68 protein-coding genes and 1 pseudogene (1 of these 69 running past the window's edge) are annotated in these 56,078 nt (G+C 31.5%); 61 read left to right on the plus strand and 8 right to left on the minus strand.

Annotation, left to right across the window (positions count from 1 at the left end; translation table 11 throughout):
• The 42 genes and pseudogenes from FAY47_RS11910 to FAY47_RS12115 form a co-directional block, all read left to right on the plus strand.
• Positions 1 to 73: pseudogene (locus FAY47_RS11910) on the plus strand (elongation factor Tu); the annotation flags it as partial.
• A gap of 494 nt (positions 74 to 567) precedes the next feature.
• Positions 568 to 876, plus strand: a complete 309-nt coding sequence (rpsJ, locus tag FAY47_RS11915; protein ID WP_143316941.1) for a 30S ribosomal protein S10 — start codon at positions 568 to 570, stop codon at positions 874 to 876.
• Positions 877 to 957: 81 nt separating this feature from the next.
• Positions 958 to 1,587: a 50S ribosomal protein L3 gene (gene rplC, locus FAY47_RS11920; RefSeq protein WP_143316942.1), complete on the plus strand. Its 630-nt coding sequence runs from the start codon at positions 958 to 960 to the stop codon at positions 1,585 to 1,587.
• 25 nt (positions 1,588 to 1,612) lie between these two features.
• Complete coding sequence (gene rplD / locus FAY47_RS11925) at positions 1,613 to 2,233, plus strand: 50S ribosomal protein L4 (RefSeq protein ID WP_143316943.1); 621 nt, start codon at positions 1,613 to 1,615, stop codon at positions 2,231 to 2,233.
• Positions 2,233 to 2,532 (plus strand): 50S ribosomal protein L23, encoded by a 300-nt coding sequence (gene rplW / locus FAY47_RS11930; RefSeq protein ID WP_143316944.1) that lies wholly within the window; start codon positions 2,233 to 2,235, stop codon positions 2,530 to 2,532. Before rplD ends, rplW begins: the two co-directional genes overlap by 1 nt.
• Before the next feature lie 61 nt (positions 2,533 to 2,593).
• A complete protein-coding gene (gene rplB, locus FAY47_RS11935) occupies positions 2,594 to 3,427 on the plus strand; it encodes a 50S ribosomal protein L2 (RefSeq protein ID WP_143316945.1) in 834 nt (277 codons plus the stop codon).
• A gap of 69 nt (positions 3,428 to 3,496) precedes the next feature.
• Positions 3,497 to 3,775 carry a 30S ribosomal protein S19 gene (gene rpsS, locus FAY47_RS11940; RefSeq protein ID WP_143316946.1) on the plus strand — a complete coding sequence of 93 codons (279 nt, stop codon included), beginning with the start codon at positions 3,497 to 3,499 and terminating at the stop codon, positions 3,773 to 3,775.
• Between the two features lie 28 nt (positions 3,776 to 3,803).
• Positions 3,804 to 4,139 (plus strand): 50S ribosomal protein L22, encoded by a 336-nt coding sequence (gene rplV / locus FAY47_RS11945; protein WP_143316947.1) that lies wholly within the window; start codon positions 3,804 to 3,806, stop codon positions 4,137 to 4,139.
• A gap of 19 nt (positions 4,140 to 4,158) precedes the next feature.
• Entirely contained in the window at positions 4,159 to 4,824 is a 666-nt protein-coding gene (rpsC, locus tag FAY47_RS11950) for a 30S ribosomal protein S3 (protein WP_143316948.1), read from the plus strand.
• Positions 4,825 to 4,840: 16 nt separating this feature from the next.
• Entirely contained in the window at positions 4,841 to 5,275 is a 435-nt protein-coding gene (rplP, locus tag FAY47_RS11955; protein ID WP_143316949.1) for a 50S ribosomal protein L16, read from the plus strand.
• The gene (gene rpmC / locus FAY47_RS11960) at positions 5,275 to 5,484 is read left to right on the plus strand and encodes a 50S ribosomal protein L29 (RefSeq protein WP_143316950.1); all 210 of its coding nucleotides are present in this window, start codon (positions 5,275 to 5,277) and stop codon (positions 5,482 to 5,484) included. The genes rplP and rpmC overlap by 1 nt, the downstream gene beginning before the upstream one ends.
• Positions 5,485 to 5,506: 22 nt before the next feature.
• Positions 5,507 to 5,761, plus strand: coding sequence for a 30S ribosomal protein S17 (rpsQ, locus tag FAY47_RS11965; RefSeq protein WP_143316951.1), 255 nt, complete (start codon positions 5,507 to 5,509; stop codon positions 5,759 to 5,761).
• 29 nt (positions 5,762 to 5,790) lie between these two features.
• Positions 5,791 to 6,159: a 50S ribosomal protein L14 gene (gene rplN, locus FAY47_RS11970; RefSeq protein WP_143316952.1), complete on the plus strand. Its 369-nt coding sequence runs from the start codon at positions 5,791 to 5,793 to the stop codon at positions 6,157 to 6,159.
• Between the two features lie 18 nt (positions 6,160 to 6,177).
• The gene (gene rplX / locus FAY47_RS11975; RefSeq protein WP_143316953.1) at positions 6,178 to 6,492 is read left to right on the plus strand and encodes a 50S ribosomal protein L24; all 315 of its coding nucleotides are present in this window, start codon (positions 6,178 to 6,180) and stop codon (positions 6,490 to 6,492) included.
• Positions 6,493 to 6,515: 23 nt separating this feature from the next.
• Complete coding sequence (gene rplE / locus FAY47_RS11980) at positions 6,516 to 7,055, plus strand: 50S ribosomal protein L5 (protein ID WP_143316954.1); 540 nt, start codon at positions 6,516 to 6,518, stop codon at positions 7,053 to 7,055.
• A gap of 15 nt (positions 7,056 to 7,070) precedes the next feature.
• Complete coding sequence (locus FAY47_RS11985) at positions 7,071 to 7,256, plus strand: type Z 30S ribosomal protein S14 (protein WP_143316955.1); 186 nt, start codon at positions 7,071 to 7,073, stop codon at positions 7,254 to 7,256.
• Positions 7,257 to 7,286: 30 nt separating this feature from the next.
• Complete coding sequence (rpsH, locus tag FAY47_RS11990; RefSeq protein ID WP_143316956.1) at positions 7,287 to 7,685, plus strand: 30S ribosomal protein S8; 399 nt, start codon at positions 7,287 to 7,289, stop codon at positions 7,683 to 7,685.
• Between the two features lie 61 nt (positions 7,686 to 7,746).
• The gene (rplF, locus tag FAY47_RS11995; protein ID WP_143316957.1) at positions 7,747 to 8,289 is read left to right on the plus strand and encodes a 50S ribosomal protein L6; all 543 of its coding nucleotides are present in this window, start codon (positions 7,747 to 7,749) and stop codon (positions 8,287 to 8,289) included.
• A gap of 18 nt (positions 8,290 to 8,307) precedes the next feature.
• Positions 8,308 to 8,667 carry a 50S ribosomal protein L18 gene (gene rplR / locus FAY47_RS12000; protein ID WP_143316958.1) on the plus strand — a complete coding sequence of 120 codons (360 nt, stop codon included), beginning with the start codon at positions 8,308 to 8,310 and terminating at the stop codon, positions 8,665 to 8,667.
• Positions 8,668 to 8,686: 19 nt separating this feature from the next.
• A complete protein-coding gene (rpsE, locus tag FAY47_RS12005) occupies positions 8,687 to 9,184 on the plus strand; it encodes a 30S ribosomal protein S5 (RefSeq protein WP_143316959.1) in 498 nt (165 codons plus the stop codon).
• 13 nt (positions 9,185 to 9,197) lie between these two features.
• The gene (rpmD, locus tag FAY47_RS12010; RefSeq protein ID WP_143316960.1) at positions 9,198 to 9,377 is read left to right on the plus strand and encodes a 50S ribosomal protein L30; all 180 of its coding nucleotides are present in this window, start codon (positions 9,198 to 9,200) and stop codon (positions 9,375 to 9,377) included.
• A gap of 21 nt (positions 9,378 to 9,398) precedes the next feature.
• Entirely contained in the window at positions 9,399 to 9,839 is a 441-nt protein-coding gene (gene rplO / locus FAY47_RS12015) for a 50S ribosomal protein L15 (protein ID WP_143316961.1), read from the plus strand.
• A gap of 1 nt (position 9,840) precedes the next feature.
• Entirely contained in the window at positions 9,841 to 11,115 is a 1,275-nt protein-coding gene (gene secY / locus FAY47_RS12020) for a preprotein translocase subunit SecY (RefSeq protein WP_143316962.1), read from the plus strand.
• A gap of 23 nt (positions 11,116 to 11,138) precedes the next feature.
• Positions 11,139 to 11,786, plus strand: a complete 648-nt coding sequence (locus FAY47_RS12025) for an adenylate kinase (protein ID WP_143316963.1) — start codon at positions 11,139 to 11,141, stop codon at positions 11,784 to 11,786.
• Complete coding sequence (gene map, locus FAY47_RS12030; RefSeq protein ID WP_143316964.1) at positions 11,786 to 12,535, plus strand: type I methionyl aminopeptidase; 750 nt, start codon at positions 11,786 to 11,788, stop codon at positions 12,533 to 12,535. Before FAY47_RS12025 ends, map begins: the two co-directional genes overlap by 1 nt.
• A 71-nt stretch (positions 12,536 to 12,606) precedes the next feature.
• Complete coding sequence (locus FAY47_RS12035) at positions 12,607 to 12,888, plus strand: hypothetical protein (protein WP_143316965.1); 282 nt, start codon at positions 12,607 to 12,609, stop codon at positions 12,886 to 12,888.
• Between the two features lie 7 nt (positions 12,889 to 12,895).
• Positions 12,896 to 13,114 (plus strand): translation initiation factor IF-1, encoded by a 219-nt coding sequence (gene infA, locus FAY47_RS12040; protein ID WP_143316966.1) that lies wholly within the window; start codon positions 12,896 to 12,898, stop codon positions 13,112 to 13,114.
• A 43-nt stretch (positions 13,115 to 13,157) separates the two neighbouring features.
• Entirely contained in the window at positions 13,158 to 13,271 is a 114-nt protein-coding gene (rpmJ, locus tag FAY47_RS12045; protein WP_039312872.1) for a 50S ribosomal protein L36, read from the plus strand.
• A 214-nt stretch (positions 13,272 to 13,485) separates the two neighbouring features.
• A complete protein-coding gene (gene rpsM / locus FAY47_RS12050; RefSeq protein WP_143316967.1) occupies positions 13,486 to 13,854 on the plus strand; it encodes a 30S ribosomal protein S13 in 369 nt (122 codons plus the stop codon).
• A gap of 15 nt (positions 13,855 to 13,869) precedes the next feature.
• Positions 13,870 to 14,265 (plus strand): 30S ribosomal protein S11, encoded by a 396-nt coding sequence (gene rpsK, locus FAY47_RS12055; RefSeq protein WP_143316968.1) that lies wholly within the window; start codon positions 13,870 to 13,872, stop codon positions 14,263 to 14,265.
• 27 nt (positions 14,266 to 14,292) lie between these two features.
• Positions 14,293 to 14,913, plus strand: a complete 621-nt coding sequence (gene rpsD / locus FAY47_RS12060) for a 30S ribosomal protein S4 (RefSeq protein WP_143316969.1) — start codon at positions 14,293 to 14,295, stop codon at positions 14,911 to 14,913.
• A gap of 97 nt (positions 14,914 to 15,010) precedes the next feature.
• Positions 15,011 to 15,958, plus strand: coding sequence for a DNA-directed RNA polymerase subunit alpha (locus FAY47_RS12065; protein WP_143316970.1), 948 nt, complete (start codon positions 15,011 to 15,013; stop codon positions 15,956 to 15,958).
• A gap of 12 nt (positions 15,959 to 15,970) precedes the next feature.
• Positions 15,971 to 16,312, plus strand: coding sequence for a 50S ribosomal protein L17 (gene rplQ, locus FAY47_RS12070; protein ID WP_143316971.1), 342 nt, complete (start codon positions 15,971 to 15,973; stop codon positions 16,310 to 16,312).
• Positions 16,313 to 16,500: 188 nt separating this feature from the next.
• The gene (locus FAY47_RS12075) at positions 16,501 to 17,352 is read left to right on the plus strand and encodes an energy-coupling factor transporter ATPase (protein WP_143316972.1); all 852 of its coding nucleotides are present in this window, start codon (positions 16,501 to 16,503) and stop codon (positions 17,350 to 17,352) included.
• Entirely contained in the window at positions 17,337 to 18,197 is an 861-nt protein-coding gene (locus FAY47_RS12080) for an energy-coupling factor transporter ATPase (protein ID WP_143316973.1), read from the plus strand. Before FAY47_RS12075 ends, FAY47_RS12080 begins: the two co-directional genes overlap by 16 nt.
• 12 nt (positions 18,198 to 18,209) lie before the next feature.
• Positions 18,210 to 19,013, plus strand: coding sequence for an energy-coupling factor transporter transmembrane component T (locus FAY47_RS12085; RefSeq protein WP_143316974.1), 804 nt, complete (start codon positions 18,210 to 18,212; stop codon positions 19,011 to 19,013).
• A 12-nt stretch (positions 19,014 to 19,025) separates the two neighbouring features.
• Positions 19,026 to 19,760 (plus strand): tRNA pseudouridine(38-40) synthase TruA, encoded by a 735-nt coding sequence (gene truA / locus FAY47_RS12090; RefSeq protein ID WP_143316975.1) that lies wholly within the window; start codon positions 19,026 to 19,028, stop codon positions 19,758 to 19,760.
• Positions 19,761 to 19,925: 165 nt separating this feature from the next.
• Positions 19,926 to 20,360 carry a 50S ribosomal protein L13 gene (rplM, locus tag FAY47_RS12095; RefSeq protein ID WP_143316976.1) on the plus strand — a complete coding sequence of 145 codons (435 nt, stop codon included), beginning with the start codon at positions 19,926 to 19,928 and terminating at the stop codon, positions 20,358 to 20,360.
• 26 nt (positions 20,361 to 20,386) lie between these two features.
• Positions 20,387 to 20,779 (plus strand): 30S ribosomal protein S9, encoded by a 393-nt coding sequence (gene rpsI, locus FAY47_RS12100; RefSeq protein ID WP_143316977.1) that lies wholly within the window; start codon positions 20,387 to 20,389, stop codon positions 20,777 to 20,779.
• A 319-nt stretch (positions 20,780 to 21,098) separates the two neighbouring features.
• Positions 21,099 to 21,752 (plus strand): N-acetylmuramoyl-L-alanine amidase, encoded by a 654-nt coding sequence (locus FAY47_RS12105; RefSeq protein WP_143316978.1) that lies wholly within the window; start codon positions 21,099 to 21,101, stop codon positions 21,750 to 21,752.
• Between the two features lie 375 nt (positions 21,753 to 22,127).
• On the plus strand, positions 22,128 to 22,970 hold the full coding sequence (locus tag FAY47_RS12110) for a fumarate hydratase (RefSeq protein WP_143316979.1): 843 nt from the start codon (positions 22,128 to 22,130) through the stop codon (positions 22,968 to 22,970).
• A gap of 13 nt (positions 22,971 to 22,983) precedes the next feature.
• Positions 22,984 to 23,544, plus strand: coding sequence for a Fe-S-containing hydro-lyase (locus FAY47_RS12115; protein ID WP_143316980.1), 561 nt, complete (start codon positions 22,984 to 22,986; stop codon positions 23,542 to 23,544).
• A gap of 49 nt (positions 23,545 to 23,593) precedes the next feature.
• Here FAY47_RS12115 and FAY47_RS12120 read toward each other — a convergent pair whose 3' ends face one another.
• Entirely contained in the window at positions 23,594 to 24,451 is an 858-nt protein-coding gene (locus FAY47_RS12120) for a YitT family protein (RefSeq protein ID WP_143316981.1), read from the minus strand.
• A gap of 165 nt (positions 24,452 to 24,616) precedes the next feature.
• On the opposite strand from FAY47_RS12120, the gene FAY47_RS12125 reads away from it, so the two are divergent.
• Entirely contained in the window at positions 24,617 to 25,345 is a 729-nt protein-coding gene (locus tag FAY47_RS12125) for a hypothetical protein (protein ID WP_143316982.1), read from the plus strand.
• Positions 25,346 to 25,400: 55 nt separating this feature from the next.
• Here the strand turns inward: FAY47_RS12125 and FAY47_RS12130 are convergent, their stop codons facing one another.
• Positions 25,401 to 26,978: a putative ABC exporter domain-containing protein gene (locus tag FAY47_RS12130; protein WP_143316983.1), complete on the minus strand. Its 1,578-nt coding sequence runs from the start codon at positions 26,976 to 26,978 to the stop codon at positions 25,401 to 25,403.
• Complete coding sequence (locus tag FAY47_RS12135; RefSeq protein ID WP_143316984.1) at positions 26,978 to 27,685, minus strand: ABC transporter ATP-binding protein; 708 nt, start codon at positions 27,683 to 27,685, stop codon at positions 26,978 to 26,980. The genes FAY47_RS12130 and FAY47_RS12135 overlap by 1 nt, the downstream gene beginning before the upstream one ends.
• 200 nt (positions 27,686 to 27,885) lie before the next feature.
• On the opposite strand from FAY47_RS12135, the gene FAY47_RS12140 reads away from it, so the two are divergent.
• The 7 genes from FAY47_RS12140 (at position 27,886) to iadA (ending at position 38,398) form a co-directional block, all read left to right on the plus strand.
• Positions 27,886 to 28,569 (plus strand): response regulator transcription factor, encoded by a 684-nt coding sequence (locus FAY47_RS12140; RefSeq protein ID WP_143316985.1) that lies wholly within the window; start codon positions 27,886 to 27,888, stop codon positions 28,567 to 28,569.
• Complete coding sequence (locus FAY47_RS20970) at positions 28,547 to 30,388, plus strand: histidine kinase dimerization/phospho-acceptor domain-containing protein (RefSeq protein WP_243129613.1); 1,842 nt, start codon at positions 28,547 to 28,549, stop codon at positions 30,386 to 30,388. The genes FAY47_RS12140 and FAY47_RS20970 overlap by 23 nt, the downstream gene beginning before the upstream one ends.
• A 296-nt stretch (positions 30,389 to 30,684) precedes the next feature.
• Positions 30,685 to 32,916, plus strand: a complete 2,232-nt coding sequence (locus tag FAY47_RS12150) for a ribonucleoside-diphosphate reductase subunit alpha (RefSeq protein WP_143316986.1) — start codon at positions 30,685 to 30,687, stop codon at positions 32,914 to 32,916.
• 11 nt (positions 32,917 to 32,927) lie between these two features.
• The gene (locus tag FAY47_RS12155) at positions 32,928 to 33,962 is read left to right on the plus strand and encodes a ribonucleotide-diphosphate reductase subunit beta (protein WP_143316987.1); all 1,035 of its coding nucleotides are present in this window, start codon (positions 32,928 to 32,930) and stop codon (positions 33,960 to 33,962) included.
• Positions 33,963 to 34,162: 200 nt separating this feature from the next.
• A complete protein-coding gene (ptsP, locus tag FAY47_RS12160; protein WP_143316988.1) occupies positions 34,163 to 35,782 on the plus strand; it encodes a phosphoenolpyruvate--protein phosphotransferase in 1,620 nt (539 codons plus the stop codon).
• A 161-nt stretch (positions 35,783 to 35,943) separates the two neighbouring features.
• Entirely contained in the window at positions 35,944 to 37,209 is a 1,266-nt protein-coding gene (locus tag FAY47_RS12165) for a tetratricopeptide repeat protein (protein ID WP_143316989.1), read from the plus strand.
• Positions 37,210 to 37,225: 16 nt separating this feature from the next.
• Complete coding sequence (gene iadA, locus FAY47_RS12170; RefSeq protein WP_143316990.1) at positions 37,226 to 38,398, plus strand: beta-aspartyl-peptidase; 1,173 nt, start codon at positions 37,226 to 37,228, stop codon at positions 38,396 to 38,398.
• A 24-nt stretch (positions 38,399 to 38,422) separates the two neighbouring features.
• Here the strand turns inward: iadA and FAY47_RS12175 are convergent, their stop codons facing one another.
• Both FAY47_RS12175 and FAY47_RS12180 read right to left on the minus strand, forming a co-directional pair.
• The gene (locus tag FAY47_RS12175; protein WP_143316991.1) at positions 38,423 to 38,965 is read right to left on the minus strand and encodes a cell wall hydrolase; all 543 of its coding nucleotides are present in this window, start codon (positions 38,963 to 38,965) and stop codon (positions 38,423 to 38,425) included.
• 59 nt (positions 38,966 to 39,024) lie between these two features.
• Positions 39,025 to 40,008, minus strand: a complete 984-nt coding sequence (locus FAY47_RS12180) for a hypothetical protein (protein ID WP_143316992.1) — start codon at positions 40,006 to 40,008, stop codon at positions 39,025 to 39,027.
• 163 nt (positions 40,009 to 40,171) lie between these two features.
• Between FAY47_RS12180 and cdaA the strand changes: the two genes are divergently transcribed.
• From cdaA to buk, 5 genes are all read left to right on the plus strand, one after another.
• Complete coding sequence (gene cdaA / locus FAY47_RS12185; RefSeq protein WP_143316993.1) at positions 40,172 to 41,023, plus strand: diadenylate cyclase CdaA; 852 nt, start codon at positions 40,172 to 40,174, stop codon at positions 41,021 to 41,023.
• Positions 40,996 to 42,210: a CdaR family protein gene (locus FAY47_RS12190; protein ID WP_143316994.1), complete on the plus strand. Its 1,215-nt coding sequence runs from the start codon at positions 40,996 to 40,998 to the stop codon at positions 42,208 to 42,210. The genes cdaA and FAY47_RS12190 overlap by 28 nt, the downstream gene beginning before the upstream one ends.
• A 74-nt stretch (positions 42,211 to 42,284) precedes the next feature.
• A complete protein-coding gene (locus FAY47_RS12195; protein ID WP_143316996.1) occupies positions 42,285 to 43,880 on the plus strand; it encodes an FAD-dependent protein in 1,596 nt (531 codons plus the stop codon).
• Positions 43,881 to 44,083: 203 nt separating this feature from the next.
• The gene (gene ptb, locus FAY47_RS12200) at positions 44,084 to 44,992 is read left to right on the plus strand and encodes a phosphate butyryltransferase (RefSeq protein ID WP_143316997.1); all 909 of its coding nucleotides are present in this window, start codon (positions 44,084 to 44,086) and stop codon (positions 44,990 to 44,992) included.
• A 23-nt stretch (positions 44,993 to 45,015) separates the two neighbouring features.
• A complete protein-coding gene (gene buk / locus FAY47_RS12205) occupies positions 45,016 to 46,083 on the plus strand; it encodes a butyrate kinase (protein ID WP_143316999.1) in 1,068 nt (355 codons plus the stop codon).
• A 59-nt stretch (positions 46,084 to 46,142) separates the two neighbouring features.
• Here buk and FAY47_RS12210 read toward each other — a convergent pair whose 3' ends face one another.
• The 3 genes from FAY47_RS12210 to FAY47_RS12220 all read right to left on the minus strand — a co-directional run bounded on the left by FAY47_RS12210 (position 46,143) and on the right by FAY47_RS12220 (position 49,453).
• On the minus strand, positions 46,143 to 47,234 hold the full coding sequence (locus tag FAY47_RS12210) for an Ig-like domain-containing protein (RefSeq protein ID WP_143317001.1): 1,092 nt from the start codon (positions 47,232 to 47,234) through the stop codon (positions 46,143 to 46,145).
• Positions 47,235 to 47,331: 97 nt separating this feature from the next.
• Entirely contained in the window at positions 47,332 to 48,759 is a 1,428-nt protein-coding gene (locus FAY47_RS12215; RefSeq protein WP_143317002.1) for a HAMP domain-containing sensor histidine kinase, read from the minus strand.
• Positions 48,749 to 49,453 carry a response regulator transcription factor gene (locus FAY47_RS12220; protein ID WP_143317005.1) on the minus strand — a complete coding sequence of 235 codons (705 nt, stop codon included), beginning with the start codon at positions 49,451 to 49,453 and terminating at the stop codon, positions 48,749 to 48,751. Before FAY47_RS12220 ends, FAY47_RS12215 begins: the two co-directional genes overlap by 11 nt.
• A gap of 172 nt (positions 49,454 to 49,625) precedes the next feature.
• On the opposite strand from FAY47_RS12220, the gene FAY47_RS12225 reads away from it, so the two are divergent.
• The 6 genes from FAY47_RS12225 to leuC form a co-directional block, all read left to right on the plus strand.
• On the plus strand, positions 49,626 to 50,456 hold the full coding sequence (locus FAY47_RS12225; RefSeq protein ID WP_143317006.1) for an AIM24 family protein: 831 nt from the start codon (positions 49,626 to 49,628) through the stop codon (positions 50,454 to 50,456).
• A 92-nt stretch (positions 50,457 to 50,548) separates the two neighbouring features.
• Complete coding sequence (locus FAY47_RS12230; protein ID WP_143317008.1) at positions 50,549 to 50,848, plus strand: YerC/YecD family TrpR-related protein; 300 nt, start codon at positions 50,549 to 50,551, stop codon at positions 50,846 to 50,848.
• 82 nt (positions 50,849 to 50,930) lie between these two features.
• On the plus strand, positions 50,931 to 52,277 hold the full coding sequence (glmM, locus tag FAY47_RS12235) for a phosphoglucosamine mutase (RefSeq protein WP_143317010.1): 1,347 nt from the start codon (positions 50,931 to 50,933) through the stop codon (positions 52,275 to 52,277).
• Between the two features lie 614 nt (positions 52,278 to 52,891).
• Positions 52,892 to 53,413, plus strand: coding sequence for an acetolactate synthase small subunit (ilvN, locus tag FAY47_RS12240; RefSeq protein WP_143317012.1), 522 nt, complete (start codon positions 52,892 to 52,894; stop codon positions 53,411 to 53,413).
• Between the two features lie 44 nt (positions 53,414 to 53,457).
• Positions 53,458 to 55,053 (plus strand): citramalate synthase, encoded by a 1,596-nt coding sequence (gene cimA / locus FAY47_RS12245; RefSeq protein WP_143317013.1) that lies wholly within the window; start codon positions 53,458 to 53,460, stop codon positions 55,051 to 55,053.
• Positions 55,054 to 55,067: 14 nt separating this feature from the next.
• Positions 55,068 to 56,078 carry the 5' portion of a 3-isopropylmalate dehydratase large subunit gene (leuC, locus tag FAY47_RS12250; RefSeq protein ID WP_143317015.1) on the plus strand. It continues 249 nt past the right edge of the window, so only the first 1,011 of its 1,260 coding nucleotides appear in the window; it begins with the start codon at positions 55,068 to 55,070; its stop codon lies beyond the right edge, outside the window.

A 56,078-nucleotide genomic window follows, 5' to 3' on the forward strand; every position in this document is an offset into this window, starting at 1 on the left:
AGGATTAAGATTTGCTATAAGAGAAGGTGGAAGAACAGTAGGATCAGGTGTTGTTACTAGCATAGTAGAATAATTAACTTGATTATATAAATATGGAGGTAAAAACGAGACGTCAGTTTTACCTTCTGTAGAAATAGGAGTAAAGATTTCTTTACTCCTATTTTTTTTTATATAGAGTATTAAAAAGTATACTTTGGAGATAATAAAAAGAGTGTTGAATTTTGCTAAAATAAATAAAGATAAGTTTATTTCAAAATAAAAAAACAAAATTTACGTCTATAAAAATAATATGAAAAAACATAGCTGATAAAAAAATAATATTATATTGAAAAAAACTTGAAAAGAATAATTAAAAATAGTATAATAAAGAAGTTGCAGAGCAAACAGCGATGAATCAAGAGGTTGCCGGACTTCCGGGTAATTCTTGATGAGTATGTCTGGATCTAGAATCCGACGACAGGGATTCTATAATTTTGTCTAAGTGTTATGAAACACCAGGAACAGTTTATAGAATAACCGCTGTTGTGCGCTCGAAGTAAAGCGTACATGAAAAGGAGGGAAACCAAGATGGCAAAACAAAAAATTAGAATCAGATTAAAAGCATTTGATCATACAATATTAGATCAATCTGCTGAAAAAATCGTAGAAACTGCTAAATCAACAGGAGCTAAGGTTGCAGGTCCAGTACCACTACCTACAGAAAAAGATGTTGTTACAATATTAAGAGCAGTTCATAAGTATAAGGACTCTAGAGAGCAGTTCGAAATAAGAACTCACAAGAGACTAATCGATATCGTTAATCCATCACCAAAAACTGTTGATGCATTAATGAGATTAAATCTACCAGCTGGTGTAGATATCGAAATCAAGCTTTAGTAGCAAATAGTTTTATAATAGACAATGAACTATTATGATTGTGAAAGCAATCCGCTAATTAGTTTAGGAGGTGCAAGTATAATGAAAAAAGCTATTATTGGTAAAAAGATAGGAATGACTCAAATTTTCAATGAAAATGGAAAAGTAGTTCCTGTAACAGTAGTAGAAGCTGGTCCATGTGTTGTTATTCAAAAGAAGACAATAGAAAAGGACGGTTATGAAGCAATTAAAGTAGGTTTTGGAGACATAAGAGAAAAGTTAGTCAATAAGCCAACTAAAGGTCAATTTGTAAAGGCAGGAGTTTCATTAAGAAGAACTCTTAAGGAATTCAGATTAGAAAATGCAAGTGAATATGAAGTAGGTCAAGAAATAACTGCTGATGTATTTGTTGCAGGAGATAAAGTTGACGTTTCAGGAGTTTCTAAAGGTAAGGGATTCCAAGGTGTTATAAAAAGATGGAATGCTCAAAGAGGACCAATGTCACACGGTTCTAAGTTCCACAGAGCGCCAGGTTCTATGGGAGCATCTTCAGATCCATCAAAGACATTTAAAAACAAACATATGCCAGGACATATGGGAGCAGTTAATACAACTGTAATGAATTTAGAAGTAGTTAAGGTTATAGCTGAAAAGAACTTAATACTAATTAAGGGTGGAATCCCAGGACCTAATAAAGGTACAGTAGTAATAAGAAACGCAGTTAAGGCTTAATTTCTGTAAGAAAGGAGGAAGCAGGATGCCTACAGTAGGATTATTTAATAAAGAAGGAAAGCAAGTTGGTGATTTTCAATTAAATGAAGAAGTTTTTGCAGTTGAAGTAAATGAAAACGCAATTCATCAAGTAGTTGTTGCATTACTTGCAAACAAGAGACAAGGGACTCAATCAGCTAAAACTAGAGCTGAAGTTAGAGGAGGCGGAATCAAGCCTTGGAGACAAAAGGGAACTGGTAGAGCAAGACAAGGTTCAATCAGAGCTCCTCAATGGATTAAAGGTGGTATTGTATTCGCACCAAAACCTAGAGATTATAGAGTGTCAGTACCTAAGAGTATGAGAAGAGTAGCACTTAAATCTGCTTTAACAAGTAAGGTTCAAGCAGGAGAAATGATCGTTATGGAAGATTTAGCTTTTGAAGCTATCAAGACTAAGCAAGTTGCTGAAATGATTAAAACATTAGGTTTTAAGAAAACATTAATAGTAACTGCTGAATCAGATGAAGTAGCTTACAAATCAGCTAGAAATATAGCAGGGGTTGCTGTAATACCTGCAAACAACATCAATGTTTATGATTTGCTAAAATTTGAAAAAGTAATCATGACAAAAGATGCTGTATCAAAGATTGAGGAGGTGTACGCATAATGAAAATGACAAGCCATGATATAATAAGAAAACCTGTTATAACTGAAAAGACTATGACAGCTATGGCAGAAAATAAGTACACTTTCATAGTTCACATCAACTCAAATAAATCTCAAATAAAGAGAGCTGTTGAAGAAGTTTTTGGCGTTAAAGTAGCTAACGTTCAAACTATCAGAACTATGGGAAAAACTAAGAGAATGGGCGTACATGTAGGAAAGAGAGCTGACTACAAGAAAGCTATCATTACTCTTGCTGAAGGAAGCAAGGGAATTGAATTCTTCGAAGGATTACAACAATAGTCGATTAAAGTGATTTATTGGTGCGATGCACCAGATAAGCTGTAAAAAGGAGGGAAAACCAATGGCAGTTAAGAAGTTTAGACCAACTACCCCTTCAAGAAGAGAGATGACAATGGCAACTTTTGAAGAAGTTACTTCAAGTTCACCAGAGAAATCACTTCTTGTTTCTTTAAAGAAAACAGGTGGTAGAAATGCACAAGGTAAAATAACTGTTAGACACCATGGTGGTGGCGCTAAGAGAAAATATAGAATTATAGATTTTAAGAGAAATAAAGATGGAATTCCAGCAAAGGTTGCAACAGTAGAGTATGATCCAAATAGATCTGCTTACATAGCATTAGTTGTATACACTGATGGAGAAAAGAGATATATCATAGCTCCAGTTGGATTAAAGGTTGGAGATGTTGTAGTATCTGGAGTAGATGCAGATATTAAACCAGGTAATGCTCTTCCATTAAAGAATATCCCTGTAGGTACAATAGTTCATAACATAGAACTACAAGCTGGTAAGGGTGGTCAATTAGTTAGAGCTGCAGGTAATTCAGCACAATTAATGGCTAAAGAAGGTAACTATGCAACATTAAGATTGCCTTCAGGTGAAATGAGATATGTAAGAATCGAATGTAGAGCTACTATTGGAACTGTATCTAATTCAACTAATGACATAGTTAACTTAGGTAAAGCTGGTAGAAAGAGACATTTAGGATGGAGACCAACAGTAAGAGGTTCTGTAATGAACCCTAACGATCACCCTCATGGTGGTGGTGAAGGTAAGTCACCAGTTGGTAGACCAAGTCCAGTAACTCCTTGGGGTAAACCTGCACTTGGATATAAAACAAGAAAGAATAAGAAGTATTCAGATAGATTCATTATTAAGAATAGAAACGCTAAGTAATATGAAGAGAATACTAGATTCTCTTCACAGCTTGGTCGTGCCTGATGTTAATGAAGGGAGGCAATGTTAGTGAGTAGATCAACAAAAAAGGGACCTTTTGTCCATGAAGGATTATTAAAAAAGGTTGAAGAAATGAATGCAAGTGGAGAAAAGAAGGTTGTTAAGACTTGGTCAAGAAGTTCAACAATTTTTCCACAAATGATAGGACATACGATTGCTGTTCACGATGGTAGAAAGCATGTTCCAGTATATATATCTGAAGATATGGTTGGACATAAGCTTGGTGAGTTTGCATTAACAAGAACTTACAGAGGACACGTAAACACAGACAAGAAATCAAAGAGATAATTAGTTAGCCTGGAAAGGAGGAACATAAATGGAAGCTAAAGCTATAGCTAAATATGTAAGAATGTCTCCAATTAAAGTAGGAGCTGTTACTGATTTAATAAGAGGAAAAGATGTTAAAGAAGCTTTTGCTATTTTACAATACACTCCAAGAGAAGCTGCAGTAGTTATTAACAAGGTGTTAAAGTCTGCTGTTGCTAATGCAGAAAATAATTTTGCACTTGATACTGATAAGTTGTATGTATCAGATGTATATGTTGGTCAAGGTCCAACTCTTAAGAGATTCAGACCTATGGATCATGGTAAAGCATTTAAGATTCTTAAGAAAACAAGCCACATAACAGTAATTGTTAAAGAAAGAGCTTAGAAGAAGGAGGGAAAGATAAGTGGGTCAAAAAGTAAATCCTCATGGACTTAGAGTCGGAGTTATTAAAGATTGGGATGCAAAATGGTTCGCAAACAAGAAAGATTTTGCTGATAATCTAGTTGAAGATAATAAGATCAGAACATTTGTTAAAAAGGAACTTTTCGCAGCTGGAATCTCAAAGATAGAAATCGAAAGAACAGCTAAGAGAGTTAAGTTAAATATACACACTGCAAAACCAGGAGTTGTTATAGGTAAAGGTGGATCAGGGATTGAAGCTTTAAAGAAAAAATTAACTAACTTTATAAGTGAGAAGAATGTTTTAATAAACATTGTTGAAGTAAAGAATGCTGAAGCATCTGCTCAATTAATGGCTGAAAACATTGCTGCTCAATTAGAAAAGAGAGTTTCATTCAGAAGAGCTATGAAACAAACAATTCAAAGAGCTATGAAACATGGCGTAAATGGTGTTAAGACTGCTTGTTCAGGTAGACTTGGTGGCGCTGAAATAGCTAGAACAGAACAATATCATGAAGGAACAATTCCACTACAAACATTAAGAGCAGATATCGAATATGGATTTGCTGAAGCAGACACAACATACGGTAAAATCGGAGTTAAGGTTTGGGTTTATAATGGAGAAGTACTTCCAACTAAAAAGGTTGAAAAGGAAGAAGCTCAAGCATAGAAAGGAGGAATAGATCATGTTAATGCCTAAAAGAGTAAAGCATCGTAAGGTACAACGTGGTAGAATGAAAGGTAAAGCAACAAGAGGAAATTTCCTAGCTTATGGAGATTTCGGTATTCAAGCTACTACTTGCGGTTGGATTACAAGCAATCAGATTGAATCTGCCAGAATTGCTATTAATAGATATATCAAAAGAGGTGGAAAACTTTGGATAAAGATTTTCCCAGATAAGCCAGTTACTAAGAAACCAGCTGAAACTAGAATGGGTAAAGGTAAAGGAGCTCCTGAATACTGGGTAGCAGTAGTTAAACCAGGTAGAGTTTTATTTGAATTATCAGGAGTTAATGAAGAAGTTGCAAGAGAAGCAATGAGACTTGCATCACACAAGCTTCCTGTAAAAACTAAGTTTGTTACAAGAAGAGATTTTGAGGAAATGGGTGGTGAAGAATAATGAAGGCTAGAGAATTTAAAGAATTAAGAGCAAATGATCCTCAAGATTTAGTTGCTAAATTAGGTGAACTTAAAGCTGAATTATTCAACTTAAGATTCCAATTAGCTACAGGACAATTAGAAAATCCTATGAGAATAAGAGAAGTAAAGAAATCTATAGCCCAAATAAAAACCATCTTAAGAGAAGAAGAGTTAAGGGTTCAACAGTAATTCTGGAAGGAGGTAAAACCTAATGGAAAGAGGATTAAGAAAAAAGAGAGTTGGCAGAGTTGTTTCAGATAAAATGGATAAGACTATTGTAGTTGCTGTTGAAACTAAGGTTAGACATCCACTATACGGAAAAACTGTTAACAGAACTACTAAGTTCAAGGCTCATGATGAAAATAATGAAGCTAAAGTAAATGATAGAGTTTTAATAATGGAAACTAGACCATTATCTAAAGATAAGAGATGGAGACTTGTTGAGATAGTTGAAAAAGCTAAATAGGCTTTAAGACTGAAAGGAGGGTAAATTCAATGATACAACAACAAACCTTATTAAAGGTAGCAGATAACTCAGGTGCTAAAGAAATTATGTGTATCAGGGTTTTAGGCGGATCTAAAAGAAAGTTCGGTAACATTGGAGATATAATAGTTGCTAGCGTTAAAAGTGCAACACCAGGCGGAGTTGTTAAAAAAGGCGAAGTAGTAAAGGCTGTTATAGTTAGATCTGTAAGAGGTTTAAGAAGAGCAGATGGTTCATATATTAAGTTTGATGAAAATGCTGCAGTTATAATAAAAGATGATAAGCAACCAAGAGGAACTCGTATCTTCGGACCAGTTGCAAGGGAGCTAAGAGATAAGGAATTCAATAAGATATTATCATTAGCACCAGAAGTTCTATAATAGAAGGAGGTGGCTTACTTGAAGGTACATGTAAGAAAGAACGACACAGTTGTAGTTATTTCAGGTAAAGACAAAGGTAAGACTGGAGAAGTTTTAAAAGTATATCCTAAAACAGGAAGAGTCCTTGTTCAAGGAGTTAATATAGTTAAGAAGCACCAAAAAGCTACTAGAAATCAAGCTGAAAGTGCTATTATAGAAAAAGAAGCTGCAATAAACAGCTCAAAGGTAATGTTATATTGTACAAAATGCAAATCAGCTACAAGAATTAGCACTAAGTTATTAGAAGACGGAGCTAAAGTTAGAGTTTGCAAGAAGTGCGGCGAAACATTCTAAGATCTGAAAGGAGGTAACTCAATATGACAAGACTTCAAGAGAAGTATGAAAAGGAAATTATACCAGCAATGATAGAAAAGTTTGGATATAAAAACATAATGGAAGTTCCAAAACTTGAAAAGATAGTAATCAACATGGGTGTTGGTGAAGCTAAAGAAAATCAAAAAGTTTTAGAATCAGCAGTTAGTGATTTAACATTAATATCTGGTCAAAAACCAATATTAACAAGAGCTAAGAAATCTGTAGCTAACTTTAAGATAAGACAAAACATGGCTTTAGGATGTAAAGTTACATTAAGAAAGGCAAATATGTATGAATTTGCTGATAAGTTAATGTCAATTGCTCTACCAAGAGTTAGAGATTTCAGAGGTGTTTCAAGTAAGGCTTTTGATGGAAGAGGAAATTATTCTCTAGGAATTAAAGAGCAATTAATATTCCCAGAAATTGAATACGACAAAATCGATAAAGTAAGAGGAATGGATATTATCTTCGTAACAACAGCTAATACTGACGAAGAAGCAAGAGAATTATTAAGATTCTTTGGAATGCCATTTGCTCAATAATAAGGAGGGAAAACTGTGGCACGTAAAGCTATTATTGAAAAGTGGAGCAAAACACCTAAGTATAAGACAAGAGCTTATACAAGATGTAGAATATGTGGAAGACCACACTCAGTACTTAAAAAATTCGGTATTTGCCGTATTTGCTTTAGAGAACTTGCTTACAAGGGCCAAATCCCTGGTTGCAAGAAAGCAAGTTGGTAGTACTAAGTTAAGCGAAAGGAGGCACAATTAATGGTTATGACAGATCCTATAGCAGATTTGCTAACACGTATAAGAAATGCAAATGCTGTTAGACACGAAGTAGTAGAGGTACCTTCTTCAAATGTAAAGAAGGCCGTTGCAAATATATTATTACAAGAAGGATACATTAAAGAGATTGATGAATATAACGATGGAGTAGTTCCAATGTTAAGAATTTCTCTTAAGTATGGTTCAAATAAAGAAAGAGTTATAACTGGTATAAAGAGAATATCTAAACCAGGATTAAGAGTTTACTGTAAGAAGGATGAGACTCCTAAGGTTCTTAACGGATTAGGAATTGCTGTAATATCAACATCTAAAGGAATTATGGTAGATAGAGAAGCTAGAAAGATGGGATTAGGCGGAGAAGTAGTTTGCTACGTTTGGTAGTATCTTTATAGAAATTTTATTAGAATAAATGTTTGTATAAAAAACAACAGGAGGTGCAATTATGTCAAGAGTAGGTAGATTACCAATAGCTATACCTGCTGGCGTAACTGTTACTGTATCAGCTGACAATGTTGTTACAGTTAAGGGCCCTAAGGGCGAGCTAGTAAAAGCTATGCACAAAGACATTAATATAGCGGTTGAAAACAACGAAGTAGTTGTTACTAGACCAAGTGATGATAAAAATCACAGAGCTCTTCATGGATTAACAAGAGCACTTATTAACAATATGGTAATTGGAACAAATGAAGGTTATCAAAAAACTTTAGAACTAGTTGGTGTTGGTTATAGAGCTCAATTACAAGGAAAGAAGCTTGTAATGAACCTTGGATTCTCACACCCAGTTGAAGTTGAACCAATGGATGGAATTACTTTCGAAACTCCAGCTGCAACAAAAGTTGTAATTAAGGGTATCGATAAGCAAGTCGTTGGAGCACAAGCTGCTGATGTGAGACGTTGGAGAAAACCAGAACCATATAAAGGTAAGGGTATTAAGTTTGAAGGCGAATATATCAGACGTAAAGAAGGTAAAACTGGTAAGAAATAATAGAAAGGAGTGAGCTTTATGTTCAAAAAGGCTGACAGAAAAGCAAAAAGAGAAAGACGTCACCTTAGAGTTCGTAAGAAAGTTTTCGGTACTCCTGAAAGACCAAGACTTTCAGTATATAGAAGTGAAAAAAATATATATGCACAAATAATTGATGATATAAATGCTGTAACTTTAGCTGCTGCATCAAGTGTAGAAAAAGATTTTTCTGCTAAGGGTGGTAACAAAGAAGGCGCTAAACTTGTAGGAGAGTTAGTTGCAAAGAAAGCTTTAGATAAGGGAATAAATGAAGTTGTATTTGACAGAGGTGGATACATATATCACGGAAGAGTACAACAATTAGCTGAAGCTGCTAGAGAAGCAGGATTAAAGTTCTAATAAATAAGGAGGGAAATAAATGAGAATCGATCCTAGTACACTAGACCTTAAAGAAAAGGTTGTTTTTATAAACAGAGTTACTAAGGTTGTTAAGGGTGGTAGAAACTTCAGATTCAGTGCACTTGTAGTTGTCGGAGACGAAAACGGTCATGTTGGCGTTGGAATGGGTAAATCTATCGAAATACCAGTAGCAATTAGAAAAGGAATAGAAGATGCTAAGAAGAACCTAGTTGAAGTTGCAATGGTTGGAACAACAGTTCCTCATGAGATATATGGAACTTTTGGAACTGGTAAGGTTCTTATAATGCCAGCTAAGGAAGGTACTGGAGTTATTGCAGGAGGTCCAGCAAGATCAGTATTAGAATTAGCAGGATTAAAGGATGTTAGAGCTAAGTCATTAGGTTCAAACAATCCAAGAAACATGGTTAACGCAACAATAAACGGATTAGCAAGCTTAAGAACAGCTGAAGATATAGCTAGATTAAGAGGAAAATCTGTTGAAGAGATATTAGGTTAGGAGGTATATTGCGATGGCAAAGTTAAGAGTTACGTTAGTAAAGAGCTTAATAGGTAGAAAAAAGAACCATATCGCTACTGCAAATGCCCTTGGACTTAAGAAAATCGGTAAAACAGTAGAACATGAGGGAACTCCTCAAATACAAGGTATGATTAACAAGATAGACTACTTATTAAAAGTAGAAGAAGTATAATATAGAGGAGGTGCACTAAATATGAAACTTCATGAATTAAAGCCAGCTACTGGTAGTAAGAAGGCTCCTAAGAGAGTTGGAAGAGGAACTGGTTCTGGATTAGGAAGAAATGCTGGTAAGGGTGAAAAAGGACAAAACGCTAGATCTGGCGGTGGAGTTAGACCAGGATTTGAAGGAGGTCAAATGCCTCTATATAGAAGACTTCCAAAGAGAGGTTTTACAAATATATTTGCTAAGAAGATAGTTAGTATAAACGTAGATAGATTAAATATATTTGAAAACGGGACAGAAATAACTCCAGAACTTTTACTTGAAACAAGAGTAGTAAGTAAAGTTATGGATGGAGTTAAGATATTAGGAAACGGAAACTTAGAAAAAAGCTTAACTATAAAAGGGTGTAAGCTTTCAAAGTCTGCTGTTGAGAAGATCGAAGCAGCTGGAGGAAAAGTTGAGGTGATTTAATATGCTATCAACCCTACGTAATGCCTGGAAGGTTCCTGACTTGAGAAAAAAGTTTTATTGGACTATAGGCTTAATTGCAATATTCAGAATAGGAATGCACATTCCTGTTTCGGGTGTTGATTCTAGTTTTTTAAAGCAAATGACTCAGTCTGGATTATTTGGATTCTATGATCTAATATCTGGAGGTGCTTTTAGTAGTTTCAGTATATTAGCACTAGGTGTAATGCCATATATTAATGCATCAATTATAATGCAATTACTTACAATAGGAATACCTTCTTTAGAGCAACTTCAAAAAGAGGGCGAAGAAGGTAAGAAAAAAATACAAAAAGCTACTCGTTATTTATCAATAGTAATAGCAGTATTTTTAGCTTTTGGAATTATGGCTTCTCTATCTCAAAAAGGTGGAACAGCCGGATTAAACACATTCCAATATATAGTTGTGTTAATTTCTTTAGTAGTTGGTTCAACATTTTGTATATGGTTAGGAGATCAGATAACAGTAAAGGGATTTGGAAATGGAACATCAATTTTGATTTTTGTTAATATCATTTCTAGATTACCTATGACTGCAGGAAGAATATATCAGCTTAAGCAAGCTGAAACAGTTAACATTGTACAATTAGCACTATTTGCAGTTGGTGTTGTTATACTTTTAGGACTATCAATTTTTTTCAGTTTAGCTGAAAGAAGAGTGCCAGTACAATATGCAGGAAAAGCAGTTGGTAATAAAGTGATGAAGGGACAATCAACTAATATACCACTTAGTATAATTAGTGCAGCAGTTATCGCAATAATTTTTGCAATGTCTGTTATGGGATTCCCAGAAGCTATAGCTAATTTCTTTCCACAAAAAGACTGGGCTATTTGGATAGTATCAAGTCCTTATAGTATATTTAATAAAAGTACATGGATGTACCCAGTAGTATATGCTCTATTAACTATTTTCTTTACTTGGTTCTATAATGAAGCAACATTAAAGCCAGAAGAGATTGCAGAAAACTTAAATAAATCTGCTGGATTTGTACCAGGTATAAGACCAGGAGAGCAAACTACAAACTTTTTTGAAAGGGTAATTTTGAAAATATCAATGATTGGTGGGGTGTATGCGGCAATTTTAGCTGTTATCCCTGTATTGGTAGATCAATTTACTGAGTTTAAAAATATGTCCTTTGGCGCTACTGCACTATTAATAGTAATAGGTGTAGCATTAGATTTCTCAAGAAGACTTGAGTCTCAAATGGTTATGCGTCATTATGAAGGATTTCTTAAATAGATTATAAAATGGAGATGATGCCCGTGAAGATTATATTATTAGGTCCTCCAGGAGCAGGCAAAGGAACACAGGCAAAATCAATTAGTAATAGATACTCAATACCACATATTTCAACAGGGGACATATTCAGAAAGAATATTTCTGAAAATACTCCTCTTGGAATAGAGGCAAAGAAGTATATAGATAACGGGCAATTAGTTCCTGATGAAGTTACAATTAACATGGTTAAGGATAGACTTCAACAAGATGATTGTAAAAATGGATATCTATTAGATGGGTTTCCAAGAACGGTTAGCCAAGCAGAATCACTTCAAGGGTTCTTAAAAGATAGAGATGAATCTCTAGACACAGCATTATTAATTGAAGTTCCTAGAGACTTTATACTTGAAAGAATGACAGGAAGAAGAGTATGTCCTTCATGTGGAGCAAGTTATCATGTTAAATTCAACCCAGCTGTTGAAGGAAAATGTGAGCTTTGCGGTTCTGAGGTTGTTCAAAGAAAGGACGATACTGAAGAAACTGTACAAGAAAGACTTGATGTTTATGAAAGACAAACACAACCACTAATTGATTTCTATAAAGAGAAAAACTTACTTTCAGTAGTGGAAGGAACAAAAGCTATTAACGAAGTGTTTGAAAGCATTTGTGATATATTAGGAAGTGTTAAATAATGATTATCATAAAAAATAATCAGGAAATACAACTAATGCGAGATGCTGGTAAAATAGTAGCTGAAACTTTGCTACTTGTAGAGAAAAAAATTAAACCTGGTATAACTACTGCAGAATTAGACAGAATTGCAGAAGAATTTATAACTAAGCATGGAGCTAGACCATCCTTTAAAGGATTATATGGTTTCCCTTCGTCCTTATGTATATCTGTTAATGAGCAAGTAGTTCATGGAATACCAGGAGCCTATATTCTAAAGGAAGGCGACATAGTTAGTATTGATTGTGGAGCTTGCCTTAATGGATTCCATGGAGATGCTGCAAGAACATTTCCAGTAGGAAAGGTATCAAATGAAGCAAAAGCATTAATAGACGTAACGAGGGATTGCTTTTTTGAGGGAATTAAATTTGCTCAAGTTGGCAATAATTTAACAGATATTTCAAATGAAATACAGCGTTATGTAGAAGGTTCAGGTTTCTCGGTAGTAAGAGATTTCGTTGGACACGGGATAGGCAAAAATGTTCACGAAGATCCTGACGTACCAAATTTCGGTAAACCAGGTAGAGGTCCTAAACTTGTAGAAGGAATGGTTTTAGCAATAGAGCCTATGGTAAATGCAGGTGGTTTTAGAGTGAAAACTTTAAAAGATAAATGGACTGTTGTAACAAGTGATAAAAGCCTATCAGCACATTATGAAAATACTGTTGCAATTTTACCAGATGGACCGGAAATATTAACACTAAATAAATAGAGTGTTGCTTAGTTATAAATTCGCATATAAAATATGTGGTTTATACTAAGGTAATCATCGAGGTGAATAATTTGCAAAACAATGACTTGATTGGAAAAGTAGTACTTTCGAAAGCAGGAAGAGATACAAATCATTTATATGTTGTAATTAGGAAATTAGATAATGAATATGTTTTGTTATCTAATGGTGTAACAAAGACATTAGATAAGCCTAAGAAAAAGAAACTTAAACATTTAAGTTTCATAGATGCAGTAGATGATGAAATCAAATTAGCGATCGTTTCAAATGATAATAGTACTGATTTAAAAATTAAGAGACTTCTAAAATTTAAAGGCATTGTTAAGGAGGGTTGATTACCTTATGTCAAAAGATGATGTTATAGAAATGCAAGGTACAGTCCTAGAGGCTTTACCAAATGCCATGTTTCAAGTTGAACTTGAAAGTGGGCATACGATTCTAGCTCATATATCAGGAAAGTTAAGAATGAACTTCATAAGAATTCTGCCAGGAGATAAAGTTACAGTAGAACTTTCTCCATACGATTTAACTAGAGGTAGAATTACATGGAGAGCAAAATAAGATAGTAAAAATTCTATCAGGACTAATACAAGGAGGGTTAGCTATGAAAGTAAGACCATCAGTTAAGCCTATTTGCGAAAAGTGCAAAGTTATAAGAAGAAAAGGAAGAGTAATGGTAATCTGTGAAAATCCTAAGCACAAGCAAAAACAAGGCTAATTAATAAATAATATTAGACAAAAAATACAGATAAGGCATTTAAAATTTATTGACTTTTTAAGTAAAGTCAAATATGATTATATAGGCATTAATTTAATAATTAGGTTTTAGGGCGGCTGACTTAGAGAGGTATCTCTCTAATGCCTAAAATTTTATTATATACTATAAAATCAACTTTTTAAGGCATTTTAATTACCAGGAGGTGTAAATTTTAATGGCAAGAATAGCAGGTATTGACCTACCAAGAGAAAAAAGAGTTGAAATAGGTTTAACATATATATTTGGAATTGGATTAGCTACTTCTCAAAAGATATTAGCTGCTACTGGAGTAAGTCCAGATGCAAGAGTTAAAGATCTTACAGAAGATGAAGTTAATGAAATCAGAACCTATATCAACAAGAACTTAAATGTAGAAGGTGACTTAAGAAGAGATGTTGCTTTAAACATAAAGAGATTACAAGAAATAGGATGCTATAGAGGAATTAGACATAGAAAAGGTCTTCCAGTTAGAGGACAAAAAACTAAAACTAATGCGAGAACAAGAAAAGGTCCTAAGAAGACTATCGCAAACAAGAAGAAGTAGTAAGGAGGGAAGATAATGGCAGCTCAAAAGGTTAAAAAGACTAGAAGAAGAAAAGAAAGAAAAAATGTTGAGCATGGTGCTGCACACATCAAGTCAACTTTCAATAACTCAATAGTTACTTTAACAGATGCAGTAGGTAATGCATTATCATGGTCAAGTGCAGGAGCTCTTGGTTTTAGAGGATCAAGAAAAAGTACTCCTTTTGCAGCACAAATGGCAGCTGAAACAGCAGCTAAGGCAGCAATGGAACATGGATTAAAGAGCATTGAAGTATATGTAAAGGGACCAGGAGCAGGTAGAGAAGCAGCTATAAGATCCCTACAAGCGGCAGGATTAGAAGTAACTTTAATTAAAGATGTTACTCCAATCCCACACAATGGATGTAGACCACCAAAAAGAAGAAGAGTCTAGTACAACCATCACAGGAGGTGTAATTTAATGGCAAAATATACTGGAGCTACATGTAGATTATGTAGAAGAGAAGGTATGAAACTATTCCTTAAGGGAGATAGATGTTATACAGATAAATGTGCTTTTGCTAGAAGAAGCTATGCACCAGGGCAACATGGAGCTAACAAGAAGAAAGTTTCAAACTATGGTGTTCAATTAAGAGAGAAGCAAAAAGCGAAGAGAATATACGGTGTGTTAGAAAGCCAATTCAGAAATTATTATGAAAAAGCTGAGCACATTAAAGGTATTACTGGTGAAAACCTATTAAAGTTACTAGAATTAAGACTTGACAATGTAGCATTTAGATTAGGGTTCGGTGCGTCAAGAAGTGAAGCTAGACAATTAGTAACTCATGGACATTTCTTAGTAAATGGTAAAAAAGTTGACATTGCTTCATACAAAGTTTCTGTTAACGACGTTATCTCTGTATGTGAAAAGAGCAGAGCAAGCGAGAGATTTAAGACTTTTGCTGAAAACCCAAAGACATTACCAAAGTGGTTAGAAGCAAATCTTGAAAACTACGAAGGCAAAGTAGTTGCTGAACCAGCAAGAGAAGATATTGACGTTCCAGTTAATGAAACTCTTATCGTTGAGTTATACAGCAAGTAATTTATTAATATTTGTTTTGTAGAATTAACTTTTACAGCAAATATGGAATCAGTTGCCCTCAAAAGGTTGCCATTTTAAAAATAAGGAGGGTTTGTGTATGTTAGAAATAGAAAAGCCAATAATCGAATGTGTAGAAGCGAATGAGGATGGTACTTACGGTAAGTATGTGGTTGAACCTTTGGAAAGAGGTTATGGAATTACTTTAGGTAATGCGCTTAGAAGAATTTTATTATCTTCTTTACCAGGTGCTGCAACTACATCTGTAAAAATCGATGGAGTACTTCATGAATTCTCTACTGTACAAGGGGTTAAGGAAGATGTTACTGAATTAATTCTTAATATCAAAGCCTTAGCTTTAAGAATGAATGGTGAAGGTTCAAAGACCATCTATATAGATGCAAAGGGTCCTGGCGTTGTTACAGGCGCAGATATAAAGAGTGACGGAGATGTTGAAGTTGTAAATAAAGATTTACATATTGCAACTTTAGATAACGATGGAAGACTTTATATGGAATTAACAGTTAATAAGGGAAGAGGATACGTTACTCAGAATAAAAATAAGAGTGAAGAGTTACCAATTTCTGCAATAGCTGTGGACTCAATATACACACCAGTAAAAAGAGTTAACTTTACTGTAGAAAATACAAGAGTTGGTCAAATCACTGATTATGATAAGTTAACTTTAGAAATATGGACTAATGGTACTATAAAAATCGATGAAGCGATAAGTTTATCAGCTAAGATTCTTATAGAACACTTTAAATTATTTATGTCATTGACAGATAATACAAATGATGTTGAAATAATGATAGAAAAAGAAGAAGATAAGAAGGAAAAAGTCCTAGAAATGACTGTAGAAGAACTTGATTTATCAGTTAGATCATATAACTGTTTAAAGAGAGCTGGTATCAATACTGTTCAGGAACTTGCAACAAGATCTATGGATGATATGATGAAAGTTCGAAATCTAGGAAAGAAGTCCTTAGAAGAAGTTGAACATAAACTTAAAGAATTAGGTTTAGGTTTAAAACTAAACGACGAGTAAGGAGGTAAATCCATGGCAGGTTATCGTAAGTTAGGTCGTCCTACTGACCAAAGAAGAGCGATGCTTAGAGGGCTTGTTACAAGCTTCTTAAAGTATGGAAAAATAGAAACAACTGAAACTAGAGCTAAGGAAACTAGAAGCCTTGCAGAAAAGATGATTACTCTTGCTAAGAGAGGTGATCTTCATGCTAGAAGACAAGTTTTATCTTTTGTTCAAGAAGAAGCAGTTGTTAAGAATCTTTTTGAAAATATAGCTCCACAATACGTTGAAAGAAACGGTGGATATACAAGAATGTATAAGAAGGGTCCTAGAAGAGGGGACGGAGCTGAAGTAGTTATACTTGAATTAGTATAATAATTAGGGGATTAAGTATAGACTTAATCCCCATTTTATAATATAAAATTATTAATCTATATATTATAGAGAAGAAGATTTAGAAAATAATTACTAAAGAAGAATTTTAGTATATAATTATATTATAAAGTTCACTATATTATTCTTTTGTATAATGTATGGAAGGTTTTAACACGGAGGAAATAGCTATGATTGAAAATATGATAGAGTTTCAAGGTATAACATATAAATATACTTCGATAGAAGAAGAAAAAGAAATAGAAAGATATGCAATAAAAGGGATAGACTTAGAAGTTCGAAAGGGAGAATTTCTTGTAATATTAGGACATAATGGTTCAGGAAAATCTACATTAGCAAAACATATTAATGCATTACTTTTACCGACTGAAGGGAAAGTAATGGTAGCTGGATTAGATACTTTAGATTCAAATAATCTTTGGAAAATCAGAAGTAAGGCAGGAATGGTGTTTCAAAATCCAGATAATCAGTTGGTAGCAACTATAGTTGAAGAGGATGTGGCTTTTGGTCCAGAAAATTTGGGAATAGAGCCTAAAGAAATTAGAAGGCGTGTAGATGAAAGCTTAGAAAGGGTAGGGATGTCTGAATATAAGAGACATGCACCACATCTTTTATCTGGAGGACAAAAACAAAGAATAGCAATTGCTGGGGTTTTAGCGATGAAGCCTGACTGTGTGGTTTTTGATGAACCAACTGCTATGCTAGATCCAAGTGGTAGAAGAGATGTTATGAAAAATATTAAGGAATTAAATAAGAAGTATGGAATGACTATAGTTCTTATAACACATTATATGGATGAGGCTGCTGAAGCTGACAGAATTGTCGTTGTAGATGATGGTAAAATTATAATTGAAGGTACCCCAAGGAAAGTATTTTCTAAAGTTGAAACTATGAAGAAAATTGGGCTAGATGTTCCGCAAGTTACAGAATTAGCTTATGAACTAGAAAAGTCAGGTATTAATATTAGTACTGAAATATTAAATGTTGATGAAATGGTGGATGTATTATGTCAATTAAAATAGAGAATTTAACTCATATATATATGCAAAATGGACCATTTGAAAAGGTGGCATTAGATAATGTTAATATAGATATAGAGGATGGAGATTTTTTAGCACTCATTGGGCATACTGGGTCAGGAAAATCTACTCTTATACAGCATATGAATGGCTTGCTAGAAGCTACGAGTGGAAAGATAATAATAGATGGAATAGATATTACTAAAAAAGGTGTAAAGTTAACGGATATAAGAAAAAAGGTAGGTTTAGTATTTCAATATTCAGAATATCAATTATTTGAAGAGAGTATTGAAAAAGATATAGCGTTTGGACCAAGAAATTTAGGACTTTCAGAAGAAGAAATTAATATTAGAGTTCGAAATTCAATGGAGAAGGTGGGCTTGGATTATGAAACTTATAAGGATAAATCACCTTTTGATCTTAGTGGAGGACAAAAAAGAAGAGTGGCTATTGCAGGGGTTATTGCCATGGAACCTAAAATATTAATATTGGATGAACCAACGGCAGGATTAGATCCAAAGGGAAGAGATGATATTTTAGGACAGATTCAAAAGCTACATAAAGATTATGGGATGACTATAATTTTAGTAAGTCATAGTATGGAGGATGTTGCTAAAATTGCAAAGAATGTTATTGTAATGGATCATGGAAAAGTAGCACTTAAGGGAAAACCTGAAGAAGTTTTTAGCGAAGTTGAGACATTAGAAAAAATAGGATTAGGGGTTCCGCAGGTTACATATTTAATGAGAGCCCTTAAAGAAAAGGGGTTTAATGTTTCTCAAAATGCTTATACAATAGAAAAAGCGCGAGAAGAATTACTTAAAATATTATTAAAAGATAAGCAATAGGGAGGGGTATGAATGCTAAAAGATATAACTATAGGTCAATATTTACCAGGGGAATCATTTATTCATAAACTTGATCCAAGAACTAAGATAATCATATCCCTGCTATTTATTGCTTCATTATTTGTCATTAATAAATTCGTAGGATATATATTGGTAGTGGCTTTTTTAGCGGCTGTAATAATAAATGCAAGGATACCACTAAGCTATATATTTAAAGGATTGAAACCAATTTTATTTCTTATAATAATAACAGGTATATTAAATATTTTTATGATAAAAGGTACTGATGAAACCTTAATAACTCAGATAGGTTTTATAAAAGTTTATAAAGAAGGCTTAATGACAGCTGGCTTTATGGCATTGAGACTAGTTTTTTTAATTATAGGAACTTCTTTGTTAACATTAACTACATCTCCAATTGAACTTACCGATGGAATAGAAAGATTGTTAAGACCTATTGGAAAGGTATTAGCTCATGAGCTAGCTATGATGATGACGATAGCATTAAGATTTATTCCTACTTTAATGGAAGAAACAGATAAGATAATGAAAGCGCAAAAAGCAAGAGGTGCAGATTTTGAAACAGGTAATATAATACAAAAGGCAAAAAGTTTAATTCCGTTATTGGTACCACTTTTTATAAGCTCTTTCAGAAGAGCAGATGAATTAGCTATGGCTATGGAAGCTAGATGCTATAGAGGTGGGTCTGGAAGAACTAGAATGAAGGAATTAAAGTATTCTATTAATGATATAATAGCATATGCAATATTTCTGACTTTATTTATAGGCAGTTTTTTAGTTAGATTTATGCTATAGGGTATAGGTGTTATGAAGAACATAAAGTTAATAATCGAATATGATGGTACAAAATACGGTGGATGGCAAAAACAAAATAATAGTAAAACAATACAAGAAACTATTGAGAAAGCATTAAGTAAATCTACAGGAGAAGTTATTGAATTAATTGGTTGTTCAAGAACTGATGCTGGAGTACATGCTAGAGGCATGGTTGCCAATTTTAAAACTAGTAGTAGTATCCCACCTGAAAAGTTTAGAGAGGCTGTTAATAGGAATTTACCAGATGATATAGCTATAATAAAGTCAGAGGAAGTTGCTCTTCAATTTCATTCAAGGTATAGCTGCAAAGGCAAAACTTATAGTTATACTATAATTAACAGATATGAGAAGCTTGCTATAGGAAAAGATTATGCTTATCAAGTTAGAGATAAGCTTGATATAAAGAGTATGGAAAAAGCTTGTGATTTTTTTATAGGTAGGCATGATTTTTCGGCATTTAAAAGTAGTGGAAGTTCAGTTAAAACATCTATAAGGACAATTTCTAAATTACATTTAACCCAAAATGATGAAAAAATAGAAATATATGTATCAGCAGATGGATTTTTGTATAATATGGTTAGAATAATAGTTGGTACGTTAATAGAAGTTGGCAAAGGTAAGATTAGGGTCGATGATATTAAAAGTATAATTGAATCTAAAGATAGAAGTAAGGCAGGGCCATGTGTTAAGCCAAATGGGTTAATTTTAGAAAAAGTTTTTTATTAATAGCAAAAAAACAAGAAAAAATGTTGACACGCCCGTAAGCGTGTATTATAATAAGTTTGTTTGTTAGAAATATTTATGTGTAAAAGATCCACTAGCCCCGGGTCTTGACATAAAAGCAATACTTCAAAGAAGTAAAGCAAGATGTAAGTTCAGGGAGGGAAATAGATGAAATCATACATTGCAAAAGCACAAGACGTTGAAAGAAAATGGTATGTTGTAGATGCTGCTGGTAAGCCACTAGGAAGAGTAGCTAGCCAAGTTGCTTCAATATTAAGAGGTAAAAATAAGCCAACATTTACACCAAATGTTGACTGTGGAGATTTCGTTATAGTAATCAATGCAGAAAAAGTTGTTTTAACTGGTAAGAAGTTAGATCAAAAGTTTTTCAGAAAATACAGTGGTTATGTTGGCGGATTAAAGGAAACTCCTTATAGAGAAGTTTTAGCTAAGAAGCCAGAATTAGCTTTCGAAGAAGCTGTTAGAAGAATGCTTCCAACAGGTGTTTTAGGAAGACAAATGCTTAAGAAGCTAAAAGTTAACAGAGGAGCTGACCACAATCATGAAGCTCAAAAACCAGAAGTGCTTGAGTTAAAGTACTAATATCAGCTCGGGAGGAGGAATAGAAAATGGCAAAAGTTCAATACATGGGAACTGGAAGAAGAAAAAAATCAGTTGCAAGAGTAAGACTTGTACCAGGAAGTGGTAAGGTTGTTATAAATAAGAGAGATATAGAAAACTTTTTTGGTTTAGAAACTTTAAGAATGATAGTAAACCAACCATTAGTTTTAACAGGAACTAAGGATAAGTTTGACGTTTTAGTTAACGTACATGGTGGTGGTTTCACAGGTCAAGCTGGAGCTATCAGACACGGAATAACTAGAGCATTAGTTAAAGCTGACGAAGCTTTAAAACCAGAATTAAAAAAGGCAGGTTTCTTAACTAGAGATCCAAGAATGAAGGAAAGAAAGAAATACGGTCTTAAGAAAGCAAGAAGAGCTCCTCAATTCTCAAAGAGATAGTTTTCGGAGTTATGCAAAACCCACAAACTCAGTGTTTGTGGGCTTTTTTTATTAGTTGTAAATGGAATACAAATTTAGATTATAGTTCTTTTATATCTCATTTTATGCTTATAGGATGTAGATATTTTCGACAAGTTAAAGAAAAGAAGTCAGATAACATTACTATAGTTAAATAATTAAATCAGAATAATAGTTTAAGAAGTCCCTCAAACATGATATTTGAGGGATTTCTTAAGATCATCCATAAGTTTTTTCGAATAAACTTTATAATATTTCACATAATAAATTTATAATTGTTTTAATGAATGGGAGGTATTTTATGCGAGTAAAAAGAGTAGTTATTTTATTGCTAGCCATTCTTATGATTTTTCCAATTCGTATATCTGCACAAGAAGATAATGTTAAAGGAATAATACTAATTGATGCTGGTCATGGAGGGATTGATGGAGGAGCAAAGGGAAAAGAAGGAACAATCGAGAAAAATATTAATTTGTCTATAAGTAAAAAATTGAAAAAGAAGCTTGAAGATGAGGGATATAAAGTATTTATGACAAGGGAAGAGGATAATTCATTAGCTAGTGGGAAAGCTAAGGATTTAAGTGCTAGGTGCAAAATGAAAAAAGAAACTAAATGTGATATGTTTATATCAATACATCAAAATAAGTTTAGTAAAGAGAGTTGTTATGGTGCACAAGTATGGTATGCCAGTAATGAAAAAAGTAGTCAACTGGCTAAGCTAATTCAAGAATCTTTGAAAGAAAATGTAGATGATAAGAATCATAGAATAGCAAAAGCTGCAAAAGATCAATATAAAATTCTTAGAGATGGATATGATGGGGCATGCATAATAGTAGAATGTGGCTTCTTATCGAATTATAAAGAAGAAAAGAAATTAAAAACTGATGAACATCAGGATAAAATTGTAAGTGGAATTGTATGTGGTGTAAATAAATATTTTCAAGAAAAAAAATAATTTCCTAGGAAATAGAGGAAAATAGAAAGAAAGTTGTCATAAAGATATTAAATTTAGAGACAACTTTTTTCTGTTTTTATATTATATTTCAATGATATAGGAGAAGCTTCTATACTATCAGAAGGTGGTGGCTGAGTTTTACTTTTAAATTTATATACTGTATAAATGTTGTATATAATAAGGTATAGCAGTATCATTATCATAATACAAATTATTAAATTAATTATTTTAAGAAGTTGTCTATTATTCATTTATTAACCTCAATTAATCTTTACTTATTTATAATATTAATAAGTGTAAAATATGCAGTTATATAGAAGCTATTGTAAAATTTCGTGAAAGCACATAAAATTATATATATGTGGAGGTGGAGTTATGAGAGAAGTAAATGTAAAAGAGATAGAAGATATAATAAGAGACCTATGTATAGAATCAAACTATTATCTTGAAAAAGATATTGAAGAAGCGCTTATAAATGCAAAGAAAGAAGAACCATATCCAATAGCTGAAGACGTATTGGATAAATTAATAATAAACGCAGGAATAGCTAGAGATAATGAAGTCCCTATGTGTCAAGATACAGGAATGGCTTGTGTATTTTTGGAAGTTGGACAAGAAGTTCATTTTACTGGAGGGCTTATAAGTGATGCTATAAATGAAGGAGTAAGAAGAGGATATGAAGAAGGATATTTAAGAAAATCTGTAGTAAAAGACCCTATAAATAGAGTCAATACTAAGGATAATACTCCAGCAGTTGTTTATTATGATATAGTGTCAGGGGATAAGGTTAAAATTACCGTTGCACCGAAAGGGTTTGGATCGGAGAATATGAGTAGAGTTGGCATGCTTAAACCAGCTGATGGAATTGAAGGGGTTAAGAAATTTATACTAGAAACTGTAAAGTTAGCAGGACCAAATCCGTGTCCACCTATGGTTATAGGAGTTGGAATAGGTGGAACTTTTGATAAGGCTACTTATCTAGCTAAGAAGGCCTTGATTAGACCAATAAATATAAGAAATAAAGATAACTTCTATAAAGAATTAGAAGAGGAGTTGCTTCAGAGTATTAATGAACTTGGAATAGGTCCACAAGGTTTTGGTGGAAAAACAACAGCTTTAGGTTTGAATATAGAAACTTATCCTACACACATAGCAGGGTTACCAGTAGCGGTTAATATAAACTGTCATGCAACAAGGCATAAGGAATTTATCCTATAGGAGGCGATAGAAAATGGAGATTAAACTTAATACACCACTTACTGAAGACAAAGTTACTGCTTTGAAAGCTGGTGATAGGATATTATTATCAGGAACAATTTATACAGGAAGAGATGCGGCACATAAAAGGCTTATAGAATTGTTGGAAAAGAAAGAAGAGTTGCCATTAAATATAAAGAATGAAATTATATATTATGTAGGCCCAAGTCCAGCAAAACCAGGAACCCCTATTGGATCTGCTGGGCCAACTACAAGTTATAGAATGGATCCATATGCACCTAAGCTTTTAGATTTGGGGTTAAAAGGAATGATAGGCAAAGGTGCTAGAAATAAAGAAGTAATTGAATCAATCAAAAAAAATAGAGCTATATATTTTGGAGCGATTGGAGGGGCTGCGGCCCTTATAGGAAAGAGCATAACAAAATCTGAAATAATAGCATATGAAGATTTAGGGGCAGAAGCTATTAGAAAAATAGAAGTTAAGGATATGCCACTAATAGTTATAATTGATAGTGAAGGGAATAATCTTTATGAAGAGGGACAAAAAGATTATTTAAAAATGAATAATAGGTAGTGAATAGTTAAAGGGTTATCTTGGATAACCCTTTAAGAATTATTTAATTCTATAAATTTGTAAAACCTCTTCCTTTAACTTCGGAAACATCTAAAATGCTAATAAATGCTTTAGAATCAATTGATAATATTTTAGATTTTAATTCTATCATTTGCCTGGAAGTTACTAGGCAATATAGCATACGTCTGTCACTATCAGTAAATTCTCCTCGTGCAGGAAGGGTAGTAACACCCCTATTAAGATCTTTTATGATATAATTAATAACAATATCCTCTTTTTCTGTTAAAATAAGCATAAGCTTTTTACTTGAAAAACCAGTAAGAACTTGATTTAATACTATGCCCTGTATAAAAATAGATATAAGAGTATATAAAGCTCTAGGAATTCCAAAAATAAGTGCACCAATAAATACAATAAGACAATTTAAAGTAAAGCCCATAGAGCCTATTTTAAAGTTTGAATATTTTTGCCTTATTAACATAGTAATTATATCAGTACCTCCTGTGGAACCATTTCTAAGGAATACTAGGCCATATCCAATTCCACAAAGGACGCCACCGTATATACAATAAAGCAATATATCATCTACTTTGATAAGCGTAGAAAATTGTTTTGTAAAAATAAGTGAGAAAGAAAGAGAAGTCATACCTATAGCAGAGTATAGAGTGAATCTCTTAGATAATTTCATAAAACTTAAAACAAATAGTGGTAAGTTAAGTATGAATACCGTATATCCTGATTGGAATCCAGTAAGGTATTCAATAATAAGTGCTACACCTGTAGCTCCACCGCTTAGTAGTTTAGCGTGAATTAAAAATAAGTTAACGCCTAGAGAAGCTATGAAGCAACCTAAAAATATAATTAATACATCAACAATAAATTCGTTATGTTTTCTTATAAAATTCATAATATACCTCTTGTACAATCTAAATAATTTATATAAACCAACATAATTATATATGAAAAGTATTATAAAGTTAAGTATTTATAGGAAAAAATATTACAAAATAAGAATAAGTTGTCTAGGTGGAAGTGGTTTTTAGACAATATTGGAGAAAGGAATTTGGATTAAATGAATAGAATAAAATTGCCTGGAAGCAAAAAAATGAAAATAATTTTGCTAATTATATTAGTAATTATAGCAGCTGGAGTAATTATTAAATTTGGAATAGATAATAGAAAAAATGTTAAAGAAGATATTAGACAAGAGCAAGATAGTAGTATTGAAGAAATTATTTCTACAAACGAAGAGAAAAATCAAAAAAGGGAAGAAAGTAATCCGGTGAATCAAGAGGAAGAGAATCTATATAATGAAGCATATGATTTGTTTTTTCAAGGAAATTATAGTGAAGCTATAAATAGAGCTGATAGCATAATTGAAAAGTTTCCAGAAAGCTATAAGGCATATAATATTAGAGGGATAGCTAAGGCTTTTAGCATAGGTTTTGAAGAAGGTATGATTGATATAGAAAAATCTTTGGCAATAAAAGGTGACTATTGGTACGCTAGGTATAATAAAGCTTTGAATTATGAATTGCATGGAAAGTTAAATGAATCGCTAGTATGGTATGATAAATCTCTTGAAATTGAACCTTACATGTGGAGTTATTACGGTAAAGCTTCAATATATGGGAGAATGGGAGATGTAGATAATACTGTTTTAAATTTAAACAAAGCTATAGAAGTTGAAGGTGCTAATGAAGGGGAATCGGGGATTAAGAAAGAAGCGAAAACTGAAAAAGATTTTGATCCTGTTAGAGGAAATTCAGAGTTCGAAGAACTTATAAAAGATAACAAATAGAATTAAGATTCTATTTGTTATCTTTTAATTTTTATAGTTGCTTTTGTTGTAGACGTTAGCTTTCTAAAGTATCATAAATGCCTTTTGCAGCTTGAACGATTATAAGAGAAGCTATAATGTTATATAGAATAAATGAGAGATGTAAAGCGTATGGTCCAAAAATTTTAAATTTGAAGCTCAAAAGAGCACCAATAACAACCCCGGGCAATACATATACGATTAAGGTGATCAGCATAAAAATGCCTTTCATCATTTGATTTGATACCTTATCAAATAGTTTGTAATTTAATACCGAACCATAAATTGATATAGCACCAAAAGATGTGTAAGCTAATATTGAAAATATAACTTCTATAGGATCTGATCCCATTATAATACCACAAGGGATAAATAAAATCATTCCATCAACAAAATACTTAATCAGTGATGATAAGGTTGAATAAAACAATTTTGAGGCACTACTAGCCGGAATGAGAAAAATAAAGTGGCTGCTTAAATCGAGTGACCATTTTCCAGTATAGCTTGAGATAACCATCATATAGATTGAAAATAATAAAAAACCATATAGTGGCACAGATAAGTATAATCCTACAGCAATTGAAGCGATTAAGTATATACCAGATAAAATATTTAAGAAGTAATATCCTGATTTTTTATATTCCAACATGTGCCTAAAAAATATTGCTTTGGAGTATAGTGCAGAATAATTAAGTTTAGCATTTCTACGAGCAAAAGGTTTACGAGTACCTTGAAGTTTATTAAGTTCCTTTGAATTAAAACCACTATTACGATAGCTTTGAGCAACTTCGTTTTGTTCAGCAGAAGGTAATGCATCCTCATAAAAGTCCAAATTAAAGTTATATAGTATAGTTATACAGATAATTCCTGTAAGTATTAATAGGCCTACATATAATGCTATTGAAATGTTAAATCCATTTAAACACTGTATAATTGCAGCTCTTGTCCATCCAATTATAGGGATGTAATTGAATCCGTTCATATTAAAGAATTCAATAGAAAATTGAAACTTATTTCCGTTAGAATGAGTATAGATATAATATGACAATGATAAGAAGATTAATAATGAACCGTACTTTATAACTTTTATAGCAATTTCTTTTAAATTCGAGTATTTTGAAAAGATGCCATAAAGCAGTAAGGATATAGATGATAGTATAATAAAAAATAATAAAATCAATACTACCAATATTACAATTCCACCATTAACAAAATCAAATTTATTCGATAGGTTTGGAATTTGAAAAAGTAAAATTATAGAGAAAGCAAATACAAATGATATTTCTTTAATAAAACCATAAAGTAAAACATTTTGAGATTTTATTGGAGAAGTAAAAATTATATTTACGCCGCTCATAGTATAGCGGAAATTTTTTCGAGTGACTCCGCTATAAAGTGTATACATAAAAATTAATATAAGTACAATTGTTAAAATTCCTGTAAAATAGCGTGATTCAACAAAAGAATTATTACTACTCCCTTTAATTGATCCAAGAATCATAAGAAATATAAAAAATCCATAAAAGATAAATGGAACTATTCTTGATGGTTTATGTTTTATACTTTTTATATAATTTATAGAATTTCTTTTAAGTAAATAAATGAAAAGGCTCATTATTTATCACCTTCCTCAGTAACTTTAAAGAAGATATCTTCTAGACTTTCTGAAGAGGTATTTTCAAATTCACATTTAGTTTTTGAAAATACAACAGTTCCTTTATTCATAATAACGATTCTGTCCCAAATATCTTCAACGGAATCTAGTAAATGAGTACTTACAATCATTGATACTCCTTGCTCCTTTAATTTTATCATAAGATTTTTTAATTCTTTTATTGCTTTAGGATCCAGACCTATCATAGGTTCATCAAAAAGAATAAGCTTAGGTTTAGTTACTAAGGCACAACAAATGCTAAGTTTTTGTTGCATACCCTTGGAAAGTTCAGAACCGAATTTCTCTGTTTTATCACTTAGATCGAATATGTCAAAAAGTACATTGGCGTATTCTTCATAATCTTCTAATCCATACGCTCTAGCGACAAAGTGAATATGCTCTCTTACTGTTAACAGAGGAAATAGGCCAGGAAGTTCTGGTACATATCCAAATAATTTTTTACCCTCTATACTTTTATTAGAAAATCCCCCTATTTTAATATCACCTATATAACGAAGAAGTCCAGCGATGCATTTTATAGTAGTTGACTTTCCAGCTCCATTAGGACCAGCTAAAACCCCAATTTCTCCCTCATTTATGGCAAGATTTAAATTATTAACAGCGTTGAATTTTTTATAGGTTTTTGTAAGGTACTTAATTTCTAACATAATAAAATCCCCCTTGTATTATTTGTAAATATTATACTATAAGGGCAGCTTGAAAACTTAATAGAGGGAAATATTTAAGAAAGATTTATACTAATAGTGTGGGAGAAGAGTAATTAATAAAAACGTAATAAAGGAGAACTTATTTTATGCTTTAATAAAGTTAGGTTATAATAAGAATAAAAACCTAAGGGGGTTGTCATATGTATAATGTTTTGGTAGTTGATGATGAGAAAGAAATAAGAGATGCTATTGAAATATATTTAAGAGGTGAAAATTTAAAAGTTATTAAGGCTGAAGATGGACTTGAAGCGTTAGATATATTAGAAAGTAAACAAATACACCTAATCATATTGGATATTATGATGCCTAATTTAGATGGAATTAAAACATGTATGAAAATAAGAGAAACAAATAATATCCCAATAATAATGTTATCTGCAAAAGGCGAAGATTCAGATAAGATATTAGGGTTGAATGTAGGTGCTGATGATTACATACCAAAACCATTTAATCATCTTGAGTTAGTCGCTAGGGTAAAATCTCAATTAAGAAGATATGAGAATCCACTTAATGTTGAAGATAAAGGCACTGTTAAGGTTAAAGATCTAGAAATAGATACTCTAGCAAAAAAAATAACGGTTAGGGGAGAGGAAGTTAGAGTAACAGCTACAGAATATAAGATATTACATTTATTGGCTTCTAATCTTGGACGTATTTTTTCTATAAAAGAAATATATGAAAAAGTATGGGAAGAACCTTTTTATAAGAGTGAAAATACTGTTACAGTTCATATAAGAAGAATTAGAGAAAAAATTGAATTAAATACTAAAGAACCTGAATATATTAAGGTGGTGTGGGGTATTGGCTATAAAATTGAAAAGTAGACTTAAGAAATACATAAGTCAAATATGGCTGATAGAAATAATAATTTTAATATTAATATGCGTGTACTTTGGAATCGAAGTTTTTAAGGATTATTCAGATAATTCTTATTCAAGAGTCATGTCAGCAGTTGAAGCAACAATAAATCCAAAGGATTATTATCAAAAAAATTTAAAAGGTGATTCCTATGAATTAGCTAAGATGATCTATGATAAGACCAACTCTTTTCAAAAGCTTTACTATGTAAATCAGGATGTAACAAATATAATAAAAAAGAACTTTATTTATAAGTATTATGAAAAAGAAGGGTATTCTATCGGAAAAAATATTTATTTTATAGTTAGAAATAAAAATACTAATGAAATCCTAACTAATGATCCTAGCCAGTACTTGGAGGCTACAGATGCTGAATATACAGACGAGGATATTAATTCATATATAGAAGAAAAGTATAATGGTAATGAGTTGGTAATAAATTATGATAATCAAAATAGTTTTAATAAATTAGTTGAAAACGGTGAAATAAAAGTTGATAAAAGTATTCTAAGTAATTACGAGGAATATTATTATACTTCTTTAGACAATTACAAAGAAAGTTCCAATTGGAGAATTATATTATACGTTAGTTTGCTATTTCTAATATGGATGTTTCTATTTATAAAAGTTTTAGCAGTCATTATTGCCAATAGAGGAAAAGTAATTATTAAAGGGAATTTTATTGGTAGTATTGCTTATGTATTGAAGTATGGATTTAGGTATAAGCAAACTAGAAGAATGTTAGTAGCAACTATAATATGTTCAATTATATTTTTTATATTATATTTATATTTATTAGCTATAGGAGGATATGAAAATAACATCCTTGTTACTTTCTTTACATTATATCCTTTTAAGGGAAGCATAATGCTTATGGTGTTGCCAATGATAGGAATAATGTATTCTATGAAAAAAACTATAGAAATATCTAGGGTAAATGATAGTTTGAAGAAGATAAATGATGGAAATTTAGATTATCATATTGTGGAGCAGGGTGGCTCTGAAGTTTTGGAGCTTATAAAAAATATAACTAAAATAAAGTCAGGATATGAGATAGCAGTTGAAGAGACATTAAGAAACGAAAAGTTAAAAACTGAACTTATTTCTAATGTTTCACATGATTTGAGAACTCCTTTAACTTCAATTATTAATTATGTTAATATATTAAAATCACCAGATATAACTGAAGAAGAAAGAATAGACTATATAAAGATATTAGAGCAAAAGTCTAAGAAGCTTAAAGTTTTAATAGATGACTTGTTTGAAATGTCAAAAATCAATAGTGGAAAGATAAAGTTAAATAAAGAGAATATAGATATAATGTCTTTGATTCATCAGGCCGTAGGAGAATATTCGTATTTATATGAAGAGAAGAATATAGAGTTTAAAGTAAATAGCTCAGTTGAAGAGATTGATATGGATCTTGATGGGAAAATGATGTCGAGAGTTATAGAGAATATAGTTATTAATGCATTAAAGTATTCACTAGAAAATACAAGAGTGTATATAGATGTGATGGATGGGGAAGATAATGTAGAAATAGCTTTTAAAAATATTGCAAATTATGATATGAATTTTGATAATAATGATATATTTGAAAGATTCTCTAGAGGAGACAGTTCTAGAAATTCCAAGGTTGAAGGATCAGGATTAGGCCTTGCTATAGCAAAAAGTATTGTAGAGTTGCATGATGGTGAGATAAATGTTATTAGAGAAGGAGATATGTTTAAGATATATATCGTACTTCCTAAAAGTTATGAGAATAGAATGAATACTGAAAAATGAAATCTTCTATAAATGAATAAAAAGAGATGTATTGATAAGCTGTTTAAAAATAGAAAGTGTTGGATATTTTTAAACAGCTTTTTTATATTCTTTTATAGGAATATAAAATATTTATTAATAATAATTGTTATAGATAAAAGGAGGAAACAGGAGGATGGCATTAATATTTCTCTTTAGTATTCTTAAAAAGATAGTAGGTAATTTTACATATTAAGAGATAATAATTATAATTACTATATGTTGTATAAAAAAAAGAGGATGTATATTATATATACTAAATATAGTGGAGGAATGAAATGGAGATGCTGGAGAAGTTATTGGAGTTTGCATTAGAAGGAGTTAAGGATTATGAGGGGATATATACTAAAGAGAGATTAGTTGAGGCATTAGATCATATAATGAGACCTAATATGTCTATGGATGAGGTAAGAAATTCGTTAATACAAGTTTCTTTGGAATTAACAACTGATGTAGAGCCAAAATGGCAATTTGTTGCAGCTAGGTTATATATAGAAAGGTTACATGATGAGGTTAGAAATAATAGAAATTTAGGAGAAAACAAAAATTTATATTCTGATTTCTATTTGTTTATTGAAGAACTAACTAATAAAAATTTGTATGGAAGGTATATACTAGAGAATTATTCTAAGGAAGATATTTATGAACTAGAAAAGGAATTAAAACCGGAAAGGGATTATCTGTTTACATATAGCGGAATAGATTTACTAAAAAAAAGATATCTTACACATGATTTTAATAGAAATGTCATAGAGTTACCACAGCAAATGTTTATGGGAATTGCTATGCATCTTGCTATTCCAGAGAAGAAAGAAAAAAGAGTAGAATGGGCAAAAAGGTTTTATGACGTTTTAAGCTCTCTTAAAGCTACAATGGCAACTCCTACAATGAGTAATGCAAGAAAGCCATTCTATCAACTTAGCTCATGTTTTGTAGATACAGTGGATGATAGTTTAAATGGTATATATAAATCTCTAGATAATTTTGCAGAAGTATCTAAGTTCGGGGGTGGTATGGGGATATACCTTGGAAAGATTAGAGCTTTAGGATCACCTATAAGAGGGTTTAAAGGTGCTTCAGGAGGAGTTATACCTTGGATAAAGCTATTTAATGATACTGCAATAGCTGTCGATCAATTAGGAGTTAGAAATGGATCTGTTGCAATATGGTTGGATGTCTGGCATAAAGATATGCCAGAATTTTTACAGATTAGAACTAATAATGGAGATGACAGAAAAAAAGCTCATGATGTTTTCCCTGGGTTATGCTATCCTGATCTGTTTTGGAAACTTGCGGAGACAGATATAGATGCTAATTGGTATATGATGTGTCCTTATGAAATAAAAAATGTAAAAGGATATTCATTAGAGGATTTCTATGGTGAGGAATGGGAAGAAAAATATTATGAGTGTGTTAATGATAATAGAATTTCAAAAAGGGTGATGTTAGTTAAAGATATTGTAAGACTTATTATAAAAAGTGCAGCAGAAACAGGAACGCCTTTTGCTTTTTATAGAGACACAGTTAATGAAATGAATCCTAATAAACATAAAGGAATAATATATTCATCTAATCTTTGTACAGAAATAATGCAAAATATGAGCCCAATGGAATCTAAGAATTCTGAGATTGTAGATGAAAATGGTGATAAGGTAGTTATAGAAAGAAGAAAGGCTGGGGATTTTGTTGTTTGTAATCTTTCTTCTATAGTTTTAGGGAATGTAGATGTTTTAGACGACGAAGAACTTGAATATGTTGTTGAAACTCAAATAAGGGCTATGGATAACGTTATTGATTTAAATTATTATTCAGTTCCTTTTGCAGAAATTACAAATAAGAAATATAGAGGAATTGGACTTGGAACTAGTGGATATCATCATATGCTTGCAAATAATAAAATTCATTGGACATCAGATGAACATATAGATTTTGCGGATAAAGTCTATGAGAAGATTAATTATTATGCAATTAGGGCTAGTATGACGATCTCCAAGGAAAAGGGAAGATATTTGGAATTTGAAGGTTCAGATTGGGACAATGGGAATTATTTTGATCTAAGAGGATATAATTCGGAAAGATGGTTAGAACTCAAAAAAGAAGTAAGAGAACATGGTATGAGAAATGGATATCTAATAGCAATTGCTCCAAACGGATCTACAGCAACAATAGCAGGTACAAGTGAAGGGGTAGATCCAGTAATGTCTAGATTTTATTTAGAAGAAAAGAAAGGTAGTATAGTACCCAAAACAGCTCCAAATCTTTGTGATGAGAATTACTGGTACTATAATTCTGCTTATAATATTAACCAAGAGTGGTGCGTAAAAATTAATGGGGTAAGACAAAGACATATAGATCAAGGGCAGTCATTTAATTTATATATAACTACTGATTATACGATGAGACAAATAATGAACCTTTATGTAGAAGCTTGTAAATGTAAAGTTAAATCAATATATTATGTGAGAAGTAAATCTCTAACTGTTGGAGATTGTGAAAGTTGTTCAGCTTAAGGAGTGATAATATGACTATTAATAGAAAACCATTATTTAATGAATATGGGGATATTGAGACAAATAAAAAAAGAATGATAAATGGAAATACAACTAATCTTAATGATTTTAACAATATGAAATATTCATGGGTTAGTGACTGGTATAGGCAAGCTATGAATAACTTTTGGATACCAGAGGAAGTAAATTTATCACAAGATTTAAAAGATTATGGGAATCTTTCCAAAAGTGAAAGAATAGCATATGATAAGATACTTTCTTTTTTAATTTTTTTAGATTCAATTCAAACAGCTAACTTAGGAAATGTATCAAGCTATATTACAGCAAGTGAAGTTAATTTATGTCTAACTATTCAAGCGTTTCAAGAAGCAGTGCATTCACAAAGCTATAGTTATATGCTTGATACAATTTGTTCGCCAGAGAAAAGAAATGAAATTTTGTATCAATGGAAAGATGATAAAATACTTTTAGAGAGAAATAAGTTTATTGGGGATTTATATAATAATTTTATTTTAAATCCAAGTAAAAAAAATTTATTAAAGACTATAATGGCAAACTATATTCTTGAAGGGATATATTTTTATTCTGGATTTATGTTCTTTTATAACCTTGAAAGACATGGGAAAATGGCTGGATCAGCTCAAGAAATTAGATATATTAATAGAGATGAAAATACCCATCTTTGGTTATTTAGAAATATAATAAAAGAACTACAAGAGGAAGAACCGGATTTGTTTACAGAAGATATGAAAAGTGAATTAATCGATATGATGATAACAGGAGTTGAGCATGAAATAGCCTGGGGTCATTATGTTATTGGGGATGATATACAAGGAATAAATAAAAAGTTAATTACAGATTATATAAAATATTTGGCTAATTTAAGATCAACATCTATAGGTTTAGGAGAAATCTTTCTCAATGTTAAAAAAAATCCTGCAGAATGGGTGGATACCTTAGCAGATGCAAATTCAGTTAAAACTGATTTTTTTGAAGGAAGATCAACTGCTTATGCAAAAGTCACAGCACTTGTAGATGATTTGTAGAATGTCTAATATTTAACAAATAAGGTAATTTTTCATTGAAACTTTTTAAAAAAACGGTTATTTAAAGGTTAACATGTTGAAAAAATGTGTTATAATAATCTATGTTACATTTAATTGTTAAAGGTTTACCAAAGTGGTTAAGGTTTTAAACCAGTAAGTGATTTTAGTAAATTAATATAATTTGAGGAGGATCATAAATTATGAAAAAAGGTATTGCCGCTTCAAAAGGATATGCAATAGGAAAAGTTTTTGTACAAGAGCATGAAGAAATAGTTATAACAGATTCTAAGGTGACAGATGTAGCAGGGGAGCAAGAAAAATTAAAGAAAGCCCTTGACAACTCAAGAGAACAATTAGAAAAAATCAAAGTAAAAGCAGCAGCTGAAATGGGAGAAGAAAAGGCAGCAGTTTTTGAAGCACATATTACATTATTAGATGACCCGGAATTTACAGGGGCAATGAATTTAGAAATTGAAACTAATAGTGTAAACGCAATGAAAGCCGTAGACAGTGTTACTAATACATTTGTTATGATATTCGATTCAATGGAAGATGCTTACATGAGAGAAAGAGCAGCAGATATTAAGGATGTATCAAAAAGAATTATATCAAACTTAGCAGGTAAAGGTGGAGACGCATTTGCTATAACAGAAGAAAATACAATAGTTGTTGCTCATGATTTAACTCCATCAGATACAGCACAACTTGACAGAACTAAAGTTATAGGATTTATGACAAACATAGGTGGAAGAACTTCTCATGCTGCTATTATGGCAAGAACATTAGAAATTCCAGCTGTACTTGGTCTTGGAGATATAACTACTTCAGTTAAAAATGGAGATTTAGTTATATTAGATGGTATTTCAGGAGATGTTATAATAAATCCTTGTGAGGACGTTATAGCTGAATATAAAGCTAAAAAGGAAAAATTCACTGCTGAGCAAGAAGAATTAAAGAAATTAATAGATGTAAAAACAACTACTAAATCTGGAAAGAGAATAGAAGTTTGTGGAAATATAGGTAAGCCAGAAGATGTGCTTGGAGTAATAGCTAATGGTGGAGACGCTGTTGGATTATTTAGAACTGAGTTTTTATATATGGATAGAGATAGTGCTCCAACTGAAGAAGAACAATATGAAAGTTATAAATTTGTTCTTGAAAAGATGGAAGGAAGGCAAGTTGTAATTAGAACTCTTGATATTGGAGGAGATAAGACACTTCCTTATTTACCATTACCAGAAGAAATGAATCCATTCTTAGGATATAGAGCAATAAGACTTTGTTTAGATAGAAAAGAAATATTCAAGGTACAATTAAGAGCGTTACTAAGAGCTTCAGTATATGGTAAGCTATGTGTTATGTTCCCAATGATATCTGGATTAGAAGAGTTTATGCAAGCAAAAGAAGTTGTTGAAGAATGTAAGACTGAATTAAAAGCAGAAGGAAAAGCTTTCTCAGAAGAAATTCAATGGGGTATCATGGTTGAAATTCCAGCTGCTGCAGTTTATGCTGATGAACTTGCAAAGCATGTTGATTTCTTCTCAATTGGAACTAACGACTTAATTCAATATACATTAGCTGCTGATAGAATGAGTGAAAAGGTATCATACCTTTACAACCCAATGCATCCAGCAGTATTAAGATTAATAAAAATGACAATAGATGGTGCTCATAAGCATGGAAAATGGGTAGGAATGTGTGGAGAAATGGCAGGAGATGAAGCTGCTATCCCAACTCTAGTTGAATATGGACTAGATGAATTCTCAATGAGTGCTACTTCAATATTAACAGCTAAGAAGATAATATTAGAGCAAGAATAAGAATAATTTAGAACCTCAATGGAATTTAATTTTCATTGAGGTTTTTTATTTGAATTTATATTTAAGTTTAAGGAACTTTAGCTTCAATATTTAGAGTAACTATAGTATCATTTATATTGATTGGTATTACAAAAGGTTAATATTTAGAGGTGGGGATAGCTATGAAAAGCAAACAAAAGGATAAAGACTACATGAAGGCAGTCCGTTTTTATGAAGAGGGAGAGCTTGAAAAAGCATTAAAGAAATGTGATGAATCTATTTCGAATAACTTAAGAAATGCAGCAACCCTTAATTTAAAGGGATTGATTCTATATTTAAAAGGTGATTTAGAAGGAGCAAAGGCTCAGTGGAAAATAAATTCTGAACATAATGATGATAGCTTAGCCAAACATTATATACATGATTCTAAAAGCGATATTAAAAGAGCACAGTATTATAAGGTAGGCGAAAGTTATTTAAAACAATTAAGAATTGAAGAGGCAATAGCTGAATTAGAAAAATGCACAGAAAGTGATTTTAACTCAATAAAAGTAAATTTAGCACTGTCCATTTGTTATTTAAGAAAGGGTGACTATGCACGTAGTAGTGTTTATGCTACTAAGGTACTTAATGTTGATAGAAACAATATAGGTGCTAAAAATATAGCTAAAGAACTTAAGGACGTAGGTGGAATTAAGTTAGAAGTAAGTAAAAGAAATATATGGGCAAAAGGTTTGTTATTCACAGTAGCAACTGTAATAATTGTAGGTAGCATTGTAGCAGGAGCTAGAATATATTTGAATAGTAAAAATACTAGTAGTGAATCAAGTGAAACATTAGTGGAGAAAAATCAGGATACAGACAATGCTCAAGAAGAAAATATTGATGATAAGAATGAGACTGAAGAAAAGGGAGAAACTAAGACTGAAAATCTAGTAGATTTTAGTGTATTGGAATCATCTGTGAATAATAAAGATTACGAGGCTATATATAATAATATAAAAAATGTTAATGGAAATGATTTAAAAGGAAGAGATAAAACTATATATTATAAAGGCATAGAAATTCTGAAAAATGAGGGAGCAAACTTCTTTTATAGGAAAGGATCTGAACTTTATAATAAGAAGGCATTAAATGAAGCAAAGTCTGAGTTTTCAAAAGGATATGAGTATGGTAATGGAAACTATATATATCCTCACATAGTATTTTTTAAAGCAGCAACAGATGAAGAGTTAGGAAATATAGATGATGCTATTAGTGGATACGAGGAGTTTTATAACAAGTTTAAAAATGAGACTTATATGGAGGAAACTACATATAAACTTGCATTATTATATAAGGAAAGGGATATAGATAAAAGTATTGCTTTTGCAAGAGAGATTAGAGAAAAATATCCATCATCTATGTATAATAATAAAGCTATTTCTAATTTACTAGATACTAAATAAATTAGGATGTGGTATTTTGATTACAGTTATAAAAGATGTAGAAGTCTATAGTCCTAAATATATAGGAAGGAAACAAGTTCTTATAGTAGGAAATAGATTTGAAGGAATTTATGATGAAATTAGTATTCCTACTAACTTTATCCACATTAATGAAGTTGATGGAAGTGGAAAGTTAATTTTTCCTGGCTTTATTGATAATCATGTGCATATTATTGGAGCGGGTGGAGAAGAAGGATTTTCTACAAGAACCAGTGAAATTAAATTTTCAGAATTAACAACTTCAGGAATAACTACAGCAATAGGATGCCTTGGCACAGATGGGGTATGTCGAGATATGGAAAGCTTAATTGCAAAAGCAAGATCACTTGAAGAAGATGGTATATCAGCTTATTGTTACACTGGCTCTTATCAGGTCCCTGTTGTAACAGTGACAAATAGCATAAAAGAGGATTTAATGCTTATCGATAAAGTTATTGGAGTTGGAGAAATTGCACTCTCTGATCATAGAAGTTCACAACCTACTTTTGAAGAGTTTGTAAAAGTTGCTGCAGAAGCAAGAGTTGGTGGACTATTGTCAGGAAAAAGTGGTATTGTGGATATACATATGGGTGTAGGAAATAGAAGATTAGAAAAGGTATTTTTACTGTTAGAAAATACTGAAATTCCACCAACACAATTGCTACCTACTCATATTAATAGGAGTAGGGAACTTTTTGAGGAAGGAATAGAATATTTAAAAAAAGGTGGATATATAGATTTAACTACTAGTTCAGACCCGGACTATTTAGAGCCAGGGGAGTTGATTGCAAGTAAAGGATTAAAAAGGATATATGATTTAGGTCTACCTATAGAACAGGTTACTTTTTCTTCTGATGGACAGGGGAGCATGCCCAAATATAATGAGAATGATGAATTTATGGGAATAGGTATATGTTCTGTAAAATCCCTTTATTGTGAAGTAAGAAAAGCCATTCTAGAAGAAGGAATGCCAATAGAAAAGACTATAGTGGTAATTACTTCCAATGTGGCAAAATTATTTAAGTTAAAAGATGTAGGGGAGATAAAGGCAGGATATTTTGCAGATTTTGTGTTAGTAAATAAAGATGATTTAAAGATTTGTGACGTATATGCAAAGGGGAAAATCTTAGTTAAGGACGAAAAAGCAATAGTTAAAAATGTTTTTGAATAAAAAAAAGAGGGTGTAAACCCTCTTTTAACATTTAAAAAATAAATGATGTCCTATAGATTTAGTATCTTTTTTTTCAGTATGCTGCATCCAAGAACATGTAGAAATAGACGGGTTATAATAGTATAGAGCTTCATTAGTAGGATCACTTCCTCTTAAAGCATCGTATACAGCGGCATAACAATTTTTATCAGGATGGGCAGCTATATGCCCATTATTTACGCATGAAAATGCTTTGGGCTGATATATCACTTCCTTAATTGTGTTGGGGAATTTAGGACTTAAGACCCTGTTTAAAACTACAGAGGCTACAGCTACTTTCCCTTCGTATGGCTCACCTCGACTTTCGGCGTAAATTAATTTTGCCATTAAATCAATGTCGGATTGAGTTATATATAATTTTTTTTGACCGTGATTAAAGACTTCTACTGCCTTATCTATATTATTTTGGTCTAAATTTTCCGATCCTGCATTTGGTTTTGCATCTAAAGCTTTTGCTGTAGTACAGTTAGAAAATACTACAAGTGAGAGGGCTAAGCAAAGTATAAATAGATTTAAAAATTTTTTCATATGAACCTCCTTTTCTAACCCGGTCAAGAAATATTATGACCAAAAGGAAATTATATATACTATTTTTTATTAAAATTATCCAGTTCTGCACTTAAATACTTCAACTTATTAATAAAATCATTATATTTAAAAAAACTATCATTATAGTTTTTTTCAATTTCTGCACTATTAGCATCTTTTGATGTTTTCTCAAAAATAATAGAATCTTCTAATGCATTTATATATAGTTCATAATAGTTAATAGATTCCTGAAGCAAATTGTAACAATTATTGCCGCCCTCTGGTATAGTTAAGCCATAAGATTTGCTTTTGATATCACTTAATTTAGAACGTTTATCTTTAATATCTTTTAATAGTACATCTAAGCTTCTTTTATCTTCTTTAATTTTTGTCAATGCGGGTTTTAGATCTTCGTTTATGCTATCAAAGGCTATTAAGCAATTTTTTATGTTGGAAACATAAGATTTCTTTTGATCAACATAGATATCATTATCTCTGTTTATTTTAATAATAGTTCCAAAATAGTCAAATGATCTAGAGAAAAAATTCTTAGCTTCGGGAGGAATACTTCCATTGACACCAAGTGAGTTAAGTGTTTCATAATTTTTTTCAAAAAGAGAATAAGTTGTTGAATAATCATTGTATTTTGATAAAAGATTTTTATCTTCTGGAGCTTTTACTAGATTTAAACATGACTCAAAAAGAGTTATGTTATATCCTAAGGTCTTTAATAATTCGTCTTTAATAGAAAGTTTGTTATCATTAACTTCTAAAGCATATAATTCATCATTTATTGATTTTAAATTGATTAATTCAGAGGAAAGGATATCCTCAGTTTCATTTAAGTCTAGTCCATTATCAGTTAAACACCCTTGAAGAGATGAATTATGCTTTTCAATATCTTTACAGATTTTATTTAGGTTGTTCATATCCCTACTTCCAGGAGACAAGTTTATAAAAAGTAATATTAATAAGGTTAATATTATTAAAAAGGCAAAAATATATACAAGTTTATTATTAATTTTTAAATTCATAATTTTCATAGTAGTTACTCCTTTTTCTAAAATTAATGTACCTTATAAAATATATATTTTAAGAAAAAATAAATAGTATATAAATATTCATAAAATTGTAATTAGCTTTTATATTAAGGATTAGGAAATTGGTGTATAATTTATATATAAAGTATTTTGTTGAGGTGACCACATGCAAGAATTTTATTTAATGATAGTAAATACGATAAAAAATATATCAGCCTGGTCTATATTAGATATTTTAGTAGTATCTTTTATTTTTTATAAAGGGTATATGTTAATAAAAGAGACGCGAGCTGAACAATTATTGAAGGGAATAGTTTTTATAGTAGTACTTATTCCTGTTAGTTACATTTTAAAATTAGATATGTTAAACTTTATTCTAAATAAAACATTAACTATAGGAGTGTTATCTGTTGTTATTATATTCCAACCAGAAATAAGAAGGGCATTAGAACATTTAGGAAGAAGCGCTTTTGATGACATTCACAATGGTCCTAGTGTGGAGAAGAGAACAGAAGTTGTGGATGCAGTTGTAGTAGCTGTGGAAAACTTAGCAGAGACGAAAACAGGAGCACTAATTGCTATAGAACAGGGAACTGGGCTTGGCGAATTGTTACCTTCGGGAACAATAATAGATGCAAAAGTCAGTGCGAATTTACTAGAAAATATTTTTGTTGTGAATACACCTCTTCATGATGGAGCCACAATAATAAGAAAAGATAGGATTCACGCTTCGGGTTGTGTTTTACCATTAACTAATAATAATTCGATAAATAAGAAACTTGGAACTAGACATAGGGCAGCAATTGGTTTGTCAGAAAACTCAGATGCGTTAATTATAGTAGTATCTGAAGAAACAGGAGTTATATCTTTAGCTGTAAATGGAAGGTTAACGAGGAATTATGATAAAGAAAAATTAAAAACAATATTGCTTAAGATAATGGCTAATAGGGATTCAAAAAGGGTAAAAACTGCTGGAGAGAAGGTGAAGACATGGATAATGGGAATGAAAAAAGCCTAATTATAAAGCTGATATGCATATTATTATCTTTTGTATTATGGCTATATATATCTAATGTTGAAAATCCAACAAGGACATCCGACATAAAAGATGTTCCTGTGGAAATAGTTAATACAGAAGTATTAGATAGTTCAAATCTTTGTATTTCTCCAGATCAAAGTTTTGTTGTAGATGTAAAACTAGAGGGGCCAGCTAATGACATATACAGTGTAAAGAAAAATGATTTCAACATAAAAGCTGATTTAAGTTCATATGCGCTAAAAAAAGGTGAGAATAATATACCTGTCCAGATAGAGAGTTATCCACAGGGGTTAACTATAAAAAACATCGGAGTATTAGCAGTTAAAGTTAATATAGAGAATAAAGTGGAAAAGGAAGTTTCGGTATATTCTGCTGTAAAGACGACATTTAAGAATGGAATTACGAAAAGTTCCGTAGATGTTAAACCTAATAAAGTTAAAGTATCAGGACCAGAAAGTGCTGTAAATAAAGTTGCTAAGGTAGCTTTGAAGGGTGAAAAGCTTGATATTGAGGAAAATATAAATGAGAAATTTAATTTAGTAGCAGTAGATGCTCAAGGAAATGAAGTTAAAGGGGTTAACGTTAGTGAGAATGAAGGAATACTAGCTATAGAGGTAGGAAATCAAAAAGATGTTACTATTAAGCCTACTTATACAGGAAAGTTAAGTTCTAATCTAACTCTTGAAAGCACTGTTTTATCAAAAGAGAAAGTTACTATAATAGGAAACTATGATGAAATTTCTAATATAGATAGTATAGAAACTGAGCCAATAGATTTGGCTAGTATTAATAATAATGAAGATATTAAGATAAAGTTAAAACTGCCTAGTGGAATTATGTTAGCAAGTGGACAAAATTATGTCGTGGCAACAATAAAAGTGAAGGATAATACTGTAACAAAAAGCATTGATGGTGTACAAGTTAACTTAATAAATAAAAAAGAAGGTACGTTAAAATATGAAGTTCCTAATATTAGTGTAGAGGTATCTGGAACGCAAGAGGCTTTAAATTCAATAACAGCAGCCAATATATCAGCTACTGCTTCAGTTGGAGATATAACCGAAGCAGGTGAAAAGGAAGTTCCTATAGAAGTTAACATAGTTAATGCAGATAATAATATAAAAGTAATATCAAAACCAGAGAAGGTTAAAGTAACAGTTAAATAAAAAGTAGCGTTGCTACTTTTTTTTATAATATGATAAAATGATTATCTAGTAGATAAAAGGGATGTGTTATAACTATGACTATTAGAATAAATAATGTTAACCTAAATATAGATGAATCACAAGATATTCTTAAGAAAAAAGTAGCTAGTGAACTTAAGATATTAGAGGAGGATATTATAGGGTATAAAATAATAAGGGAAAGTATAGATGCCAGAAAAAAGGACAATATTAAATTTAATTATTCTATCGAGATAAAGTGTAATGGAGAAAAAAAGATATTGAAGCATGCAAAGTGCAAGGATGCTAAGCTGGAAGAAGATGAGATGCATGAAGATATAGTTCATGGAAATAAAAAAATGAATTTCAGGCCTATAGTAATAGGGTTTGGACCGGCAGGAATATTTTCAGCTTTAACTTTAGCTAGAGAAGGATATAGGCCTATAGTCTTTGAACGTGGAGAAGATGTGGATAATAGAACAAAGACTGTGGAAAGTTTTTGGAAAGGAAAATCTGATTTAAATCTAGAATCTAATGTTCAATTTGGTGAAGGTGGAGCAGGAGCTTTCTCTGATGGGAAATTGACAACAAGAATAAAAGATAAGAGATGTACATTTGTACTAGAGGAACTTGTAAAGGCTGGAGCTCCGGAAGAGATAACATATATAGGAAAACCGCATGTGGGGACTGATATACTTAAGGATGTAGTTAAAAATATAAGAGAAGAAATAAAAGCTTTAGGTGGGGAAGTTCATTTCAATTCTAAATTAGAAAGAATTAATGTCAAGGATGGCAAAATTCAAAGTATAAAAGTAAATGGAAATGAAATAAGTTGTGAAGTATTAATATTATCTATTGGACATAGTTCTAGAGATACATACACTATGCTTCACAATGAAGGAATATTTATGGAGAGCAAAGCTTTTGCTATTGGAGTTAGAATAGAGCATCCTCAAGAACTTATTAATGTAAGTCAGTATGGTAAATTTGCAAACCATCCTAGATTAAAGGCAGCAGATTATAAATTAACTTATCAAAGTGTTAAGAATAATAGAGGAATATATTCTTTTTGTATGTGTCCTGGAGGAATAGTAGTAGCTGCTGCATCTGAAGAGAATAGACTTGTTTCAAATGGAATGAGTTATCATGCAAGAGATCTAGAAAATGCAAATTCAGCTTTAGTTGTAACGGTAGGATCAAAGGATTTTGAAGGAAATTCACCTTTAAGTGGTATGGAATTTCAAAGACATTATGAAAGTTTGGCCTATAATCTTGGAGGCGGTAAGTATAAGGCGCCAGTACAACTTGTAGGAGATTTCTTAAAAGGTGAAAAAAGTAAGAAGATAGGGAGTGTAAATCCATCCTATACTGCAGGATTTGAACTTAGAGAAATAAATGAATGTTTACCTAGTTATGTTGTGGATACTTTAAAAGAAGGGATAGTTAAATTTGACACAAAGATAAAAGGGTATGCGATGAATGACGCAATTTTAACAGGTATAGAAACTAGAACTTCTGCCCCTGTAAGGATAAGTAGAAATGAAAAGTTGGAAAGTATAAGTACTAAAGGACTATATCCAGCTGGAGAAGGGGCTGGATTTGCTGGAGGAATTATATCTGCTGCAGTTGATGGAATCAAGGTTGCAGAGAAAATAATAAATGAATACAAATAAAAAACAATCTTTTGAATATTCTGAAAATTTAGCTTTTCAGAATATTTTTTGTTACAATAAAATTATAATAAATGGAATAACTGTGTCTTAGATTGTTATAAAATTAACATATTCAATTTAATTAGGATGTATGTTTATATTATTTTTATAAATTACAATATAAAATTAAGCAAAAACAAATAATTAATAAGAGGTGCATATAAATGAGTAAAAATTTTGATGATTTATTATCAAGGGTGAAAGAATGCAAGAGAAAAAAAGTTTCAGTTGCAGTAGCACAAGATGAACCAGTGTTAGAAGCTATTAAAGCTGCAAAAGAACAAGGCATAGCTGATGCTATATTGGTAGGGGATAAGGAAAAAATAAAAGAAATAGCAGATTCAATAGGAATGGATCTAACTCAATTTGAAGTAATTCATGAACCTGATGTAAAGAAAGCGGCACTTTTTGCTATACAGCTAGTATCAAGCGGACGAGCTGACATGGTTATGAAAGGTTTAGTAGATACAGCTACTTTCTTAAGAAGTGTGTTAAATAAAGAAGTTGGTCTTAGAACTGGTAAAGTTATGTCACATGTGTCAGTGTTTGAAATAGAAGGTTTTGACAGATTAATTTTCTTAACAGATGCAGCATTTAACACATATCCAGATTTAAAGGCTAAGGTTCAAATTTTACAAAATTCAGTTTATGTAGCTCATGCATGTGGAATAGAATGTCCAAAAGTTGCGCCAGTATGTGCTGTTGAAGTAGTGAATCCAGACATGCCAGCAACAGTAGATGCTTCATTATTATCAAAGATGAATGATAGAGGACAAATTAAGGGATGTATCGTAGATGGACCTCTTGCTCTTGATAATGCATTGTCAGAAGAAGCTGCTCATCATAAAGGAATTACAGGCCCTGTTGCAGGGAAAGCTGACATAATAATGTTACCAAATATAGAAACAGCAAATGTTATGTATAAAACTTTAACTTACACTTCTAATTCAAGGAATGGTGGATTATTAGTAGGTACATCAGCACCAGTAATATTAACTTCAAGAGCAGATAGCTTTGAAACTAAAGTGAATTCAATAGCTTTAGCGGCAGTTGTTGCAGAAGCTGCAAAATAAATTGAAATATTGGAGGATGAGATATGTCATATAAGTTATTAATTATTAATCCAGGTTCAACTTCAACAAAAATTGGAGTATATGAAGATGAAAAAGAGTTGTTTGAAGAAACACTAAGACATACAAATGAGGAAATAAAGAAATATGACACAATATATGATCAATTTGGATTTAGAAAAGAAGTAATAATAAATATACTTAAAGAAAAGAAATTTGATTTAAAAACATTAAGTGCAGTTGTAGGTAGAGGTGGAATGCTTAAGCCTGTAGAAGGTGGAACTTATGCTGTGAATGATGCAATGATAGAAGACTTAAAAGTTGGAGTGCAAGGACCACATGCATCTAATTTGGGTGGGATACTTGCTAGATCAATTGGAGATGAATTAGGGGTGCCATCATTTATTGTTGATCCTGTTGTTACTGATGAACTTGCAGATGTGGCTAGAATATCAGGAGCTCCTGAACTTCCAAGAAAGAGTAAGTTCCATGCCTTAAATCAAAAAGCAGTGGCTAAAAGATATGGTAAAGAAAGTGGAAAAGGATATGAGAACTTAAATCTTGTAGTTGTGCATATGGGTGGAGGAGTTTCAGTTGGAGCTCATAACCATGGTAAAGTTGTTGACGTAAATAATGCCTTAGATGGAGATGGCCCATTTTCACCAGAAAGAGCAGGGGCAGTTCCAGTTGGAGATCTAATTAAAATGTGTTTTAGTGGAAAGTATAGTGAAGCTGAAGTATATAGCAAGATAGTTGGAAAAGGTGGAATTGTTGCTTATTTAGATACAAATGATTTTAGAGACGTTGTAGATATGATGGAAAAAGGAGATAAACAAGCTGAAAAATTATACAAAGCATTTCTTTATCAAATAACTAAAGCAATTGGAGAAATGTCAGCGGCATTAAATGGTAAGGTTGATCAAATATTACTTACAGGAGGAATTGCTTATTCACCTGTATTAGTGCCAGATTTAAAATCTAATGTTGAGTGGATTGCTCCAGTTACAGTATATCCAGGAGAAGATGAATTATTAGCTTTAGCACAAGGAGCAATTAGAGTTCTAAGTGGAGAAGAAGAAGCTAAAGTCTATTAGAAATAAATAAATTATTAATATAAAAAACACCTTATTTTTATAAGGTGTTTTTGTAAAAATTAAGGAGTATATTGCATATTCATGCTTGTTACTATATCATCCTCGGTATTTATCCAGAAGAGTAAAGCTCTAGTATACTTTGGCATTTCAGGATCTTGAGTTAATTCATTATTATATCTATTAATACAATTAGATACATAAATTTTAAAATTGTCTTTAGATATAGTTCTTAGTTCTGTTTTGTATTGAAATTCAGAATCAACTAGATATGAACAAACATTGATTTTGCAGTCCTTGGATAATTTGTATGTCTTTTGCTCTTTGTTATTTTCGCGTATATAATAGTCATTGCCCCATTCATAATCTGAAGGACTAAATCCATCTTTAGCATACTCTCTTTTAGCATCTTCATTTCTATAAAATTCAGTTTCATTAAATTTTATGAAAGTATCTCCATTCTCTTCATATATACTATCTATAAATCCAATTTTAGATGATTTAACAACTTCTTTTTTTTGTGTTGTAGGGATCTTTTGTTTAACCACCTTTTTTATTGTTAATGTTAAGTGTACAGTTCTTCCATACTCATCTATATAACCATCATAAGTAAAAGTGCCAGGGTTTGAAGTGTCAATGTTTTTTTGAGGCCATCTAATATTTACCGGATTAGTAATAGTGGCTTCTGGTATATTGGTTTGAGTTGGTAAATTGTAATCAGCTCCTTCAGAAATAGTATTTTCAAGTAATATAGGTGAAAAGTTCGATTTTATTTCCTCTAAAACTTTAGACATTGCATCTTTAGATACATTATTGTCAATAGCTAATTTTATAATGTAGTAGGCATCATCAAACCTTTTAGCATTCATGTAATTATCTTTAATTTGTAGGTAAGTGCTTTCGTTTGCTTTATCTTTTGAAATAGCTTTTTCGTAAGAGGTTCTAGCTTCAGGGTATTTTCCGGAGTGCAAAAATGCATTTCCTTCTTCAATTAATTGAAGAATTTCACTTTTAACAGAGTTTAAATCTTCCTTAACATTTTTCGCTACAACTATTTCTTTATCTTGTTTTGAGTTACAACCACATAGTGGAATGGCAATGAAAATAGAAAAAATGAATAATAATAAGACCTTTAATAAATTAATTTTTTTCATAAATTTCGACTCCTTGTTAGTTTATACTTAGATAATAAACTTGAAATATTTCTAAAAATAGAGAATATATTTCCAAGTTATTAACAAGAAAAAATAATTACAAAAGAGTAAATTCTATTTTTACAGTTACTATTTCGCCGTTAATAATATATATATTTCCACCATGGCTAGTCACAATTTGTTTGCTGATGTACAGACCTAATCCACTACTATAATTATCTGGAGATGAGTTAGTTTTTATAAATGGATCAAATATTTTGTTATATACATTTTCAGGAATTCCCATTGAACTATTGCTTATTTCTGCAAAATAGAAATTTTCTTTGCAGTAGCAATTTACTGAAATAATGTTGCTGTTAAATGAATATTTAATTGCATTATCAATAATATTTATAAATAATTGCTTAAGTTTATTTTGTTGCCCTAAAACAATACCATCTTCAATAGTATAATTAATGTTTAGTGAGTATTTATTTGCCTTTAAGCTCATATCTTCTATTATCTCTGAGATAAGGGGTTTCATATGTATTTCGCTTATAGCTTCTGATATCTGTGTTTGCCCCTTTGAAACTGTTATTAGATCTAGTACTAACTTATGGGCACGATCACTTTCCACGTATATTCTTTCAACAGCTCTTTTCTTAAAGTCTGGATCAATAACAATGTCATCCTTGAGCATTTCTGAATAACCAGTTATTGCAGTAAGTGGAGTTTTAAGTTCATGGGTAACATTGTTAAAAAATTCTTCTCTGTGCTTTTCTAAAGTTTCAACTTTTAATTGTTCTTCTTTTATAGTTTGAATCTGTTCTTTAATCTTATCTTTCATGTTAATAAATTCTTTAGATAGAATTCCAACTTCATCATTATGTTTGGACTTGATAGAAAAGTTATAATCACCTTCTTCTATTTTTTTTACTCCTTCAGTTAATGCTATAATTGGATGAGTTACTGTAGAGGTAATTAAAAGTGCAGTAAAAAAGATACATAGGAAAATAACAACTTCTGATACAGTAATTAAGTTTATAGTGCTTAGATTACTTAGGTAAATATCATTATATTCCTTTTCTATAGTTAAAGTTCCAAGCTGTATATCATCAATATAAATGGGGTAAGATAATATTCCATAAACACTAGAATTTGAATATTTGATTAAGATTACTGCACTTCCATTTAATGCTTTAGTACTATTTTTGTCTATTTCAGTTCCAAATTCTACTGCAGTATTGCTTGCAAGTATTTTATTAGAGTTATCTCTTATTTGAATATTGCAAGAGTTATTTAATGATATATAGCTAACCAAATAATCAGCACCATTTTTGAGCTTATCTTCATTTGGTTCAGTAGAACTTAAGGAGTTTCTGTATTTAACAGATTCCATGGTACTGTTCATAATTTGAGAGACGGATTCTTTTATAGTATTCTCCATTCTTTCGTTTAAAATATTTCTAAAAGTAAGATTAAAAACAATTCCTGATGTTAATAAAATTGTTCCAATACCAATAGTGATTTTTGTTTTAATTTTCATTGTTATACCTCATCACATAGCCTACAGAAAAAACAGTTTCAATTAGTGATCTTTCATCTTTATCATCCAATTTACTTCTAAGTCTTCTTACATGAACATCAACAGTCCTTTCATCTCCATCATAATCGAATCCCCAAATTTGAGTTAGTAGTGTATCTCTAGAAAATACCTTGTCCCTATTTTTGGATAGGTATTCTAATAAATCATATTCTCTAGGCTTTAGTTTAACTAGTTCATTATTTTTATAAATACATCTATTTTCATAATTAATCTTTATATTATTTGTTAATAGAACGAATTTATCTTCGCATTTATATTTGTACTTATCAATTCGTTTTAGAGCATTTTTAACTCTTGCTAAAACTTCTTTTATGTGAAATGGTTTAGTAATATAATCATCAGCTCCAAGTTCTAATCCTAAAATTTTATCAACTATATCTGTGCGGGCAGTTAACATTATTATTGGAATCGAATAAGTCCTAGTAATATCCTTGCAGATATCAAAACCGCTTTCATCAGGAAGATTTATATCCAATAAAGCAATGGAAGGGTTAAAGGTTTTTAATAGTGCTCTAGCTTCTTTGCCGCTAAATGCACTTCGTACAGAGTACCCTTCTGAACGTAATGCGGATGACAGAATATCATTTATAGACAATTCATCTTCAACAACTAATACTTTATAATCATTATTCATATATATTTCTCCTTTAATAAACTACTAATTTTACTTTAACATATTAACATATAGTTATTGCCAATATTAATACATTTTTAGGTTTTTGGAATTAAAAAGACTATGATGGGTTAATATGATAAAATGTAGGTAAGTTAATATTTTATAATATAAGAAGTATGGAGTGGGAATTATGAGAACTAGCATAAATTCTGAAAATAAATTAACAATGCTTTCACAAATGTCAAATGATTCAAAGTTTCAAGTGCTTGAATATGATAAGTTGGAAGGAGCTACAGATATTGAAACTGCCTTTGGAATAAAGGTTATGAATGAAGCGGGAATTAAACTTAGGCAGGTTAGAATTATTCTAGAGGATAGTGCTGTAAAACTTGAAGCTGGAGCATTAAGTTATATGAAGGGTGATATATGCATTGAAAATAAAACTGGAGGAGTAATAGGACTTGGGAAAAAGTTTATTAATAGTAAGCTTACAGGAGAAGAGATGTTTAAGCCAACTTATGAAGGAAGTGGTGAAATCTTTTTGGAGCCTTCATTTGGACATTACGCCTTAATTGAGTTAGAAGACGAAGAAATAATTGTAGATGATGGTTTGTTTTATGCCTGTGAAGAAGAAGTAGAGGTTGGTGCAGCTATGCAAAAAAGTGTATCTTCTATGTTGTTTGGACATGAGGGGGTGTATCAAACAAGTCTTAGAGGAAGTGGTATAGTAGTTTTAGAATTACCTGTGCCAGAAACAGAGGTATTTAAATGCAAATTATTTAATGATTCAATAAAAGTTGATGGTAATTTTGTTGTACTTAGGACAAGTAACATAAAATTTACTGTAGAAAAATCATCTTCTGTAATAGGAAGTGCTACTAATGGAGAAGGTTTACTAAATGTATATTCAGGAACTGGAGAAGTGTGGCTATTGCCGACACAAAGTGTTTATTCAGATATTAAATTAATAGGGTTAAATGGTATGACTAATCCTGGTGGGAAAAGTAATACTGAGGTTTAAAATAGAGTGCTCTAATATAATAAAGTTGTGAATTAAAAAAGCATTAAGTATAATTGTATGTGAATATATAATATATTGTTAGGAGTGAAATTATGAGCACTTATGAATCAAAGATCAAAAGTGATGAAATGGATTTATTATTTAATGCCATTTTAAAGCTTAAAAATATAGAAGAATGTTATAAGTTTTTTGAAGATGTAGCCACAATTAATGAGGTGAAAGCATTAGCTCAAAGAATTCAGGTAGCTGAATTGCTTAGCGAAAAGAAAACTTATACAGAAATAGCTGAAATTACAGGAGCAAGTACTGCTACAATAAGTAGGGTAAATAGATGTTTGAATTATGGAAGTGATGGATATAACATGGTGCTAGAAAGAATTAAGGAAAGATAAAGTTGATATAATTAGTATTAAAGTTTATACTAATGTATAGAAAAAATAGAATATTAGAGATTAATATAGTGAGGTATTTTATATGAGTAGAATGTTTGGAACTGATGGAGTTAGAGGAATTGCTAATGCAGAATTAACAGCACAGCTTGCGTATAACCTTGGGAGAGCTGGAGCATTTGTTTTAACTGAAGGTGCCCATAAACCAAAGATATTGGTAGGGAAGGATACTAGAATTTCAGGAGATATGTTAGAAGCTGCTTTGGTTGCAGGAATATTATCTGTTGGAGCTGAAGCTGTTGTACTTGGAGTCGTTCCAACTCCAGCAGTTGCACATCTTACAAGAAAATATGGGGCTGACGCTGGAATTATGATATCTGCATCACATAATCCAGTTGAGTATAATGGAATTAAGTTTTTTGATGACAAAGGCTATAAATTATCAGATGAATTAGAAGATGAAATTCAAAGTGTTATAGAAGGAGATTTCTATGGAGTGCCTAGTCCAGTAGGTGTTGGAGTAGGTAGAGAAATGATTGAAGTAGGTGCATTAGAGGATTATATAGATTTTGCTAAAGAAACTATTGCTGTTAATTTAGAAGAAATTAAAATAGCCTTAGATTGCGCTAATGGATCTGCATATAAAGCAGCTGTAAAAGCATTTAGAGAATTAGGTGCTGACGTATATGTAATAAATGACAACCCAGACGGAACTAATATAAATGAGAAGTGTGGATCAACTCATCCAGAGGAATTGATGGAGTATGTAGTTAAAAAGGGCTGTGATGTAGGCTTTGCTTTTGATGGAGATGCAGATAGATGTCTTGCAGTAGATGAAAAGGGAAATTTAATTAATGGAGACTTTATTTTAGCTCTTTGTGGAAAACATTTAAAAGAAATAAATAGATTGAAAGATAATACTATTGTAGTTACTGTAATGAGCAACCTTGGACTTGATATAGCCTGTGAAAAGTTAAATATTAAAACATTAAAGACTAAGGTTGGAGATAGATATGTACTTGAAGAAATGATTAAAGGGAAATATGTTCTTGGTGGAGAACAATCAGGACATATTATTTTCTTAGATTATAACACTACAGGAGATGGGTTAGTAACTGCACTTCAAGTGGCAGCTGTAGTTAAGAAGGAAAAGAAAAAGTTAAGTGAATTATGTTCTATCATGAAGGAATTACCACAAGTATTAGCTAATGCTACTGTTCCAAATGATAAAAAGAATATATACTTAGAAGACGAAGAAATTAAAGCTGAGATAAAAAGAATTGAAGAAACTTTACATGGAAAAGGTAGAGTTTTAATAAGACCTTCTGGAACAGAACCTTTAGTAAGAGTTATGCTAGAAGGAGAAAATCAAGAAGAAATTAATAAAATGGCTCATGATTTAGCTGATATGATAGTTAAAAAATGTAACTGATAGAAGAATGGCTCAATATGATTTGGAATCGTATTGAGTCTTTTTTTATATCATAACAATACATACAAATGATATTGTGGTAATATTAAAAAGAAAAAGGTAACATATTGTTAGTGTTCGGGAAAAATGATTGATAAATTAATAATAATTTGACGTTTTTTTGGGGTTGATTATTAAAATGATTTATTAGGAATACTCGTGGTATTAAATTAGTAAAAATATAAGTAAAATGTTGACAATAAAAAAATATAGGGGTAAAATCTTATCAAAAGCACAACTGAATAGTTTCCTAGTATTAAAAATGCAAAGATGGAGAAGGTTATTTGGCATAAAAAAGTTTAAGAGAGTCAGTGGTTGGTGTGAACTGATACTTTTGGCTAAATAGGTATCACTCCTGAGCAGAATCCAGAAAGCTTTGTTTATAAGTGAGTAAGCGATATCCGGTGAGCATCCGTTATATGTAAGGGTTTGTTAGAACCGATTATGTTATATTTAGGCGGAGTATTATTCCACCTCTTATGATGTATATCATTAAGGGTGGTTTTTTTTATATACTATATAAAGCAATTATTTATTTAAATTAATGGTTCCGTTAATGTAAGGAGGGGGAAAAGATGGAACAAAAACATGTATTATCAGTTCTTGTGAAGAATTCATCTGGTGTGCTAAGTAGAGTAGCTGGATTGTTTTCAAGAAGAGGATATAACATTGATAGTTTGACAGTTGGTAGAACAGAAGATGAAAGAATTTCGAGAATGACGATTACTTTAAATGGGGACAATGATACTCTTGAGCAAGTACAAAAACAACTAAATAAATTAGAAGATGTAATAAAAATAATTAATCTTAAAGACAATAATTCAGTGTATAGAGAATTAGTGCTTATTAAAGTAGAGGCTAGTGCCGAAAAAAGAGCAGATATTAATGAAGTAGTTAAGATATTTAGATGTAAGATTATTGATTTATCTGTTGATACTTTAACTATTGAGTTGACAGGGGATGAGAATAAGATATCTGCATTAATTAAGCTTATGGATGAATATGGAATAAGGGAGCTAGTAAGAACAGGGGTAGCGGCTCTTGAAAGAGGAGATAGGACAATAGTAAGCTACGATGATTATTCTGATGAAATTTAAGTTAGTAATATAAATAGGCAATAATGAAATAAGGAGGGGCTTTAATGACAAATAAAAACATAAGCATTTTTGACTCAACCTTAAGAGATGGGGCACAGGGACAAGGAATTTCCTTTTCTTTAGAAGATAAGCTCAAAATAGTTAGGGCATTAGATGATATTGGGGTTACTTATATTGAAGCGGGAAATCCAGGATCCAATCCTAAGGATATGGAGTTTTTTAAAAGGATCAAGGAAGTAAAGCTAAATCGGGCTAAGATAGCTGCTTTTGGATCCACTAGGAGATCAAATATAAAAGCTGAGGATGATAAGAATATAAAAAATCTACTCTCGGCAGATACTGATGTAGTAGTAGTATTTGGTAAGTCGTGGGATTTTCAGGTTACAGAAATTTTAAAAACTACACTAGATGAAAATCTTAATATGATAAGTGATACTATAAAATATTTGATAGATAAAGGAAAAGAAGTAATATTTGATGCAGAGCATTTTTTTGATGGATATAAAGATAATAATGAATATGCTCTATCAACCATAAAGGTAGCGGAGAAGGCAGGGGCAAGCACAGTTGTATTATGTGATACAAATGGAGGGACGCTACCAAATGAGGTTAAAGATATAGCATCAGAAGCAATAAGCAATATAGGGGGCAATGTAGGTATACATTGTCACGATGATATAGGAATGGCGGTAGCTAATTCTATTGTGGCAGCACAAGTTGGGATAAATCACATTCAAGGTACATTTATAGGAATGGGCGAGAGATGTGGAAATGCAAATCTAAGTGCAATAATTCCAACTTTAAAGTTAAAAATGGGGCATGAAATAATTGATGATCAAAACCTTTCTAAATTAACTAGTGTTGCTAGATTCATAGCAGAAATCTCAAATATAACATTAAAAGATGAAACACCTTATGTAGGAAATTCAGCATTTGCACATAAAGGTGGAATGCATATAGATGCAGTTTGTAAAGATTCAAAATCATATGAACATATAATCCCTGAAAGTGTAGGGAACAAAAGAAGATTTTTAATATCTGAAGTTAGTGGGAAAAGCACTATTCTATCGGAGATTCAAAAAATATTTCCTCAGATATCTAAGGAAAGTAAAGAAGTTCAAATTATAACAGATAGATTGAAGGAATTGGAGTATGAAGGATATCAATTTGAAGGAGCAGAGGGAACTGTTGAATTAGTTATGAGAAAAATTATAGGTAAATATAAACCTTTCTTCAAACTAAATCACTTTAAGGTTTTTGCAGAACAGCCTTCAGATAATGGTGAATTTACTTCTTCAGTAATGATTAATGTAACTGTAGATGGAAAAGAAGAAATGAATGCAGCAGAGGGAGAGGGACCTGTAAATGCACTTGATAAGGCACTCAGAAAAGCATTGGAAGTATTTTATCCTCAGTTAAAAGATGTGAGACTGGTAGATTACAAGGTTAGAGTTTTAGACTCGGAGAGTGCTACTGAGGCAAAGGTTAGAGTTTTAATTGAATCTACAGATGGTGTGGAAAATTGGAGTACTGTTGGAGTATCTAGAGATATAATTCAAGCTAGTTGGATAGCTCTGGTAGACTCAATAGAATACAAACTAATAAAAGATATAGAAAGAAAAGTAAAAACATATTTTTAGGAGATGATTATAAAATGGGAATGACAATGACGCAAAAAATTTTAGCAGCTCATGCTGGATTAGAAAGTGTAAAGGCAGGACAATTAATTGAAGCAAAGCTTGATCTAGTATTAGGTAATGATATTACAACACCTGTAGCAGTTAATGAATTTTCAAAGTTTGGAGTAGACAAGGTATTTAATAAAGAAAGAATTGCTATTGTGCCTGATCACTTTACACCAAATAAAGATATAAAGGCAGCTGAGCAAGTAAAATATATTAGAGAGTTTGCTCATGAAAAAGAAATAGCTAATTTCTTTGAAGTGGGAGAAATGGGTATAGAGCATTGCTTAATTCCTGAAAAAGGATTAGCAGTTGCTGGAGATGTAGTTATTGGAGCTGATTCTCATACTTGTACTTATGGAGCACTTGGAGCTTTTTCAACAGGAATAGGATCAACAGATATGGCAGCTGGTATGGCTACAGGACAATGTTGGTTTAAAGTTCCTTCAGCACTTAAATTTGTACTTAAAGGTAAGCCTGCAAAATGGGTTAGTGGTAAGGATGTAATTTTACACATAATAGGAATGATAGGTGTTGATGGAGCATTATATAAATCAATGGAATTCGTAGGAGATGGATTAGAATATCTCTCTATGGATGATAGGTTTACTATGGCTAATATGGCTATAGAAGCTGGTGGGAAAAATGGGATTTTTCCAGTAGATGTAAAGACAGAAGAATATTTGAAAGAACATGCAAGCAGAGAATGGAAGAAGTACGAAGCTGATGAAGATGCTGAATATGATGAAGTTTATGAAATAGATTTAAGTAAATTAAGACCAACAGTATCATTCCCACATTTACCTGACAATACAAGAACAATAGATAATGTTGGAGAAGTTACTATAGACCAAGTTGTTATAGGATCATGTACAAATGGTAGAATGACAGATTTAAGAATAGCAAGAGACATTATAAAAGGTAAGAAAGTTAAAAAAGGAATTAGGTGTATAGTATTCCCGGGAACACAAAAGATTTATCTT

Origin of the sequence: Clostridium sp. HBUAS56017, assembly GCF_007115085.1 — a bacterium.
Classification (GTDB): Bacteria; Bacillota; Clostridia; order Clostridiales; family Clostridiaceae; genus Clostridium; species Clostridium cibarium.

What these genes read in the sequence shown, in the direction of transcription:
- infA (WP_143316966.1), top strand. Translation starts at nt 12,896, where the DNA reads ATGTCAAAAGATGATGTTATAGAAATGCAAGGTACAGTCCTAGAGGCT.
- glmM (WP_143317010.1), top strand. Translation starts at nt 50,931, where the DNA reads ATGAGTAGAATGTTTGGAACTGATGGAGTTAGAGGAATTGCTAATGCA.
- cdaA (WP_143316993.1), top strand. Translation starts at nt 40,172, where the DNA reads ATGCAAGAATTTTATTTAATGATAGTAAATACGATAAAAAATATATCA.
- rplN (WP_143316952.1), top strand. Translation starts at nt 5,791, where the DNA reads ATGATACAACAACAAACCTTATTAAAGGTAGCAGATAACTCAGGTGCT.
- rplQ (WP_143316971.1), top strand. Translation starts at nt 15,971, where the DNA reads ATGGCAGGTTATCGTAAGTTAGGTCGTCCTACTGACCAAAGAAGAGCG.
- rpsD (WP_143316969.1), top strand. Translation starts at nt 14,293, where the DNA reads ATGGCAAAATATACTGGAGCTACATGTAGATTATGTAGAAGAGAAGGT.
- rpsJ (WP_143316941.1), top strand. Translation starts at nt 568, where the DNA reads ATGGCAAAACAAAAAATTAGAATCAGATTAAAAGCATTTGATCATACA.
- FAY47_RS12125 (WP_143316982.1), top strand. Translation starts at nt 24,617, where the DNA reads ATGAATAGAATAAAATTGCCTGGAAGCAAAAAAATGAAAATAATTTTG.
- FAY47_RS12180 (WP_143316992.1), bottom strand. Translation starts at nt 40,008, where the DNA reads ATGAAAATTATGAATTTAAAAATTAATAATAAACTTGTATATATTTTT.
- rplF (WP_143316957.1), top strand. Translation starts at nt 7,747, where the DNA reads ATGTCAAGAGTAGGTAGATTACCAATAGCTATACCTGCTGGCGTAACT.
- FAY47_RS12195 (WP_143316996.1), top strand. Translation starts at nt 42,285, where the DNA reads ATGACTATTAGAATAAATAATGTTAACCTAAATATAGATGAATCACAA.
- FAY47_RS12225 (WP_143317006.1), top strand. Translation starts at nt 49,626, where the DNA reads ATGAGAACTAGCATAAATTCTGAAAATAAATTAACAATGCTTTCACAA.
- FAY47_RS12080 (WP_143316973.1), top strand. Translation starts at nt 17,337, where the DNA reads ATGTCAATTAAAATAGAGAATTTAACTCATATATATATGCAAAATGGA.
- FAY47_RS12105 (WP_143316978.1), top strand. Translation starts at nt 21,099, where the DNA reads ATGCGAGTAAAAAGAGTAGTTATTTTATTGCTAGCCATTCTTATGATT.
- FAY47_RS12210 (WP_143317001.1), bottom strand. Translation starts at nt 47,234, where the DNA reads ATGAAAAAAATTAATTTATTAAAGGTCTTATTATTATTCATTTTTTCT.
- cimA (WP_143317013.1), top strand. Translation starts at nt 53,458, where the DNA reads ATGACAAATAAAAACATAAGCATTTTTGACTCAACCTTAAGAGATGGG.
- FAY47_RS12110 (WP_143316979.1), top strand. Translation starts at nt 22,128, where the DNA reads ATGAGAGAAGTAAATGTAAAAGAGATAGAAGATATAATAAGAGACCTA.
- rpmD (WP_143316960.1), top strand. Translation starts at nt 9,198, where the DNA reads ATGGCAAAGTTAAGAGTTACGTTAGTAAAGAGCTTAATAGGTAGAAAA.
- FAY47_RS12230 (WP_143317008.1), top strand. Translation starts at nt 50,549, where the DNA reads ATGAGCACTTATGAATCAAAGATCAAAAGTGATGAAATGGATTTATTA.
- ilvN (WP_143317012.1), top strand. Translation starts at nt 52,892, where the DNA reads ATGGAACAAAAACATGTATTATCAGTTCTTGTGAAGAATTCATCTGGT.
- map (WP_143316964.1), top strand. Translation starts at nt 11,786, where the DNA reads ATGATTATCATAAAAAATAATCAGGAAATACAACTAATGCGAGATGCT.
- rpsH (WP_143316956.1), top strand. Translation starts at nt 7,287, where the DNA reads ATGGTTATGACAGATCCTATAGCAGATTTGCTAACACGTATAAGAAAT.
- rpsM (WP_143316967.1), top strand. Translation starts at nt 13,486, where the DNA reads ATGGCAAGAATAGCAGGTATTGACCTACCAAGAGAAAAAAGAGTTGAA.
- FAY47_RS12165 (WP_143316989.1), top strand. Translation starts at nt 35,944, where the DNA reads ATGAAAAGCAAACAAAAGGATAAAGACTACATGAAGGCAGTCCGTTTT.
- FAY47_RS12115 (WP_143316980.1), top strand. Translation starts at nt 22,984, where the DNA reads ATGGAGATTAAACTTAATACACCACTTACTGAAGACAAAGTTACTGCT.
- rpmC (WP_143316950.1), top strand. Translation starts at nt 5,275, where the DNA reads ATGAAGGCTAGAGAATTTAAAGAATTAAGAGCAAATGATCCTCAAGAT.
- FAY47_RS12135 (WP_143316984.1), bottom strand. Translation starts at nt 27,685, where the DNA reads ATGTTAGAAATTAAGTACCTTACAAAAACCTATAAAAAATTCAACGCT.
- FAY47_RS12215 (WP_143317002.1), bottom strand. Translation starts at nt 48,759, where the DNA reads ATGAAAATTAAAACAAAAATCACTATTGGTATTGGAACAATTTTATTA.
- rpmJ (WP_039312872.1), top strand. Translation starts at nt 13,158, where the DNA reads ATGAAAGTAAGACCATCAGTTAAGCCTATTTGCGAAAAGTGCAAAGTT.
- rplD (WP_143316943.1), top strand. Translation starts at nt 1,613, where the DNA reads ATGCCTACAGTAGGATTATTTAATAAAGAAGGAAAGCAAGTTGGTGAT.
- FAY47_RS12150 (WP_143316986.1), top strand. Translation starts at nt 30,685, where the DNA reads ATGGAGATGCTGGAGAAGTTATTGGAGTTTGCATTAGAAGGAGTTAAG.
- ptsP (WP_143316988.1), top strand. Translation starts at nt 34,163, where the DNA reads ATGAAAAAAGGTATTGCCGCTTCAAAAGGATATGCAATAGGAAAAGTT.
- rplM (WP_143316976.1), top strand. Translation starts at nt 19,926, where the DNA reads ATGAAATCATACATTGCAAAAGCACAAGACGTTGAAAGAAAATGGTAT.
- ptb (WP_143316997.1), top strand. Translation starts at nt 44,084, where the DNA reads ATGAGTAAAAATTTTGATGATTTATTATCAAGGGTGAAAGAATGCAAG.
- rpsE (WP_143316959.1), top strand. Translation starts at nt 8,687, where the DNA reads ATGAGAATCGATCCTAGTACACTAGACCTTAAAGAAAAGGTTGTTTTT.
- rpsK (WP_143316968.1), top strand. Translation starts at nt 13,870, where the DNA reads ATGGCAGCTCAAAAGGTTAAAAAGACTAGAAGAAGAAAAGAAAGAAAA.
- rplP (WP_143316949.1), top strand. Translation starts at nt 4,841, where the DNA reads ATGTTAATGCCTAAAAGAGTAAAGCATCGTAAGGTACAACGTGGTAGA.
- FAY47_RS12220 (WP_143317005.1), bottom strand. Translation starts at nt 49,453, where the DNA reads ATGAATAATGATTATAAAGTATTAGTTGTTGAAGATGAATTGTCTATA.
- rpsQ (WP_143316951.1), top strand. Translation starts at nt 5,507, where the DNA reads ATGGAAAGAGGATTAAGAAAAAAGAGAGTTGGCAGAGTTGTTTCAGAT.
- rplR (WP_143316958.1), top strand. Translation starts at nt 8,308, where the DNA reads ATGTTCAAAAAGGCTGACAGAAAAGCAAAAAGAGAAAGACGTCACCTT.
- FAY47_RS12065 (WP_143316970.1), top strand. Translation starts at nt 15,011, where the DNA reads ATGTTAGAAATAGAAAAGCCAATAATCGAATGTGTAGAAGCGAATGAG.
- FAY47_RS12130 (WP_143316983.1), bottom strand. Translation starts at nt 26,978, where the DNA reads ATGAGCCTTTTCATTTATTTACTTAAAAGAAATTCTATAAATTATATA.
- FAY47_RS12075 (WP_143316972.1), top strand. Translation starts at nt 16,501, where the DNA reads ATGATTGAAAATATGATAGAGTTTCAAGGTATAACATATAAATATACT.
- rplW (WP_143316944.1), top strand. Translation starts at nt 2,233, where the DNA reads ATGAAAATGACAAGCCATGATATAATAAGAAAACCTGTTATAACTGAA.
- buk (WP_143316999.1), top strand. Translation starts at nt 45,016, where the DNA reads ATGTCATATAAGTTATTAATTATTAATCCAGGTTCAACTTCAACAAAA.
- FAY47_RS12190 (WP_143316994.1), top strand. Translation starts at nt 40,996, where the DNA reads ATGGATAATGGGAATGAAAAAAGCCTAATTATAAAGCTGATATGCATA.
- rplV (WP_143316947.1), top strand. Translation starts at nt 3,804, where the DNA reads ATGGAAGCTAAAGCTATAGCTAAATATGTAAGAATGTCTCCAATTAAA.
- truA (WP_143316975.1), top strand. Translation starts at nt 19,026, where the DNA reads ATGAAGAACATAAAGTTAATAATCGAATATGATGGTACAAAATACGGT.
- FAY47_RS12175 (WP_143316991.1), bottom strand. Translation starts at nt 38,965, where the DNA reads ATGAAAAAATTTTTAAATCTATTTATACTTTGCTTAGCCCTCTCACTT.
- FAY47_RS12155 (WP_143316987.1), top strand. Translation starts at nt 32,928, where the DNA reads ATGACTATTAATAGAAAACCATTATTTAATGAATATGGGGATATTGAG.
- rplE (WP_143316954.1), top strand. Translation starts at nt 6,516, where the DNA reads ATGACAAGACTTCAAGAGAAGTATGAAAAGGAAATTATACCAGCAATG.
- secY (WP_143316962.1), top strand. Translation starts at nt 9,841, where the DNA reads ATGCTATCAACCCTACGTAATGCCTGGAAGGTTCCTGACTTGAGAAAA.
- FAY47_RS12120 (WP_143316981.1), bottom strand. Translation starts at nt 24,451, where the DNA reads ATGAATTTTATAAGAAAACATAACGAATTTATTGTTGATGTATTAATT.
- FAY47_RS12085 (WP_143316974.1), top strand. Translation starts at nt 18,210, where the DNA reads ATGCTAAAAGATATAACTATAGGTCAATATTTACCAGGGGAATCATTT.
- rpsI (WP_143316977.1), top strand. Translation starts at nt 20,387, where the DNA reads ATGGCAAAAGTTCAATACATGGGAACTGGAAGAAGAAAAAAATCAGTT.
- rplO (WP_143316961.1), top strand. Translation starts at nt 9,399, where the DNA reads ATGAAACTTCATGAATTAAAGCCAGCTACTGGTAGTAAGAAGGCTCCT.
- rplB (WP_143316945.1), top strand. Translation starts at nt 2,594, where the DNA reads ATGGCAGTTAAGAAGTTTAGACCAACTACCCCTTCAAGAAGAGAGATG.
- rplC (WP_143316942.1), top strand. Translation starts at nt 958, where the DNA reads ATGAAAAAAGCTATTATTGGTAAAAAGATAGGAATGACTCAAATTTTC.
- FAY47_RS12140 (WP_143316985.1), top strand. Translation starts at nt 27,886, where the DNA reads ATGTATAATGTTTTGGTAGTTGATGATGAGAAAGAAATAAGAGATGCT.